Origin of the sequence: Pantoea sp. SM3 (assembly GCF_000963995.1) — a bacterium.
GTDB lineage: Bacteria > Pseudomonadota > Gammaproteobacteria > Enterobacterales > Enterobacteriaceae > Pantoea > Pantoea rwandensis_B.
In genome coordinates this window covers 115344-172140 of the sequence record NZ_JZRD01000016.1, presented here as the reverse complement: position 1 = coordinate 172140, position 56797 = coordinate 115344, and the positions used below count along the sequence as shown (strand labels likewise).

General features: G+C 56.1%; 58 protein-coding genes and 1 tRNA gene (2 of these 59 only partly in view). 22 read left to right on the top strand and 37 right to left on the bottom strand.

Going from position 1 to position 56797, the window contains the following annotated elements; translation table 11 throughout:
- The 5 genes from yidC to VI01_RS25585 all read right to left on the bottom strand — a co-directional run.
- Positions 1–664, bottom strand: partial view of a membrane protein insertase YidC gene (gene yidC / locus VI01_RS10560; protein WP_045815080.1) — the start only. 983 nt of this gene lie to the left of the window's left edge; 664 of the gene's 1647 nt are visible here — the first part of the coding sequence; it begins with the start codon at positions 662–664; its stop codon lies beyond the left edge, outside the window.
- Between the two features lie 2 nt (positions 665–666).
- Entirely contained in the window at positions 667–924 is a 258-nt protein-coding gene (yidD, locus tag VI01_RS24905) for a membrane protein insertion efficiency factor YidD (protein ID WP_007893564.1), read from the bottom strand.
- Positions 888–1247 carry a ribonuclease P protein component gene (gene rnpA / locus VI01_RS10555; protein ID WP_034830013.1) on the bottom strand — a complete coding sequence of 120 codons (360 nt, stop codon included), beginning with the start codon at positions 1245–1247 and terminating at the stop codon, positions 888–890. The genes yidD and rnpA overlap by 37 nt, the downstream gene beginning before the upstream one ends.
- Before the next feature lie 14 nt (positions 1248–1261).
- Complete coding sequence (rpmH, locus tag VI01_RS24900; protein ID WP_000831330.1) at positions 1262–1402, bottom strand: 50S ribosomal protein L34; 141 nt, start codon at positions 1400–1402, stop codon at positions 1262–1264.
- A 191-nt stretch (positions 1403–1593) separates the two neighbouring features.
- On the bottom strand, positions 1594–1770 hold the full coding sequence (locus VI01_RS25585) for a hypothetical protein (RefSeq protein WP_197079583.1): 177 nt from the start codon (positions 1768–1770) through the stop codon (positions 1594–1596).
- A gap of 232 nt (positions 1771–2002) precedes the next feature.
- On the opposite strand from VI01_RS25585, the gene dnaA reads away from it, so the two are divergent.
- From dnaA to gyrB, 4 genes are all read left to right on the top strand, one after another.
- Positions 2003–3403 carry a chromosomal replication initiator protein DnaA gene (dnaA, locus tag VI01_RS10550; protein WP_034830012.1) on the top strand — a complete coding sequence of 467 codons (1401 nt, stop codon included), beginning with the start codon at positions 2003–2005 and terminating at the stop codon, positions 3401–3403.
- Positions 3404–3408: 5 nt separating this feature from the next.
- Positions 3409–4509, top strand: coding sequence for a DNA polymerase III subunit beta (dnaN, locus tag VI01_RS10545; protein ID WP_034830010.1), 1101 nt, complete (start codon positions 3409–3411; stop codon positions 4507–4509).
- Positions 4510–4681: 172 nt separating this feature from the next.
- Complete coding sequence (gene recF, locus VI01_RS10540) at positions 4682–5767, top strand: DNA replication/repair protein RecF (RefSeq protein WP_045815079.1); 1086 nt, start codon at positions 4682–4684, stop codon at positions 5765–5767.
- 17 nt (positions 5768–5784) lie between these two features.
- Positions 5785–8193 (top strand): DNA topoisomerase (ATP-hydrolyzing) subunit B, encoded by a 2409-nt coding sequence (gyrB, locus tag VI01_RS10535; RefSeq protein ID WP_038643951.1) that lies wholly within the window; start codon positions 5785–5787, stop codon positions 8191–8193.
- 46 nt (positions 8194–8239) lie between these two features.
- On the opposite strand, the gene VI01_RS10530 is transcribed toward gyrB, so the two are convergent.
- Both VI01_RS10530 and VI01_RS10525 read right to left on the bottom strand, forming a co-directional pair.
- Positions 8240–8545, bottom strand: a complete 306-nt coding sequence (locus VI01_RS10530) for a helix-turn-helix domain-containing protein (protein ID WP_038643950.1) — start codon at positions 8543–8545, stop codon at positions 8240–8242.
- Positions 8538–8894 carry a type II toxin-antitoxin system RelE/ParE family toxin gene (locus VI01_RS10525; RefSeq protein ID WP_045815078.1) on the bottom strand — a complete coding sequence of 119 codons (357 nt, stop codon included), beginning with the start codon at positions 8892–8894 and terminating at the stop codon, positions 8538–8540. Before VI01_RS10525 ends, VI01_RS10530 begins: the two co-directional genes overlap by 8 nt.
- A gap of 204 nt (positions 8895–9098) precedes the next feature.
- Here VI01_RS10525 and yidA point away from each other — a divergent pair, with 204 nt between their 5' ends.
- From yidA to VI01_RS10490, 7 genes are all read left to right on the top strand, one after another.
- Complete coding sequence (yidA, locus tag VI01_RS10520) at positions 9099–9908, top strand: sugar-phosphatase (RefSeq protein WP_045815077.1); 810 nt, start codon at positions 9099–9101, stop codon at positions 9906–9908.
- Positions 9909–10353: 445 nt separating this feature from the next.
- Complete coding sequence (locus tag VI01_RS10515; protein ID WP_034829999.1) at positions 10354–11052, top strand: FadR/GntR family transcriptional regulator; 699 nt, start codon at positions 10354–10356, stop codon at positions 11050–11052.
- Positions 11049–11924 (top strand): 2-dehydro-3-deoxygalactonokinase, encoded by an 876-nt coding sequence (locus tag VI01_RS10510; protein ID WP_045815076.1) that lies wholly within the window; start codon positions 11049–11051, stop codon positions 11922–11924. The genes VI01_RS10515 and VI01_RS10510 overlap by 4 nt, the downstream gene beginning before the upstream one ends.
- Complete coding sequence (locus tag VI01_RS10505; protein WP_038643945.1) at positions 11908–12525, top strand: 2-dehydro-3-deoxy-6-phosphogalactonate aldolase; 618 nt, start codon at positions 11908–11910, stop codon at positions 12523–12525. The genes VI01_RS10510 and VI01_RS10505 overlap by 17 nt, the downstream gene beginning before the upstream one ends.
- Complete coding sequence (dgoD, locus tag VI01_RS10500) at positions 12522–13670, top strand: galactonate dehydratase (RefSeq protein WP_038643943.1); 1149 nt, start codon at positions 12522–12524, stop codon at positions 13668–13670. The genes VI01_RS10505 and dgoD overlap by 4 nt, the downstream gene beginning before the upstream one ends.
- Positions 13671–13966: 296 nt before the next feature.
- Positions 13967–15259, top strand: coding sequence for an MFS transporter (locus VI01_RS10495; RefSeq protein WP_038643942.1), 1293 nt, complete (start codon positions 13967–13969; stop codon positions 15257–15259).
- A 248-nt stretch (positions 15260–15507) separates the two neighbouring features.
- Positions 15508–16770, top strand: coding sequence for a DUF3748 domain-containing protein (locus tag VI01_RS10490; RefSeq protein ID WP_045815075.1), 1263 nt, complete (start codon positions 15508–15510; stop codon positions 16768–16770).
- Here the strand turns inward: VI01_RS10490 and VI01_RS10485 are convergent.
- Positions 16748–17095, bottom strand: a complete 348-nt coding sequence (locus VI01_RS10485; protein WP_045815074.1) for a YceK/YidQ family lipoprotein — start codon at positions 17093–17095, stop codon at positions 16748–16750. The two genes, VI01_RS10490 and VI01_RS10485, sit on opposite strands and share 23 nt — an antisense overlap.
- A gap of 277 nt (positions 17096–17372) precedes the next feature.
- On the opposite strand from VI01_RS10485, the gene ibpA reads away from it, so the two are divergent.
- The gene (gene ibpA / locus VI01_RS10480; RefSeq protein WP_034830093.1) at positions 17373–17789 is read left to right on the top strand and encodes a small heat shock chaperone IbpA; all 417 of its coding nucleotides are present in this window, start codon (positions 17373–17375) and stop codon (positions 17787–17789) included.
- Positions 17790–17845: 56 nt separating this feature from the next.
- On the opposite strand, the gene VI01_RS10475 is transcribed toward ibpA, so the two are convergent.
- The 6 genes from VI01_RS10475 to VI01_RS10450 are packed head-to-tail and all read right to left on the bottom strand — an operon-like array spanning position 17846 to position 23568.
- Positions 17846–18751, bottom strand: coding sequence for an EamA family transporter (locus VI01_RS10475; protein WP_038643936.1), 906 nt, complete (start codon positions 18749–18751; stop codon positions 17846–17848).
- A 23-nt stretch (positions 18752–18774) separates the two neighbouring features.
- A complete protein-coding gene (locus VI01_RS10470; protein ID WP_045815073.1) occupies positions 18775–19275 on the bottom strand; it encodes a YbaK/EbsC family protein in 501 nt (166 codons plus the stop codon).
- 27 nt (positions 19276–19302) lie between these two features.
- Complete coding sequence (locus VI01_RS10465; RefSeq protein ID WP_045815106.1) at positions 19303–20103, bottom strand: 2OG-Fe(II) oxygenase; 801 nt, start codon at positions 20101–20103, stop codon at positions 19303–19305.
- Positions 20104–20108: 5 nt separating this feature from the next.
- Complete coding sequence (locus VI01_RS10460) at positions 20109–20819, bottom strand: class II glutamine amidotransferase (RefSeq protein WP_045815072.1); 711 nt, start codon at positions 20817–20819, stop codon at positions 20109–20111.
- Complete coding sequence (locus tag VI01_RS10455; protein ID WP_045815071.1) at positions 20807–22084, bottom strand: acetyl-CoA carboxylase biotin carboxylase subunit family protein; 1278 nt, start codon at positions 22082–22084, stop codon at positions 20807–20809. The genes VI01_RS10460 and VI01_RS10455 overlap by 13 nt, the downstream gene beginning before the upstream one ends.
- A gap of 17 nt (positions 22085–22101) precedes the next feature.
- A complete protein-coding gene (locus tag VI01_RS10450; RefSeq protein ID WP_045815070.1) occupies positions 22102–23568 on the bottom strand; it encodes a hypothetical protein in 1467 nt (488 codons plus the stop codon).
- 182 nt (positions 23569–23750) lie between these two features.
- Here VI01_RS10450 and VI01_RS10445 point away from each other — a divergent pair, with 182 nt between their 5' ends.
- Positions 23751–25199: a PLP-dependent aminotransferase family protein gene (locus tag VI01_RS10445; protein WP_045815069.1), complete on the top strand. Its 1449-nt coding sequence runs from the start codon at positions 23751–23753 to the stop codon at positions 25197–25199.
- Here VI01_RS10445 and VI01_RS10440 read toward each other — a convergent pair.
- The 9 genes from VI01_RS10440 to VI01_RS10400 form a co-directional block, all read right to left on the bottom strand.
- Positions 25196–26446, bottom strand: coding sequence for a valine--pyruvate transaminase (locus VI01_RS10440; RefSeq protein WP_045815068.1), 1251 nt, complete (start codon positions 26444–26446; stop codon positions 25196–25198). The genes VI01_RS10445 and VI01_RS10440 overlap by 4 nt on opposite strands.
- A gap of 82 nt (positions 26447–26528) precedes the next feature.
- Entirely contained in the window at positions 26529–27503 is a 975-nt protein-coding gene (gene ghrB / locus VI01_RS10435) for a glyoxylate/hydroxypyruvate reductase GhrB (protein WP_045815067.1), read from the bottom strand.
- Positions 27504–27569: 66 nt separating this feature from the next.
- Positions 27570–28850: an MFS transporter gene (locus tag VI01_RS10430; RefSeq protein ID WP_045815066.1), complete on the bottom strand. Its 1281-nt coding sequence runs from the start codon at positions 28848–28850 to the stop codon at positions 27570–27572.
- A 141-nt stretch (positions 28851–28991) separates the two neighbouring features.
- Entirely contained in the window at positions 28992–29933 is a 942-nt protein-coding gene (locus VI01_RS10425; RefSeq protein ID WP_045815065.1) for a sugar kinase, read from the bottom strand.
- Between the two features lie 7 nt (positions 29934–29940).
- Entirely contained in the window at positions 29941–30690 is a 750-nt protein-coding gene (locus tag VI01_RS10420; protein WP_045815064.1) for a sugar phosphate isomerase/epimerase, read from the bottom strand.
- Between the two features lie 156 nt (positions 30691–30846).
- Positions 30847–31872 carry a LacI family DNA-binding transcriptional regulator gene (locus VI01_RS10415; protein ID WP_038643922.1) on the bottom strand — a complete coding sequence of 342 codons (1026 nt, stop codon included), beginning with the start codon at positions 31870–31872 and terminating at the stop codon, positions 30847–30849.
- A gap of 58 nt (positions 31873–31930) precedes the next feature.
- Positions 31931–32935, bottom strand: a complete 1005-nt coding sequence (locus VI01_RS10410) for a LacI family DNA-binding transcriptional regulator (protein WP_038643921.1) — start codon at positions 32933–32935, stop codon at positions 31931–31933.
- Positions 32936–33096: 161 nt separating this feature from the next.
- The gene (locus VI01_RS10405; RefSeq protein ID WP_045815063.1) at positions 33097–33759 is read right to left on the bottom strand and encodes an OmpA family lipoprotein; all 663 of its coding nucleotides are present in this window, start codon (positions 33757–33759) and stop codon (positions 33097–33099) included.
- A gap of 110 nt (positions 33760–33869) precedes the next feature.
- Positions 33870–34430, bottom strand: a complete 561-nt coding sequence (locus tag VI01_RS10400; RefSeq protein WP_034829972.1) for a DNA-3-methyladenine glycosylase I — start codon at positions 34428–34430, stop codon at positions 33870–33872.
- Between the two features lie 142 nt (positions 34431–34572).
- Here VI01_RS10400 and VI01_RS10395 point away from each other — a divergent pair, with 142 nt between their 5' ends.
- From VI01_RS10395 to VI01_RS10380, 4 genes are all read left to right on the top strand, one after another.
- Positions 34573–35265 (top strand): autotransporter outer membrane beta-barrel domain-containing protein, encoded by a 693-nt coding sequence (locus tag VI01_RS10395; protein WP_045815062.1) that lies wholly within the window; start codon positions 34573–34575, stop codon positions 35263–35265.
- 92 nt (positions 35266–35357) lie between these two features.
- Positions 35358–35894: a primosomal protein DnaT gene (gene dnaT / locus VI01_RS10390; protein ID WP_034829970.1), complete on the top strand. Its 537-nt coding sequence runs from the start codon at positions 35358–35360 to the stop codon at positions 35892–35894.
- Positions 35894–36634 (top strand): DNA replication protein DnaC, encoded by a 741-nt coding sequence (gene dnaC / locus VI01_RS10385; RefSeq protein WP_034829969.1) that lies wholly within the window; start codon positions 35894–35896, stop codon positions 36632–36634. The genes dnaT and dnaC overlap by 1 nt, the downstream gene beginning before the upstream one ends.
- A gap of 16 nt (positions 36635–36650) precedes the next feature.
- Positions 36651–37784: an ROK family protein gene (locus VI01_RS10380; protein WP_045815061.1), complete on the top strand. Its 1134-nt coding sequence runs from the start codon at positions 36651–36653 to the stop codon at positions 37782–37784.
- Positions 37785–37805: 21 nt separating this feature from the next.
- On the opposite strand, the gene VI01_RS10375 is transcribed toward VI01_RS10380, so the two are convergent.
- Positions 37806–39269 (bottom strand): sugar porter family MFS transporter, encoded by a 1464-nt coding sequence (locus VI01_RS10375; protein WP_045815060.1) that lies wholly within the window; start codon positions 39267–39269, stop codon positions 37806–37808.
- 403 nt (positions 39270–39672) lie between these two features.
- On the opposite strand from VI01_RS10375, the gene VI01_RS10370 reads away from it, so the two are divergent.
- Positions 39673–40665 (top strand): LacI family DNA-binding transcriptional regulator, encoded by a 993-nt coding sequence (locus VI01_RS10370; protein ID WP_045815059.1) that lies wholly within the window; start codon positions 39673–39675, stop codon positions 40663–40665.
- 77 nt (positions 40666–40742) lie between these two features.
- Complete coding sequence (locus VI01_RS10365; protein ID WP_038643913.1) at positions 40743–41207, top strand: Rrf2 family transcriptional regulator; 465 nt, start codon at positions 40743–40745, stop codon at positions 41205–41207.
- A 2-nt stretch (positions 41208–41209) separates the two neighbouring features.
- Here the strand turns inward: VI01_RS10365 and VI01_RS10360 are convergent, their stop codons facing one another.
- Positions 41210–41587 (bottom strand): hypothetical protein, encoded by a 378-nt coding sequence (locus VI01_RS10360; protein WP_045815058.1) that lies wholly within the window; start codon positions 41585–41587, stop codon positions 41210–41212.
- 191 nt (positions 41588–41778) lie between these two features.
- Here VI01_RS10360 and VI01_RS10355 point away from each other — a divergent pair, with 191 nt between their 5' ends.
- Complete coding sequence (locus VI01_RS10355) at positions 41779–42177, top strand: helix-turn-helix domain-containing protein (RefSeq protein ID WP_038643912.1); 399 nt, start codon at positions 41779–41781, stop codon at positions 42175–42177.
- On the opposite strand, the gene VI01_RS10350 is transcribed toward VI01_RS10355, so the two are convergent.
- The 3 genes from VI01_RS10350 to VI01_RS10340 all read right to left on the bottom strand — a co-directional run bounded on the left by VI01_RS10350 (position 42131) and on the right by VI01_RS10340 (position 44218).
- Positions 42131–42982 carry an AraC family transcriptional regulator gene (locus VI01_RS10350; RefSeq protein WP_052696993.1) on the bottom strand — a complete coding sequence of 284 codons (852 nt, stop codon included), beginning with the start codon at positions 42980–42982 and terminating at the stop codon, positions 42131–42133. The two genes, VI01_RS10355 and VI01_RS10350, sit on opposite strands and share 47 nt — an antisense overlap.
- Before the next feature lie 3 nt (positions 42983–42985).
- The gene (locus VI01_RS10345; protein WP_045815057.1) at positions 42986–44023 is read right to left on the bottom strand and encodes a virulence RhuM family protein; all 1038 of its coding nucleotides are present in this window, start codon (positions 44021–44023) and stop codon (positions 42986–42988) included.
- Between the two features lie 100 nt (positions 44024–44123).
- Positions 44124–44218: transfer RNA gene (locus tag VI01_RS10340), tRNA-Sec, on the bottom strand.
- 167 nt (positions 44219–44385) lie between these two features.
- On the opposite strand from VI01_RS10340, the gene xylB reads away from it, so the two are divergent.
- Complete coding sequence (gene xylB / locus VI01_RS10335; protein ID WP_045815056.1) at positions 44386–45828, top strand: xylulokinase; 1443 nt, start codon at positions 44386–44388, stop codon at positions 45826–45828.
- A 231-nt stretch (positions 45829–46059) separates the two neighbouring features.
- Complete coding sequence (locus VI01_RS10330; protein WP_045815055.1) at positions 46060–46992, top strand: GlxA family transcriptional regulator; 933 nt, start codon at positions 46060–46062, stop codon at positions 46990–46992.
- Here VI01_RS10330 and VI01_RS10325 read toward each other — a convergent pair.
- From VI01_RS10325 to VI01_RS10285, 9 genes are all read right to left on the bottom strand, one after another.
- Positions 46977–47972 carry an acyltransferase gene (locus tag VI01_RS10325; protein WP_045815054.1) on the bottom strand — a complete coding sequence of 332 codons (996 nt, stop codon included), beginning with the start codon at positions 47970–47972 and terminating at the stop codon, positions 46977–46979. The genes VI01_RS10330 and VI01_RS10325 overlap by 16 nt on opposite strands.
- Before the next feature lie 312 nt (positions 47973–48284).
- Positions 48285–49400, bottom strand: coding sequence for a mandelate racemase/muconate lactonizing enzyme family protein (locus VI01_RS10320; protein WP_045815053.1), 1116 nt, complete (start codon positions 49398–49400; stop codon positions 48285–48287).
- A 36-nt stretch (positions 49401–49436) separates the two neighbouring features.
- Positions 49437–50198, bottom strand: coding sequence for a GntR family transcriptional regulator (locus VI01_RS10315; protein ID WP_045815052.1), 762 nt, complete (start codon positions 50196–50198; stop codon positions 49437–49439).
- A 14-nt stretch (positions 50199–50212) separates the two neighbouring features.
- Positions 50213–51589 (bottom strand): dihydroorotase family protein, encoded by a 1377-nt coding sequence (locus VI01_RS10310; protein WP_045815051.1) that lies wholly within the window; start codon positions 51587–51589, stop codon positions 50213–50215.
- Complete coding sequence (locus VI01_RS10305; RefSeq protein ID WP_045815050.1) at positions 51589–52512, bottom strand: ABC transporter substrate-binding protein; 924 nt, start codon at positions 52510–52512, stop codon at positions 51589–51591. The genes VI01_RS10310 and VI01_RS10305 overlap by 1 nt, the downstream gene beginning before the upstream one ends.
- The gene (locus VI01_RS10300; RefSeq protein WP_045815049.1) at positions 52512–53552 is read right to left on the bottom strand and encodes an alpha-hydroxy acid oxidase; all 1041 of its coding nucleotides are present in this window, start codon (positions 53550–53552) and stop codon (positions 52512–52514) included. The genes VI01_RS10305 and VI01_RS10300 overlap by 1 nt, the downstream gene beginning before the upstream one ends.
- Positions 53539–55065, bottom strand: a complete 1527-nt coding sequence (locus VI01_RS10295; protein ID WP_045815048.1) for an amino acid ABC transporter permease/ATP-binding protein — start codon at positions 55063–55065, stop codon at positions 53539–53541. Before VI01_RS10295 ends, VI01_RS10300 begins: the two co-directional genes overlap by 14 nt.
- A 76-nt stretch (positions 55066–55141) precedes the next feature.
- Positions 55142–56038 carry a transporter substrate-binding domain-containing protein gene (locus VI01_RS10290; RefSeq protein WP_038643898.1) on the bottom strand — a complete coding sequence of 299 codons (897 nt, stop codon included), beginning with the start codon at positions 56036–56038 and terminating at the stop codon, positions 55142–55144.
- An 86-nt stretch (positions 56039–56124) separates the two neighbouring features.
- Positions 56125–56797: the 3' portion of a D-2-hydroxyacid dehydrogenase gene (locus VI01_RS10285; protein ID WP_045815047.1), read on the bottom strand. 299 nt of this gene lie beyond the right edge of the window; the window shows 673 of its 972 coding nt (coding positions 300–972); its start codon lies beyond the right edge, outside the window; its stop codon occupies positions 56125–56127.

Genomic DNA, 56797 nt, shown 5'->3' with positions numbered 1-56797 from the left:
CTGCGCCACGGAAGGTGTGCAGGGCAAAGTTATTGCTGCCGGTATCACGGTGCTTCGGCAGATCAATGGTCTGCTTCAGCTGACCGAACATCGACACTTCCAGCGGCTGCTGCGAGGCGTTATTGATGTTGTAGTCAACGTTAACCGCGAAGTCGCCACGCTTGAACACGAAGGTTTTGGTATAAACCACACCTTTTTCATCGGTCCAGGTCAGTGGTACATGCAGCTCGGTCTGGCCATCGGCCATCTCGAAGTGATCCTGAGTGGTGGTGAACAGCGGACGAGCGCCATTGTTCGGGTTATCCGGGCCATTACGACCGGTTAAGCCACTCTGCGCCTGATAAACGAAGGCAGGGGTGGTTTCCAGCAACTGGAACGGTGCGTCTGAACCCAGTTTGTCTGGGTAAGTCAGCAGCTGTGCCTGCTCAATATCGCCACCGCGAGTATTGATGCTGAGTGACAGGACATCAGTCTTAACGGTGATCGTTTGGCCCTGACCGCTAGCCGGCACGCCGGAAGAGGCGGCATCACCCGCTGCGCTGCTTGTGTTCTGCGTGGTCTGAGTCTGCTGTGGCTGCGGAGCGTGGTCCGTCTGCCAGGCTTGCCAGATCATAAAAGACACGAACAGAAAAGCGATGAGAAAGAGATTGCGTTGCGAATCCATCGTTAATGTTCTCTGGTATCAAAGGTTTTTGGCGGCACAGGATCGTCACCACCCGGGTTCAAAGGGTGGCATTTTAATACGCGTTTTATCGTCAACCAACTACCTTTTACGACGCCGAAACGACGTAATGCCTCAATCCCATACTGCGAGCAGGTGGGATGGAACCGACAATGAGGTCCAAGTAGTGGGCTGATGGCGCGTTGATAAACGCGTATCAGGGCGATCAGGAGCCGCGAGCCAGGCGACAGTGACGACGCCATAATTTCTCCAACGCTTCCGTTAACGCACGGTTATCGAGGTCAGCAATCCCCTTTTTCGCCACGATGACAAAATCCATCGCAGGCAGCTCGTGTTGGCGCAGACGAAAGCTTTCACGGGTCAATCGCTTGATCCGGTTGCGTTCATGGGCGCGTTTCACATGCTTTTTGGCGACGGTAAGACCGATGCGGGGATGCCCCAGCGAGTTAAGGCGGCCGAGGATGGTGATTTGCGGCGTACCGGCTCTTTGTGGCTGCTGGAAGACGAAAGTGAAATGAGTGGGAGTTAACAAACGTAACTCCCTGGGAAATGCGAGCTTAACCACGAGGGTTAGCTTTATTACTTAGAAACGGTCAAACGAGCACGGCCTTTAGCACGACGACGTGCCAGAACCTGACGACCATTTTTTGTTGCCATACGAGCACGGAAACCGTGTGAACGGTTGCGCTTCAGTACGGACGGTTGAAAAGTGCGTTTCATGGCGATTTCTACCTAAACTTGAAAATTTTCACTGGGTGACGCGTTTTCGGGCCAGTAAATCGACCTACGCCTCAATGTGTCTTTAATAAAGAGGCGGGATTGTAATAATTGTACAGTCCAGAGTCAATTTACTTCGCAGTTCGCGGCACCTGGAAACCAGATACAGCCCGCTGATTCCGGGCATCAAGGCTTCACGCGATAATGCCGGGTGGGGAATTATACGGGCTATAGGGTAAAGCGCAAGGATCGCGCAGGATCTTCTTGCGATCAATTTGCAGATTTATTGCGCGGAAACGAGAGGCGACCAGAAAAATTGCCTCTTTCAGCAAGATCCCCGCTCGCTTTTTCCACAGAAAGCGTAAACTCATTAGCGCTTCACTAGCCTGTGGATAAATTGGATCAAAACTGTGTAGAAAGGGAAGATCTCTGTGCCGCTTTGCGCTATGATCCGCCCTTCCGCTGACGATCCTCACTGCGATCGCCGGGGATGACTACCGCGGATAGCGGTCGCAGGCGCTTTCTGATCGCCTGTGTCAAAAAAGACAGTTTCTATTATTAGCGCCTGAAATTCTTATCGATTTTGTACGAGTGGAGTCCGCCGTGTCACTTACGCTTTGGCAACAGTGTCTTGCCCGTTTGCAGGATGAGCTTCCTGCCACCGAATTCAGCATGTGGATTCGTCCGCTGCAAGCTGAATTAAACGACAATACGCTGACCTTGTATGCACCAAATCGGTTTGTACTCGACTGGGTTCGGGATAAATATCTCAATAGTATTAATGGGCTGCTGAATGAATTCTGCGGTCCGAATGTGCCTTTGCTGCGTTTTGAAGTAGGCACGCGCCCGGCTGCGCAGGTTGCAGCCAGCCAGCCTGCTATGGCGGCTTACAGCACCCCTGCTCCTGTTGAAAACCGTCCTGCTCCGGCGCAAATCTTGCGTCCAAGCTGGGACTCAGTGCCCGCTCCGGCGGATGTCACCTACCGCTCAAATGTGAATAACCGCCATAACTTCGATAACTTCGTTGAAGGTAAATCTAACCAGCTGGCGCGCGCGGCGGCACGTCAGGTGGCGGATAATCCTGGTGGTGCTTACAACCCGCTCTTCCTTTATGGCGGAACCGGTTTAGGTAAAACTCACCTGTTACATGCGGTGGGAAATGGCATTATTGCGCGCAAGCCGAATGCCAAAGTGGTTTACATGCACTCAGAACGTTTTGTGCAGGACATGGTAAAAGCGCTGCAGAACAACGCCATTGAAGAATTTAAGCGTTATTACCGCTCCGTCGATGCACTGTTGATCGATGACATTCAGTTCTTTGCCAATAAAGAGCGCTCGCAGGAAGAGTTTTTCCATACCTTTAACGCCCTGCTGGAAGGCAATCAGCAGATCATTTTGACCTCGGATCGCTATCCAAAAGAGATCAATGGTGTTGAAGATCGCCTGAAGTCGCGCTTTGGCTGGGGATTAACCGTCGCGATCGAGCCGCCTGAGCTGGAAACGCGTGTGGCGATCCTGATGAAGAAAGCGGATGAAAACGATATTCGTCTGCCGGGCGAAGTCGCCTTCTTTATTGCCAAGCGTCTGCGCTCCAATGTGCGTGAGCTGGAAGGGGCGCTGAACCGCGTCATCGCCAATGCCAACTTTACCGGCCGCGCGATCACCATCGATTTCGTGCGCGAAGCGCTGCGCGATTTACTGGCGCTGCAGGAAAAGCTGGTCACCATCGATAACATCCAGAAAACGGTGGCCGAATACTACAAGATCAAAGTCGCGGATTTACTGTCGAAGCGCCGTTCGCGCTCGGTGGCACGCCCGCGTCAGATGGCAATGGCAATGGCGAAAGAGTTGACCAACCATAGCCTGCCGGAAATTGGCGATGCGTTTGGTGGCCGCGATCATACCACCGTGCTCCATGCCTGCCGTAAAATTGAGCAGTTGCGTGAAGAGAGCCACGACATCAAAGAAGATTTCTCTAACCTCATTCGAACATTATCTTCCTGACGCATATGAAATTTATTGTAGAACGTGAGCAGTTGCTGAAACCACTGCAACAGGTTAGCGGCCCGCTTGGTGGACGTCCGACCTTACCGATCCTCGGAAATTTACTGTTGCAGGTGAGTGAAGGCGTACTGCGTCTGACCGGCACCGATTTGGAAATGGAGATGGTGGCCCGCGTTGCATTAACGCAGCCCCACGAGCCCGGTGCGACCACCGTGCCCGCGCGTAAATTCCTCGATATCTGTCGCGGTTTGCCAGAGGGCGCGGAAATTAGCCTGACGCTGGAAGGTGACAGAATGCTGGTGCGTTCTGGCCGCAGCCGTTTTTCCTTATCGACGCTGCCCGCCACTGACTTCCCTAATCTGGATGACTGGCAGAGCGAGGTGGAGTTCACCTTGCCACAGGCCACGCTGAAACGTCTGATTGAAGCGACCCAGTTCTCGATGGCGCATCAGGATGTGCGTTACTACCTCAACGGCATGCTGTTTGAGACCGAAGGTGAAGAGTTGCGCACCGTCGCCACCGATGGTCACCGTCTGGCGGTATGCTCCATGCCGATTGGCCAGGCGTTGCCTAACCATTCGGTGATCGTGCCACGTAAAGGTGTGATTGAACTAGTCCGTTTGCTTGATGGCGGCGAGACTCCGCTGCAGGTACAGATCGGCAGCAGCAACATTCGCGCCCACGTTGGTGACTTTATCTTTACCTCTAAGCTGGTTGATGGCCGTTTCCCGGATTATCGCCGTGTATTGCCGAAAAACCCGGACAAAGCGCTGGAAGCGGGATGCGATCTGCTGAAACAGGCGTTTGCCCGTGCAGCGATTCTCTCCAATGAGAAATTCCGCGGTGTTCGCATCTATATCACCGAGAATCAGCTCAAGATCACCGCCAATAACCCTGAACAGGAAGAAGCGGAAGAGATGCTGGATGTGTCGTACAGCGGCACTGAACTGGAGATTGGCTTTAACGTGAGTTACGTGCTGGATGTGCTGAATGCGCTGAAGTGCGAAAACGTGCGGTTGCTGCTGACCGATTCGGTTTCGAGTGTGCAGATTGAAGACGTTGCCAGCCCAGCGGCGGCATATGTAGTCATGCCCATGCGCTTGTAGTAGAAAATATCGGCCTGGCTTACTTGCCATTCTGGTCTCGGGCAGTGCTCGCCCCTGGTCACATACTTCAGTATGCTCCCAGGGCCTGCGCGCTGGCCGTGACCAGACTGCCTGCGCCGCCGACGGCCTGGATTGATAATGTTAGGCAACCCCCTTCTGGCTGGAATGATTCATGGCTTTAACCCGCCTCCTGATTAAAGATTTCCGCAACATCGAGCAGGCCGATCTCACGCTGGCACCAGGTTTTAATTTCCTCGTGGGTGCTAACGGCAGCGGTAAAACCAGCGTGCTGGAGGCCATCTACACCCTCGGACATGGCCGCGCATTTCGCAGTTTGCAGGCTGGACGCGTGATTCGTCACGATCAGGATGCGTTTGTCCTGCACGGAAGAATTGAAGGCAGCGAGCGCGAATTGGCCGTGGGGCTGACCAAAAATCGCGCCGGTGATAGCAAAGTGCGCATCGACGGCAGTGATGGTCATAAAGTGGCGGAGTTGGCGCAGTTGCTGCCGATGCAGTTGATCACGCCGGAAGGGTTTACTTTGCTCAATGGCGGCCCCAAATATCGTAGAGCTTATATTGATTGGGGCTGTTTCCACTCCGCAACCGGTTTCTTCAATGCCTGGAATAATCTACGGCGTCTGATGAAACAGCGTAACGCCGCGCTGAGACAAGTTTCGCGTTACAGCCAAATTCGCCCGTGGGATCAAGAATTGGTGCCGCTGGCCGAACAGATTAGCCAGTGGCGCGCCGAGTACAGTGCGGCGATCTCGAAAGAGATCATCGCTACCTGCAGTCAGTTTTTACCAGAGTTTGAGTTGTCGTTTTCGTTTCAGCGCGGCTGGGATAAAGAGAGCGATTTTGCCGAACTGCTGGAACGTAATTTCGAGCGCGATCGCGCGCTCACCTATACCGCCAGCGGCCCGCACAAAGCGGATTTTCGTATCCGTGCGGAAGGCACGCCGGTGGAAGATTTACTCTCACGCGGTCAATTAAAGCTGCTGATGTGTGCACTGCGTTTAGCGCAGGGTGAATATCTGACGCGCAGCAGCGGACGTCGCTGTTTGTACCTGATTGATGACTTCGCCTCGGAGCTGGACGATTCGCGTCGTCGGTTGCTTGCCGAGCGCCTGAAAGCCACGCAGGCTCAGGTATTTGTCAGCGCCATTGGTGTCGAACATGTAATCGACATGAGTGACGAAAAGGGCAAGATGTTCCGCGTGGAACAGGGTAAAATAGCGGTTCAACCTGAAGATTAAATGAGCGAGAAACGTTGATGTCGAATTCTTATGACTCCTCAAGTATCAAAGTCCTTAAAGGGCTTGATGCGGTACGCAAACGCCCGGGTATGTATATCGGTGATACCGATGACGGCACCGGTCTGCATCACATGGTATTCGAGGTCGTGGATAACGCAATCGACGAAGCGCTCGCGGGTCACTGTAGTGACATCGTCGTCACCATCCATGCGGACAATTCTGTGTCTGTTCAGGATGATGGCCGTGGTATTCCGACCGGCATTCACCCGGAAGAGGGTGTGTCTGCGGCAGAAGTGATCATGACCGTGTTACACGCCGGCGGTAAATTCGACGATAACTCGTATAAAGTGTCCGGTGGTCTGCACGGCGTGGGCGTGTCAGTGGTTAACGCCCTGTCGCAGAAGCTGGAACTGACCATTCGCCGCGAAGGTAAAGTGCATCAGCAGATTTATCAGCACGGCGTGCCGCAGGCACCGCTGGCGGTATCCGGTGAAACCGAAGCCACCGGTACGCGCGTCCGTTTCTGGCCGAGCTACGAAACCTTCACCAACGTGATCGAATTCGAATACGACATCCTGGCAAAACGCCTGCGTGAATTGTCGTTCCTGAACTCAGGCGTCTCTATCCGTCTGGAAGACAAGCGTGACGGCAAGAGCGACCACTTCCACTACGAAGGCGGTATCAAGGCGTTTGTTGAGTACCTCAACAAGAACAAAACCCCGATTCACCCAACCGTGTTCTATTTCTCTAACGAGAAAGACGGCATTGGTGTGGAAGTGGCGCTGCAGTGGAACGATGGTTTCCAGGAAAACATCTACTGCTTCACCAACAACATTCCACAGCGTGATGGCGGTACACACCTTGCGGGCTTCCGTGCGGCAATGACGCGTACGCTGAACGCTTACATGGACAAAGAAGGCTACAGCAAAAAAGCCAAAGTCAGCGCCACCGGTGATGATGCGCGTGAAGGCCTGATTGCTGTCGTCTCGGTGAAAGTACCGGATCCGAAGTTCTCCTCACAGACCAAAGACAAGCTGGTCTCTTCTGAGGTGAAATCTGCGGTTGAGCAGCAGATGAACGAACTGCTGAGCGAATACCTGCTGGAAAACCCGTCAGACGCGAAAATCGTGGTTGGCAAAATCATCGATGCCGCGCGTGCACGTGAAGCGGCACGCCGCGCCCGTGAAATGACCCGTCGTAAAGGCGCGCTGGACTTAGCGGGTCTGCCGGGCAAGCTGGCGGATTGTCAGGAACGTGACCCTGCACTGTCTGAAATCTACTTAGTGGAAGGGGACTCAGCGGGCGGCTCTGCCAAGCAGGGACGTAACCGTAAGAACCAGGCGATCTTGCCGTTGAAAGGTAAAATCCTCAACGTAGAGAAAGCGCGTTTCGACAAGATGCTCTCTTCTCAGGAAGTGGCTACGCTGATCACCGCACTCGGTTGTGGTATCGGACGCGACGAATACAACCCGGACAAACTGCGTTATCACAGCATCATCATCATGACCGATGCCGACGTCGACGGCTCGCACATCCGTACGCTGCTGTTGACCTTCTTCTATCGTCAGATGCCGGAAATCGTCGAGCGTGGTCATGTTTATATTGCGCAGCCGCCACTGTACAAAGTGAAGAAAGGCAAGCAAGAACAGTACATTAAAGATGACGAAGCGATGGATCAGTACCAGATCGCTATCGCGCTTGATGGCGCAACACTGCACACCAACGCCAGCGCACCGGCGCTCGGCGGCCAGCCGCTGGAAAATCTGGTGGGTGATTTCAACAGCACCCAGCGCATGATCAAGCGTATGGAACGCCGCTTCCCAACGGCAATGCTGCGTGGCTTGATCTACCATCCAACCCTCAGCGATCTCAGCAATGAAGCCGCGGTTAAAGGCTGGATTGAAGGTTTAGTTGCATACCTGACCGAGCGCGAAGCGCACGGCAGCAGCTATATGGCGCACGTACGCACCAACAGCGAACTGAACGTGTTCGAACCGGTATTACGTGTGCGTACGCACGGCGTAGATACCGACTATCCGATGGACAGCGAGTTCATTGATGGACCGGAATACCGCAAAATCTGTGGTCTGGGCGAGCAACTGCGCGGCCTGATTGAAGAAGATGCGTTTATCGAACGTGGCGATCGCCGTCAGCCAGTGACCAGCTTCGAGCAGGCAATTGAGTGGCTGGTGAAAGAGTCACGCCGTGGTCTGTCAGTCCAGCGCTATAAAGGTCTGGGCGAAATGAACCCAGAGCAGCTGTGGGAAACCACCATGGATCCAGATAGCCGCCGCATGCTGCGCGTCACCATCAAAGACGCCATCGCGGCTGACCAGCTGTTCACCACGCTGATGGGCGATGCGGTTGAACCGCGCCGCGCCTTCATCGAAGAGAACGCGCTGAAAGCCGCTAACATCGATATCTGATGTGAACAAAAACCCTTCCATACCTGGAAGGGTTTTTTTTAGCTGTTTAAACCCGAATCGTCCTGCCTACGGATCCGTCCGGCATTTCAATCAACAAGCTGAGTTTTCCACCCATCGCCTCAATATAACGTTTAATAGTAATCAGGCGCTGATCGGCTCCCGCTTGTTCAATCTGTGTGATACGAGGTTGCTTCACCCCCATCGCTTCAGCCACTGTTTTTTGTGACAGCTCCAACTCCTCGCGCAATAGCTGCAATCCGGTTTCCAGGATCAGCTCATCAGCCATTTGCTGAATGTCAGCACGTTCAGAGGCAGAAAAGGCGTCATTCAAAAAGTCTTTAAGGTCAGTCATTTGCTTTACCCTCCAGATCAGCCAGGTGGCAGGAAAAAATTTCATCGGCAGATTCAATCATGCGCTGATAAAAATGCTTATCACCCGTTTTATCTCCAGCACACAACACGATAGCTTTACGCTGAATATCGAACGCATAAAACGCGCGAATACGGTGACCCGCATATTGCACCCTGAGCTCTTTCATATTGTGAAAGCGCGATCCGCTCACCGTGTCAGCGTAGGGGCGGGGGAGCAATGGGCCATAATGCTGAAGGTTTAACAATGCTGCCGCGACGCGTTTTCTTAAGCCACTATCTTGCTGGAGCAACCACTCCTCAAACGGTTCGGTTAGTTGGACCTGCCACATAACGCAATCTCCATATAAGTGATTGCTTATATAAATTTATAAGCAATAGCTTATATAGTCAAGTCGCCTCCCGATTGTAAAAGGTCAACGTGCTGACGTGGAAGCGACAACACAAACTAACCTCCCCCTCCGTTGCCGATTAACTGGTCAATGTGAGCTGAATCGCGCTAGCATTAAACAAACTCTGACTTAACCGAGGATGTTATGGCGATAAAATTGATTGCGATCGATATGGACGGCACGCTACTTAACCCGCAGCACGAAGTGACGGCAGCGGTGAAATCGGCCATTGGTCGTGCACGCGATAAAGGTGTCTCTATCGTGCTGGCGACTGGCCGTCCATTTGTAGGTGTCGAGCGCTACCTGATGGAACTGGATATGCAGCAGCCCGGCCAGTATTGCATCAGTAACAATGGTGCGCTGGTGCACAGCGCGGATAGCGGCGACGTGGTGGCTGAACAGACGCTCAGTTTTGATGACTATCTCTACCTTGAGCAGCTGGCGCGCGACCTCGGTGTGCATTTCCAGGCGTTCGACAAATCTTTCCTCTACACGCCAAATAAAGACATCAGCGAATACACCATCCATGAAGCCAGCCTGACCGGCATTCCGGTACGCTACCGCGCGGTGGAAGAGATGGACCCGGCCACACGCTTCCCGAAACTGATGATGATCGACAAGCCACATCTGCTGGATAAGGCGATTGCTGGCCTGCCTGCGCGTGCGCGTGACAGCTACACCATCCTGAAAAGTGCACCGTACTACCTCGAAATTCTCAATCCACTGGTCAATAAAGGCTACGGCGTGAAAATGCTGGCGGACAAACTCGGCCTGCAACAGTCGGAAGTGATGGCGATTGGCGATCAGGAAAACGATTTGGCGATGATTGAGTACGCGGGAACGGGCGTCGCGATGGGCAATGCCATTGATTCAGTCAAAAACATTGCGCAGTTCGTGACCAAAACCAATATGGAAGATGGCGTCGCGCATGCCATTGAAGAGCTGGTGCTGTAATCCTTTCTTTTGCGGGCAGCGCGCAGCTGTCCGCCTCTCTGAACTCATCCTGCAAATGCCCATCGGTCGCCATCAATGCCGACACAACGAATGATCGTTCCGGTTTACGTGTATGCATACTCCACAAATGATGAACCAGCGAACGGTCAGTCCAGTTTCCGCACAGTGCGCATTGCTACACCATGAATGATCACCCAACGAGCGAGCTTCTCAGTTTCTGCCGAGTACGCACTGATCCTTCATAGGTAATGCCCCACCCCATGCGCAGCTCGATTGCGTCGGAGCTCAATTATGCGCCCATGGATTGTCTATTATGTGATCCAGATTGTAGTACAACCAATTAAGTTAGTACTACAATCGGCATCACTGATTAAGGTGTCAGTTGGGTTTCACCACACGAAAGCAGTAATCTGATGCGCTACCGTCTTTCACTGAATGGAACATCATGACGCAAGAACAATTAAGCAAAACCGAGCGCATCATCCTGACGCTGGGTGAAGAAATTGTAGCAGGGAAGTATGTGCCGGGCGCTGCGTTGCCCGCCGAAGCCGAGTTGTGTGAACGGTTTGGCACCTCGCGCAACATCATCCGAGAAGTATTTCGCTCGCTGATGGCAAAGCGGTTGATGGAGATGAAGCGTTACCGTGGCGCCTTTGTCACGCCGCGCAATCAGTGGAATTACCTCGACAGCGATGTCCTGCAATGGGCACTGGCGCACGATCAAGATCCCAGACTGATTGCCGCCATGAGTGAAGTGCGCGTGCTGGTGGAGCCGCAGATTGCGCGCTGGTCGGCGGAACGCGCGACCTCCAACGATTTGGCGGCGATTGAGCAGGCTTATAACGACATGGTTGCTCATCATCTCGATCGGGAAGCATTCAATGAGGCGGATATCCGCTACCACGAAGCAGTGCTAGCTTCGGTGCACAATCCGGTATTGCAGCAGCTTAACGTGGCGATCAGCCAGTTACAGAAAGCGGTGTTTGCGAAAACCTACATGGCGGATTCCGGCAACATGCCGCGCACCTTAGCCGAACACAAAGCGCTATTTGATGCTATCCGACACCAGGATGGCGATGCGGCGGAGCAGGCGGCGAAAGCGATGATCGCCAGCTCCACTGCCCGACTCAAGGAGATTATGTGACCAGCTATATCGCGATTGATTGGGGCTCAACTAATCTGCGTGCCTGGCATTATCAGCAGGGCAACTGCGTTGATGAGCGCCGGTCAGAAGCGGGCGTCACGCGTCTTGGCGGACGCACGCCCGCAGAGGTATTTGCTAGTGTGACAGATGGCTGGCCAGTGAATGACGTGCCGGTGGTGATGGCGGGCATGGTCGGTAGCAATGCAGGCTGGCTTGCAGTGCCTTATCTGGCCTGTCCGGTGGCGTTGGACCAACTCAGCAGCCGCCTGACCCGCGTTGAAGACAAAGCATGGATCGTGCCGGGATTGAGTGTCGAACGTGCTGACAACTACAACGTGATGCGCGGTGAAGAAACGCAATTGCTAGGTGCCTTAGCGCTGCAACCCGCCACGCAGTATGTGATGCCTGGCACGCATGCCAAATGGGTGCAGGTGGAGCAGCAGCGTGTGCTGGACTTTCGCACGGTGATGACGGGTGAACTGCATCATCTACTGCTGAAACAGTCGCTGATTGGTGCGGGTTTACCCGAGCAGGAAGAGAATCCGGCCGCTTTCCGTGAGGGCTTAGCGGTCGGCAGCCACGACGCATCGATCCTTTCCCGGCTGTTCGAAGTGCGTGCTTCTCATGTATTGGGCGCACGCGATCGCCGCCATATCAGCGATTTCCTATCCGGCCTGCTGATTGGTCATGAAGTGGCGTTGATGACGCAACACGCGGATCGCAGCCAACCGATCATCATTATTGCTGGAAATGCGCTGGCGCAGCGTTATCAGCAGGCGCTGCAATTTATCGGCATGGATTCAGTTACCCTGGAAGGCGACCGCGCGTTCCAGCATGGAATAAGGAGTATTGCAGATGACCTGGCACACTAAATTGCCATTGATCGCCATCCTGCGTGGCATCACGCCAGACGAGGCCGAAGCGCACGTGGGTGCCCTGATTGAAGCGGGTTTCGATGCCATTGAGATCCCGCTGAATTCACCGGAATGGGCCAAAAGCATCGGCGCGATGGTGCAGACTTTCGGCGATAAAGCGCTGATCGGTGCGGGCACCGTGTTGCATCCGGCGCAGGTCGATGAGCTGGCCACGCTTAACAGTAAGCTGGTAGTGACGCCGAATACCGATGCGGCCGTGATCCGTCAGGCCGTGGCGCAAGGGATGATTGTAGCTGCAGGTTGCGCCACTGCTACCGAAGCCTTCACCGCACTGCAGGCGGGTGCCCAGGCGCTGAAAATCTTCCCATCGTCGGCGTTTGGTCCGGGCTACATCAAGGCTTTGAAAGCGGTGCTGCCGCCGGAAGTGCCGGTGTTTGCGGTGGGCGGCGTGACGCCAGAAAACCTGCATGAATTTTTGGCCGCAGGCTGCATTGGCGCAGGTTTGGGCAGCGATCTCTATCGCGCCGGCCAGCCGCTGTCGCGCACTGTGGAGAAAGCTCGCGCATTTATTGCTGCTTATAAGGATGCTGTACGATGAAAATTACCAAACTGACCACTTATCGCCTGCCGCCGCGCTGGATGTTCCTGAAAATCGAAACCGATGAAGGCATTGTTGGCTGGGGCGAACCAGTAATTGAAGGGCGCGCGCGCAGCGTCGAAGCGGCCGTGCATGAGCTGTCGGAATATCTGATTGGTCAGGACCCGGCACGCATCAACGATTTGTGGCAGGTGATGTATCGCGGTGGATTCTATCGCGGCGGTCCGATTCTGATGAGCGCCATCGCCGGTATCGACCAGGCATTGTGGGATATCAAAGGCAAAGCGCTGGGTGTGCCGGTGTATCAGTTGCTTGGTGGTCTGGTGCGTGACAGCATCAAGGCGTATAGCTGGGTAGGCGGCGATCGTCCGGAAGAAGTGGTCGATGGCATCAAGAAACTGCGCAAGATTGGCTTCGACACCTTCAAGCTGAATGGATGCGAAGAGATGGGCATTATCGACAACTCGCGCAAAGTGGATGCAGCGGTGAATACCGTGGCACAGATTCGCGAAGCCTTTGGCAAAGAGATTGAGTTCGGTCTCGATTTCCATGGTCGCGTCAGTGCGCCAATGGCGAAAGTGCTGATCAAAGAGCTGGAGCCGTATCGTCCGCTGTTTATTGAAGAGCCGGTGCTGGCGGAACAGGCGGAATATTATCCGCGTCTGGCGGCACAAACCCATATTCCGATTGCCGCAGGCGAACGTATGTTCTCGCGCTTCGAGTTCAAGCGTGTGCTGGAAGCGGGTGGCCTGGCGATTCTGCAACCGGATCTGTCGCATGCGGGCGGTATCACCGAATGCTACAAAATTGCCGCGATGGCAGAGTCTTACGATGTGGCGCTGGCACCACACTGTCCGCTCGGCCCCATCGCGCTGGCTGCCTGCCTGCACGTCGATTTCGTATCACGCAACGCGGTGTTCCAGGAGCAGAGCATGGGCATTCACTATAATCAGGGTGCTGAACTGCTGGATTACGTCATCAATAAAGATGATTTCAAAATGGATGATGGTCACTTCTATCCGCTGAATAAACCGGGTCTCGGCGTGGAAATTAACGAAGAGCTGGTGATTGAAAGAAGTAAGAATGCACCGGACTGGCGTAATCCATTATGGCGTTTCCCAGACGGATCGGTCGCTGAGTGGTAATACCCGTCATAATTTAAGCTACAGATGCGTTGGCTGTGCTTACTCACCTTAAGTAAGCTGCTGGGAATGTATTCCCTTGCCACCTTTCTGCACGTCGAATTATTTAGGGTATAAGAATTTATAAAATCTTTTAGATAAAGATATGCCGGTGAAATAAGGCATAGGGCCTCGCTCAGCCTTATCCCGGCAGATGACATTTACCGCCTGTGCGGTTTTACCTTCACTATCCTTACCCTGCATTTGTAGCGGCGGGCATCGTCACGCCTGAACTACAAATACGATTACGGAGACACACCATGGATCTCTCTGCTGTTCAGGCCAAACCAACCCGGCGCCGTTATATTACGCTGCTGATGATCTTTATTACGGTGGTGATTTGCTATGTCGACCGCGCTAATTTAGCGGTGGCCTCTGCGCATATTCAGGAAGAGTTCGGCATCAGTAAAGCGGAGATGGGATATGTCTTCTCTGCCTTTGCCTGGTTATATACGCTGTGCCAGATCCCCGGCGGCTGGTTCCTCGATCGCGTCGGTTCCCGCCTGACCTATTTTATTGCCATCTTCGGCTGGTCGGTCGCCACGTTATTCCAGGGTTTTGCCAGCGGATTATTATCGCTGATTGGCTTGCGTGCCATTACCGGCATCTTTGAAGCGCCCGCGTTCCCGACCAACAATCGTCTGGTCACCAGCTGGTTCCCGGAGCAGGAGCGCGCCTCTGCCGTGGGCTTTTATACCTCCGGTCAGTTTGTCGGTCTCGCCTTTCTCACACCGCTGCTGATCTGGATTCAGGAACTGTTGAGCTGGCACTGGGTGTTCATCATCACAGGCGCTATCGGCATCATCTGGTCGCTGGTGTGGATCAAGTTCTATCAAGCCCCAAGCCAGAGCAAAGGCATCAACCAGGCGGAACTGGACTATATCCGTGAAGGGGGTGCGATGGTGGACGGCGATGCACCCGCGGCGAAAAAAACGCGCACCAAACTCACCGCCGCCGACTGGAAGCTGGTGTTCCATCGCAAACTGTGCGGCGTGTATCTTGGGCAATTCGCTGTTACCTCCACGCTGTGGTTCTTCCTGACCTGGTTCCCGAACTATCTGACGCAGGAAAAACACATCTCTGCGCTCACGGCCGGTTTTATGACGACCGTGCCGTTCCTGGCCGCCTTCTTTGGTGTGATTCTTTCTGGCATCGTGGCCGATCGTCTGGTGCGCAGCGGGCGTTCCCTTGGTTTTGCGCGTAAAACGCCGATTATCTGCGGATTGCTGATCTCTACCTGCATCATGGGGGCTAACTACACCAACGATCCGGTGTGGATCATGACGCTGATGGCCATCGCGTTCTTCGGCAACGGCTTCGCCTCTATTACCTGGTCGCTGGTGTCGTCGCTGGCGCCGGTTCGCCTGATTGGTTTGACCGGTGGGATGTTCAACTTTATCGGTGGATTAGGTGGCATCACGGTGCCGCTGGTGGTGGGCTACCTGGCGCAGGACTACGGCTTTGCCCCGGCGCTGGTGTATATCTCTGCCGTGGCGTTGGTCGGTGCGTTGTCATATATCCTGTTGGTCGGGGATGTGAAGCGCGTAGGGTGATCGATAACGCGCGATAAAACCTGCCGCTACGGACATACATGATGCGTAGCGGCATCATCTATGGCGCGTCTGCCCGTGTTTAGTCGCGCAATCCGTTAGTGCTTTATTCTGCAATCTGTCACTCATTTCTAACGCATCGATGCGTATTGAATCGCGCCAACCGCTCGCAAATTATTGCGCCACGCCTGCTGCACCTCACCCGATAATCGCGTACTTTGTTCGGCAACTGTTGGATGTAAGGTTGCCTCATGTCAGAAAAACAACTCACCTTTGCACAGCGTCATCATCAGCTCACCAATATCAACGTCTGGACCGCTGACAGCCAGTGGCTGGCGTTTGATGTCCGTCCGTCGGGCGCGTCCTTTACCAGTCTGACCATCGAACGTGTCAACGTCGAAAGCGGTGCGGTCGAGGTGCTCTATCAGGCACGCGACGGCGCGCATGTCGGCGTGGTCACCGTCAGCCCGGATCTGCCGCCGCGCTATGTGTGTATTCATGGCCCGGAGCATCCCGATGCGCACTGGCGTTACGATTTCCATCATCGTCGCGGCGTCATCGTGCAGCAGGGTAATGCGGAAAATCTCGATGCCTGCGACATCACCGCACCTTATACGCCCGGCGCATTGCGCGGCGGCTCGCATGTCCATGTATTCAGCCCAGACGGATCGCGCCTCAGCTTTACGTATAACGACCATGTGATGCATGAGAAAGATGCGCGTGAGGATTTGCGTAATGTCGGCGTGGCCGTACCGCTGCATCCGGTGTGTCCGCCTAAACAGCATCCCCGTGAATACGATGGCAGCCATTACTGCGTGCTGGTGAGCCAGACAACGCGTGATCCGCAACCGGGTAGCGATCAGATTGACCGCGCTTATGAAGAGGGTTGGATCGGCGATCGTGGCTATCAGAAAACCGATGGCAGCTGGCAGCGCTGGGCGCTGGCGTTTATCGGCGATACACGTGCTGCCAACGGCGAGAAAGTGCCGGAAGTATTTGTGGTGGATTTGCCCGAGGCGCTGAGTGATTACGCTAAACCCGGCGCAATACCCTTGCAAGGCACGACGGAAAAACTGCCTGCACCGCCTGCTGGCGTGCAGCAGCGCCGCATCACTCACAGTAAAGGATTAGCATTGCAGCCCCGCCACTGGTTGCGCGCATCGCCGGACGGTAGCGCCATCGCCTTCCTGATGGCGGATGAACAGGGTGTTGTGCAGCTGTGGAGTGTGTCGCCCAACGGGGGCGAAGCGCGCCAGATTACGCAGCTCAGCAGCAGTATTCAGTCGGCATTCAGCTGGCAACCATCAGGCGAGGCGATCGCTTTTATTTGCGATAACAGCGTGATGCGCTGTGAGGTAGCGACCGGGCACTGTACACGCTTAACAAAACGCAGCGAGCAGCCGCCTTCCGGTGATGCGGTGGTATGGTCACCGGACGGCAAGCAGGTAGCCTATATGCGAGATGTGGATGGCTGGCGTCAGCTGTTCCGCGTCAGTGTGACGTCGGTGGCATAGCCGCTGCGGTTGCCAGGCTGGCGTCAGTGCCAGCCAATTTTTCGCTTTGCAGCACACGGTCATGCGCCGAATCTTTGTCAGTGCGGAAGTAATCCCACGGCAACAGAATCGTATCCAGTACGGCGGAGAAGGGCAGATCGATCACCGCCAGCGGCTTAATCGCCCAGCTGGTATTGTCATCGGCAATCATATCTGCGCTGGCGCGTGTGCCGGGATAATAACCCTGGCTGGCGCCAGTGTGAGACATGACGCTGGAGCAACCCGAAGTAGTCAAGACGCTACAGACCAGCAGGCCGGTGAGCGGAAAGCTTTTCATCATTTTCATTTCATCATCCCTACAGCCATCACTTCTGGCTGGAGTGTGTCTCCTGCTGCAGCAAAGCTCTGTGGCGATGTCATGCGATGCAGGCGAAGAATTTCTGAGTGTATGCTATTTCGTCAAAATTGCCGCAAGAAAATACGTATTGCCCTTGAAAGCGATCAAAGTGCACCCATTTTTACTACAGGGTCGCCTTGCTGTCGCCGACAGGGACAGCAGCGGGCCGCACAACCTGTCCATGGTGGAAGGTTGCCAAAACTTGCTGATTTTCAGGAGTCTTTTTATGCGTAACTTTGATCTTACTCCGCTTTATCGTTCTGCTATTGGTTTCGACCGTCTGTTTAGTCTGCTTGAGTCCAATCAGAACCAGGCCAATGGTGGCTATCCTCCTTACAATGTTGAGCTGGTGGATGAAAACCACTATCGCATCACCATTGCCGTTGCGGGCTTTGCCCAGAGCGAGTTAGATATCACCTCACACGACAATGTGCTGATTATTCGCGGTGCACACCCCGAAGAGCAACCGGAGCGCAAATACCTGTATCAGGGTATCGCCGAACGTAACTTTGAGCGCAAATTCCAGCTGGCCGATCACATCGTGGTGCGCGATGCGCGTCTCGAACTTGGCCTGCTGAGCATCGATCTGGAACGCATCGTTCCTGAAGAAGCGAAACCGCGTCGCATTGAAATCCTGAATTAAGGATATTGTGTTGAGAAGGAAACGCCGCAGAAATGCGGCGTTTTTGTTTCTGTCGATCAGGTGCGCACCCATAATCGCTGGCTTACCATCCCGCCAAACACGTTCACCAGTAGACCGAGAATAATCACCGATGCGCCGAGAATTTCCTGCGCTGACAAGGTCTCGTCGAGCACCAGCGCGGCACTGAGAATGCCCACCACCGGCACCAGCAGTGATAGCGGCGCAACACGCCAGGTCTCATAGCGACCGAGCAGATTGCCCCAGATCGCATAGCCGACAATGGTGGCAATAAACGCGAGATAAATTAGCGCCAGTAGAGTCTGCAACGAGATATGCAGCAGACTGGTGACGATCGCTGCCTCGCCATCGAACCACCATGAGCAGGCGAAAAAGGGCACGATCGGCACCAGTGCACTCCACACCACCAGCGACATCACCGGCACCTTACGGTTACGCAGTATGATCTTGTTGGTGATATTGCCCAGTCCCCACGACAGCGCCGCCGCCAGGGTCAGCATCATGGTGGTCAGCGTAATCCCAGCAGTGGTTTGCCCCTCCATGCCCGCTGTTGCCAGCATAAACATGCCAAGTGTCGCCACCAAAATCCCGGCGATGTGGTTCCAGCGCAGTTTTTCCGCCAGCAATAAAGCCCCCAGCAGCAGCGTAAAGAACGCCTGCGCCTGTAATACCAGAGAGGCCAGTCCTGCTGGCATGCCGAGTTTGATCGCCAGAAACAAGAAAGCGAACTGACCGAAGCTGATGGTCATGCCGTACACAATCAGCCAGCGCAAAGGGATCTGCGGCCGCTTCACAAAGAAGATCGCCGGAAATGCCACTAACGCAAAACGCAATCCCGCCAGCAGAAACGGCGGCATATCGTGCAGGCCCAGTTTGATCACCACGAAATTCACGCCCCACACCACCACCACGCACAGGGCTAACATCATATCTTTTACTGACATACTCGTTCCTTACTGCAGCCGTTTCAGGCAGTCGCCGTCATCGGAGTGGCAATGTCTGCACAACAGTCATCGCCGACAACACGAAAAAAATCATCCACATTCAGCGCCACGGAACGCTCCAGCGCACCGGCGTTAAACCACAGCGTGCCGACATCACGCAGGCGCGTATCAACGCGCAACGCCAGTCGGTCATCAAAACTAAAGGGCGGCACCGCGCCCATCACACACTGCGTCAGATCCTGCGCTTTCTCTGGCGCGGCAAAGCTCGACTTCTTGCCGCCAATGGCGAGCGCGGCACTTTTGAAGTTGATCTTGCAATCACCCGGTACAATCGCCAGCAGGTAGCGCGCATCGGCGCCGTCCGGCATCGTGACTTCCAGCACCATCGCTTTGGCCGCCTGATTGAGATCGTTGCCGCGAATGCTGCTGATCACATCGGTCTGGCCGATGGCCTCATGCTCCACCACGCGATAGTCCGCGTGGTGTTGATCAAGCAGGGCGGTGATTTTTTCAAAGGTATTCATCTTCCTCTCCTCGTCGAAGGCCCGGCATTAACTCCAGGCAATGGCGTGCTTCATTTTTTTGTCGGTCAGGCCAAAGAAAAAGCCCATGGTGATGCGCGTGTCGCCTTCCACGCGATCAATCTCGTGATAAAACGCAGGATTAAACAGATAGATGTCGCCGCTGCGTGGAGAGAACTCACACGCCTCGCTTTGCTCAATGACGCCAGTCTGATAGCCGAGTTCACCCGGCGTTTTGAAGCGCTCATCCACGGGATGCCACTTCTTGTTGAATATCCGCAGTTCCCCGCCCGCGTGACACTCCTGCAAACAGACCACACAGCTCAGTTGATGCAGGATGTTGGTGACGGCCAAACCACTGCCCGCGGCATCGCGTACGATGTTGTCGTTATGCAGTGGATTGGCGACGCCATTGGCATGAAAGCGCACAATCGAACCCGCGTAATCGCCCAACTCCGGCTCGCGGGCAGTGTGCAGACTCTCCAGACGCAATGAGTGCTTCACCCAGTTGTAAACCTGATCGCGCAGGCAGTGCAGTGACGGTGGCAGAGCAGGCTGGATGTCGCGCAGCTCGGTAAAGTAATTTTCTGGTGCGCGAGTGTGTTTAGCCAGATAGGGGCCGAGCGTGGTCAGTGCGCCATTCGGATAGCGCGAGACGCGCACCTGATCGCGGCACTGTTGCAGATCGTCCACTACCGCTTCGCGTACTTCAGGCGTCAGGAAATTGCGCAGCACCAACAGCGGCACGCGCGCGGTCACGATGTCATCCAGCCAGGTACTTTCGACGAACATTTTTGGATGGATAACGCGTATCTGATTGAAAATGGCCATGCTGATCACTCCCCAAGTGGAAATTCATGAAGTTCATGGTTGTTCATGCGACGCCAGTCAGACGCCGTGCCCAATGCAGCAATAGGTTCAGAAGAGATAAAAGTGGTGCTGTTGTTTTGATAATGGTGCAACGTGAAATAGTCAGGATAAGGGGTGTCATCGGGATGCCACTGCCACGCCCAGGCTTTATCCCGGGTGACAAAAATCGCATTAGCCGCACTGCCGCCCGGTGCCACGCGCGCCATCTTGCTGCGCAGGTAGTCACGGGTAAAATCGGCAGGCGTCACCTGATCGACGATGTATTCCAGGTATTCGGCGGAGTCAAAGCGCGATTCCGCCATGCCCAGTTGCGCATAAACCGTGGGTAAAAAGCCGTTGTGCATCATGTACCACTGTGTTGCGCCGCTGGTACGCCAAAGCGGGTGAGAAAACTCAATGCCCTGGTTTTTGCTCAGCGTGGCATGGCGTACATGTACCGCCAGAAAACGGCTGTGACGCAGTGCATCAACATCAATACCGGGCAGCGCATCAGCAAAGGTGCCAGTGCCATGCAGGGTGCGAATCTTTCCCTGATCCAGCCATAAACAGCCCCAGCCATTCGGGTGCTGTTTGATCGGGCCCTCATGGGTTGCCGTTTCGCCGCAGCTCATCGCGCGAGCGGCGTCCAGTACCGCTGCCGCATTAAACTGGCCGTATGCCAGAATCATTCTGCACATAGAAGATCTCTCCGGGGGGCTAAGGACGGAACATCGAGAATCTGCTGAAACAGCGCCAGCACGTCGTCCCGGCTGTCTGCCGCGAGGCGGAAGGTGGCGAGAATACCGGCATGGCGAGTGAGATCGGCATACAACGAGGATCGCGGCGAGACGGCCAGCGCGGGCAGATTGAGCGGTGGCAGTAGCTGACCGCGCTGATGTTCAGCGATCCAGCGCTCCGCAGCGTCGAATTGCAGGCGCTGACGCAGGCGCAGGCGGCCAATAGCCTGGGGTTGCTCCGGGAAGTGCAGCACAGGCAAACCGCGCCCGGCTTCAATCTGAAACGCCACCTCTGCCCAGTTGATACCGGTGACTTCCTCGACCAGATTCACCACGCCCATGCCCGACAAACGGAAACCCATTTCCAGGAAGTGTGGTTCACCGTTCACCATAATGAAATCGATGTGGAAGGCACCCTGGCGATAGCCAAAGGTCTCGCAGCAAAAGCTCATCAAACTGGCAAAGGCCGCAGGCAGCTGTTGCGCGGCCATCGCCACATGGCCGGATTCGTAAAAGCTGATACAGCCTTCTGCATCTATGTGGTGCTCGATCACCTTCTGACAGCAGGTCAGCGCCACCGCGTGTCCGTTATCCACCACACCTTGTAGTGAATATTCGTCGCCCGGCAGCCAGCTTTCGACGATAAAACCGCTGAAGCCGCGTCCGCCGTAGTTCATGGTCTCCACCAGCTTGCCGATCACCGCATCGAGCTGGCTGGCCTCTTCCACCAGCCAGATCCCTAATCCGCCGCCGCCATCCACCGGTTTGATCACGCAGGGATACAGCAGCGCATCACGCGCGTCACGAATGCTCAGTGGTGAGGCAAAGAAGCGAAACTCCGGCTGTGGGAAGCGCGGCCAGGCTTTACGCAGAGCCATGCGCTGCGCGTACTTATCCGGCGGAATAAAGCTCGGGCCGGCATCCGGCCCGGCCAGCAGTTCACGCACGCGACCGGCGCTGGTGTTGTAGGCTTCAAAGCCCGCCAGCACCACCTGAGGATGTTCCAGTAAGCCCGCTCGCAGGCAGGCTTGTAACACATCCCACGGATTTTCCGGGCGATCGAGACGCACAATCAGATCGAACGGCAGCTGAATGCTTAAGCTTTGATAGTCGACAAAGTCGCCCATCTCCGCCAGCACGGTAAAATAGCCCTCGCGTTTTGCCACCGCACAGTACGGATTTTGCCCGTCACGCGTGGCACCAATCTGCAGGAAAATCTTTCTCATCGCGTCGCCTTACCGGGTTATCGCCCGGAGATCACTTCAGTAACGATGTCTTGCAAGGCACCGTTGTTGACCTGAATCACTGCTTTGTGCGGATCGAAACGCAGCACGCGTGAGAGCGCATCGCCGCGCGTACCATCCAGCAATGTATTAACCTGCGCACTGCGCCAGCACTGGCGCATCTGCGCAATGGTCAGGCCGGAGAGGTGCTCAAGCTGCTGAGCCAGCAGCAGGTCATCGCTATCGCCACACAGCAGCGCCCGCACCGCCTGCTCATTGGGTGCCTGGTTGAGCTGTTGCAGCCAGACGTTGAGCTGGTGGCCCTGCGCGATAAACGGCGAATAGATCATGCACACCAGCTGGGTTTCGTTGAGGCCAAAGGCCTGTTCGGCAAACTGTGCTGCACGCTGGCGAGCACGTTCAATCGCCGCATCGTCCTGATAACGCGCCGCCATTTCCGCAATCAGTTGCGGCGGGAAATCTTTCTTCTCCATCAGGCCGAGCGCAAAGCGCACATATTCGCGAATGCCTTCGGCGTAGCTACGCTGCATCAGCGTCTCCGCTCGCAGACCGCGAATATGTGCCATTAACGTCGGGTTGCCGCAGTCCGATTCAGAGAAGCTGAACATCAGCTCATCAAAGCGGAAGTGCATAAATTCAGTGAGCAGTGACCAGTGCGCACCGGCTTCATAGGCGGTGTCCTGATAGATGTTGAAGAACAGCGGATCGCGCGCCAGCTGCCAGGTGATGCGATGGGCCGGGGTAACCTGATCGGCGCCGTAAATGTCGGCGAAATAGCGTTCTGCCACGCCATCGAGGGTTTGCAGGAAGCCGCTAAAGCCGCGTGATTTGTCGGCAACGGGCGCATCAAACAGGCGTGAAAGATGACGAGCCCAGGCGAGGTAAGCGGTTTGCTCCTGCGGCGAATCACCGGTGATGATCACATCCACGCCGCCCTCGTAATGCGCGGCAAGGCCAAACGAGTTCACCATGCTGAGGTTGCAGGCGTTACAGAAAGTGGAACGCGCATCGGCACGGAAGCGATGGCCATTCATCAGCACATCGTTGCGATTCTGCTGACGCACGCTATCGGGCATCGGCAAATGGCGTTCGAAGTGGCGGATTTGCAGGCCATCGGTCACCAGGCATTCGGTAAAGTCATCCCCCGGAATGTGCAGTGCACGATATACCCGGTCGATATTTTCCATCACACTGTCGTTCATCGCCGCGTGACGATTGGTGCTGATGCGCAGCTGGAAGGTGCTGCCCTGCTGCTGCCAGATCAACCCCTGAATGTAGCGCACATACGCCACCATATAGCTGCTGTCTTTCCCGCCGCCATAGGCGAGCAGCACGCGATTGTTCGCGGGATTTTTGCTATCGGGCAAGGCGGCAAGTAAGCGTTGAGAACAGCGTTGAGCAGAATCGATAATCGCGGGCGTGAGATAACCTTCAATTTCTCTCATCATGGTGGACAGATTATTCATTTTTCACTTCATCCTTTGGCTAATAAAATCGCCGTTACCGTGCTGGCGGCAACGGGCAGGAAAAGGGGCCACGAAGTTGCAACGGAATGAATGTCTGAGGCTGAATAAACAGATGCAGCCTAAAGTACTTTGAATGTAATCTGATGGATACGCACAGATCAGCACGATATAGGGTGGAACAGATGGCGGATGGAACGGGTGAACAGGAGAGTCAGAGTAGTCGTTACCGTCAGATTGCAGAGCAGATAAAGGAGGCGATTCACAGCGGATCGTTGCCGCCTGATAGCCGTTTACCGTCGGTACGTACGCTGGCAACACAGTACAGCGTCAGCATGACCACCGCCCTGAAAACATTACGGACGCTGGAGGATGAACACTATGCGGTGGCGCGTCCTAAGTCCGGTTTTTTTGTTGCACCCCGTCAGGTTCCCAGGGCGTTACCCGCAGCCATCCACAGCGAACAGCCGCGTGAAGTCGCCCCGCTGGATGAGCAAACCGAGCTGCATCTGGCGATGCTGGGCTCCGATTGTCGTGTGCGGCTGGATCTGGCCAATGGCGATATCTCGCTCTATCCGGTCAAGAAAATTGGATTGCTGATGCGCCAGATGGGCTACAGCAAACCGGCGCTGCTCGGAAACACGGTGAAAGGCACCGGCTATGCGCCGCTCAAAGCCGAGATTGCACGCCGCGCGGTGGATTATGGCTGCAATATCAGCGCTGATGACATCCTGATCACCAACGGCTGCATCGAAGCTATCTCACTGGCTCTGCGCGCCACGACCCGCCCCGGTGATATCGTGGCAGTGGAATCGCCGTGCTACTTCGTGCTGTTGCAGATGCTGCATAACCTCAATCTGCGCGTGATTGAAGTGGAAGCCGGGCCGGAAGGTTATGTTAACGTCAGCAAGCTCACCGCGCTGTTTCAGCGTAAAGCGGTGCAGGCCTATCTCACCATCAACAACATCAATAATCCGCTGGGGAAAAGCATTCCCAACGAGCAGAAGGCCTATATTGCGCGTCAGGCCGATGAAAACGATGTGGTGATCATTGAGGACGATATCTTTGGTGATACGGCCTTTGGCGATCGCCGTCCGTTCCCGATGCGCGCCTTCAGCCCGAATGCCATTCTGTGCAGCGGCTTCTCGAAAACGGTGGCGCCCGGTATCCGCATTGGCTGGGTGCACAGCATTAATTACATGCGCAAAATCGCCTCGCTGAAATACACCACCAGCATGGGCACCTCGGTGTTGTCACAAGCGGCGATTGCCGAACTGCTGCGCAGCGGCGGCTACGATGCGCATCTGCGCAAATTGCGTCGTGAGCTGAAGAATCAAATCCACCATATGCGCCAGGCGGTGTTGCGTTATTTCCCTGCGGAAACGCGTGTATCGGATCCGGAAGGCGGCTATGTGTTGTGGGTGGAAATGCCAATTCAGTCGTTAAACGTGCGCGCACTGTTTCTGAAGGCGCGTAACGCGGGCATCGGCATCGCGCCAGGGCACATCTTTGCCACCGATCATCGCTACGATCACTGTTTCCGGCTGAATGCCGGTTTTGGCTGGAATGCGGAAGTGGAGCAGGCGATCAAACAGCTGGCAGAGTGGTGCCAGCTGTCATTAACGGCGGATTAAGCCTCGTTAGCTATCATTTCCAGCTCTTCCGCCAGAATCTGCACCGCGCGTTCAATCTGCTCCGCATCCGGTACATAGTTCATGCGCATGCACTGATGCGTATGCGGCCATTCCTGCTCCAGACCGGGGAAGAAGAAGTGGCCAGGCACCATTAGCACGCCGCGCGCTTTCAGGCGCTGATACAACGCTTCGGTGCTGATCGGCAGGTCGCGGAACCACAACCAAAGGAAAATCGCGCCTTCGGGTTTGTGAATCAGGCAGCGATCTTCCGGCAGATAGCGGCGCAGAATGGCAATCGTCTCGCTTACCTTGGCCTGATAGAACGGCTTGATCACCTCTTCCGACAGACGCAGCAAATCACCGCGCACAATCATTTCAGTGGCAATCGCCGGGCCGATGCTGCCTGGCGCTAAGCTGATGATGCCGTTCATGTTACCAATCGCGCTAATCGTGCTTTCATCGGCAACGATAATGCCGCAACGTGCACCCGGCAAGCCCAGTTTCGATAGGCTCATACACAGAATAGTATTCGGGTTCCACAGCGGACGGGCTTCGCTGAAGATAATGCCGGGGAAGGGCACACCGTAGGCGTTATCGATCAGGAGAGGCACGCCATGCTGCTGTGCCAGCGCATCCAACTGCATCAGCTCGTCATCGGTGATCACGTTGCCGGTTGGGTTGGTCGGGCGCGACACGCAAATCAGGCCCACGTCCTCATTCAGCGGCAGATGGTCGAAATCAACGTGATACTTGAACTGGCCCTCGGGCAGCAGCTCAATGTTCGGCCTGGCGGAAACAAACAGATCTTCTTCCAGCCCGGCATCAGCGTAACCGAGATATTCCGGCGCCAGCGGGAACAGCACGCGCTTTTTACTGCCGTCAGCACGGCGCCCGGCAAACAGATTGAACAGATAGAAGAACGCGCTCTGGCTGCCGTTGGTCAGCGCAATATTTTGCGCGGTGATCGGCCAGCCCAGCTCTTCACGCAGCATGTTCGCCAGCGCATCCAGCAGCAGCGTTTTGCCGCGCGGACCATCGTAGTTGCACAGTGCTTCGCTCAGTTTGCCGTCCTGATGCATTTGCAGCAGCAGCTGATTGAAATAGTCATTGATGGCCGGGATCTGCGCCGGGTTGCCGCCGCCGAGCATAATGGTGCCAGGCGTGCGCAGGCCTTCACCCATGTCTTCCATCAGACGTGAGATGCCGGAATGTTGAGTAAATTTGTCGCCGAACTGAGAAAAGGACATAGGAAGTTAAAACATTGTAATCGGGAATGGGCAACCACCATAGCGCCCGCCACGGGCAGGCGCAATGGCTAAAGCAGCAAGCTTAGGCCTGGATTTGCGGGTTAACGCAGTTTTTCTCGACTTTGCCGCTCAGCGCAGCAATCAGATTGTCCACCGCATCACGCGCCATGCCGTAACGCGTTTCATGAGTGGCTGAACCGATGTGCGGCAGCGCCACAACGTTCGGCAGCTTGAGGATCTCCGCATCAGCGGGCACCGGTTCGACTTCAAACACATCCAGACCTGCAGCGTGAATCGTGCCGTCTTTCAATGCCGCCGTCAGCGCTTGCTCATCAACCACCGGGCCGCGACCGGCATTAATCAGGATGGCGCTGGGTTTCATCATCTTGAGCTGTGCAGCGCCAATCATATGATGTGTCTGCTCGGTCAGCGGCAGGCTGATGCAAACAAAATCACTCTCTTTCAGCAGCGTTTCAAGATCGCAGGCGCGTGCACCGAAGCGGGTTTCCGCCTCTTCATGCTGACGTCGTGCGTTGTAGAGGATATTCATGCCGAAACCGAAGTGTGCACGCTGCGCCAGCGCCAGGCCGATACGGCCCATGCCGAGAATACCCAGCGTTTTGTGATGCACATCGATACCAAAATGCTCTGGCCCGATGCTTTTCTTCCACTCACCACTTTTAACCCATTGATCCAATTCGGTGACGCGACGGGCGGTGCTCAGCACCAGTGCCATCATGGTATCGGCCACGGTTTCGGTCAGAACAGTTGGCGTGTGCATCAGCAGTACATTGCGCTGATTCAGTGCTTCAACATCGAAATTGTCATAGCCCACGGAAACGGTGGAGCAGGCGCGCAGTGCGGGCATCTTTGCCAGCAGATCACCATTGACTTTACCGCCTGAGCCGAGCAAACCTTCGGCTTGCGCAAACTGTGCGGCATGCTGCTGCACGGTTTCGGGGGAGACGTCATGCACTTCGGTGACGGTAAAATGGGCATCCAGTTTAGCGCGCAGATCGTCTGGCAGGCTCTTATAAAGAATCACAGCAGGTTTCATCATTTGCTCCCTGTAGAACGTGTGACGGGCGACCTGAGTCGCCCGGAAAAGTCATTTCTTACGCTTTCAGGCGTGTTTCGCCCCATGAATCGGTGCTGCCTTGTTCTCGGCGGGCTTGACGATTAACGTCAGCCACACCGACACCAGCAGCGCGGCACCCATAAAGATGTAAGAGGCGGCAGGACTGCCGGTTGCGCCATTAAGATAGCCTACAATCCACGATCCGATGAAGGAACCGAGTGCGCCCATGCTGTTAATGAGTGCCATGGCACCGCCGGCAACATTGCGTGGCAGCATTTCAGTAATCAAGGCGAAGAACGGGCCGTAAGGGGCATACATCGCGCCACCGGCAATCACCAGCAAGGCATACGACAGCCAGAAGTGGCTGGAGCCGACCAGATAGGAGCCGATGAACGCCAACGCCCCAATCAGCAGCAGTGGCCAGACAAACCGCTTACGGTTCTGCATTTTGTCAGATGCCCACGACACCACGACCATCGCAATGGTCGCCACCAGATAAGGCACCGCCGACAGCCAGCCCGCTTCTACCATGCCCATCTGCGTGCCGTTGCGCAGAATCGAAGGCAGCCACAGTACGAAACCGTACACGCCAATGCTCCAGGCAAAATATTGCATGCACAGAATGATCACGTTGCGATTACGGAAGGCTTCGCCATAGTTGCGCACCGCTTTGATGCCTTCCTGCTCTTTCTGCAACTGCGCCTGCAGGGCAGATTTCTCGTCGTCGCTCATCCATTTGGCTTGTGCTGGCTTGTCCTGCACCAGGAACCACCAGGCCACGGCCCAGATCACCGCCGGGATACCTTCGAAGATAAACATTTCACGCCAGCCGAAAGCATTAATCAGATAGCCGGAAACCACCGACATCCACAACACTGTGACCGGATTACCAAGGATCAGGAAGGTATTGGCGCGCGAGCGTTCCGATTTGGTGAACCAGTTGCTGATGTAAATCAGCATTGCCGGCATCACCGCCGCTTCCACCACGCCGAGCACAAACCGAATCGCGGCCAGCATTGGAATGTTGCTCACCACGCCGGTTAACGAGGCACAGCCGCCCCACAAAATCAGGCACCAGAAAATCAACTTCTTCACGCTGCGGCGTTCGGCATACACCGCGCCGGGGATCTGGAAGAAGAAATAGCCAAGGAAGAACAGGGCACCCAGCAGCGATGACATGCCTTTGGTGATGCCAAGATCGTCATTAATCCCTGCGGCAGAGGCGAAGCTAAAGTTCGCCCGGTCCAGATACGCCAGACTGTAGGTGATAAACACGATGGGCATGATAAACCACCAGCGTTTTGGCGCGATTGTCTGCGATTTCATGGGTGACTCCTCTGTTTTGAGGCGGGCACATTCAATGGATGCGCCTCGAAATATTCGGGTTGTGTAGAGACAGACTGTTTCACCAGGTACACATCAATGCGTACCCTAACTGCAGGGTTGCCAATCAAGGCAACCGCTTGATTAAAAATCGCCAAGCGCCGCGCGCGTCGGCAGCCCTTCACTGTCGCCCGCGACCTGAATCGCCAGCGAACCAATCTTGTTACCGCGCAGAATCGCCTGCGGCAGCGATTTGCCTTCCAGCAGTGCGCTGATCAGGCCCACGGCAAAACCATCGCCCGCGCCCACGGTATCCACCACGTTATCGACGAGAATCGGTGCGACATTGCCCTTTTCACCGTCGGCGGTTTTGTACCAGGCGCCGTCGCAGCCGGTTTTGATCACCACCGCCCGTACACCTTTATCCAGATAGAAATCGGCGATGGCTTCTGGCTGACGATAGCCGGTCAGAATGAACCCCTCTTTCTCACCCGGCAGCACCCAGTCTGCGTACTCTGCCAGCAGATTCAGCTGCTTACGCATCTCCTCCTCGCTGCGCCATAACACCGGGCGCAAATTCGGATCGAAGGAGATGGTTTTGCCGCGCGAACGCATCTCTTTGGCCGCATGTTTGGTCAACTCAAGCGAGCTGTCGGAGAGGGCGGCGGCCACGCCGCTCAGGTGCAGGTGACGTGCGCCGCCGAAGTAATCCGCATCAAAATCCTGCGGCGAGAGATGGCTGGCAGCGGAACCTGCGCGGAAATATTCCACTTCAGGATCGGAACCGTCATCAACGCGCGACTTGAGCTGAAAACCGGTGCGATAGCGGCTATCCGTGGTCACACAGTGGTGATCGACCTTCTCTTTCTCCAGCTGTTGCAGGGTAAAACGGCCGAAACTGTCATCGCCGACACGGCTGACCCAACCGACCTGTAAACCGAGACGCGCCAGTCCGATGGCCACATTCAGTTCGGCACCGGCAATACGTTTGACGAAGCCCTCTGCGGCGGCGAGATCCCCACTTTGCTGAGCGATAAACATCGCCATCGCTTCGCCAATCGTGACCACATCTAGTTGCTTCATCATCGGCTCCTTACACTGCACGCAGCAGATCAACGTAATGGCGCGTCACGGCCAGCAGGTCTTCACCTTCGAGCGGGAATTCGATGCCGCGCGGCGCATCAGCAGGCAGTGCTTTCAGCAATGCGCGCCAGCGGCCGTCGGTGTCATCCAGCGCCACGGCACGGAAGCTCTCACCATGCGGCACTGCGGCTTTAACGTGAATGTAGCTGACGTAGCGGCTGAGCTGTGCTGCAGCCTGTAAGGCGTCTTCGTCGGTCCACTGCCAGTTACCCATGTCGAAGGTCATATCCAGCGGCAAGGCGGCATCACAGGTACGATGGAAGAAGGTTTGCATCGGGGCCAGTTTGCTGTCTGGCGTTTGATCATTTTCCACCACCACGGTCACTGGCGATGCGGCCAGTACCTCAACCAGCGAAGCGTCGCTGAGATCGACAAAGTGCCCGAGGGCGATTTTCAAACGCTTAGCGCCCATCTGCTCCGCTTCCAGCAGGAACTGTCCCAGACGAGGGTTAAGCGAGCCGTCCTCCAGCCACAGGGCTTCCGGCACCGAGTAGCTGGCGCTGAGCTGTTGCTGAGCAATGGCTTTATTCAGCGAATGCAACTGCAGCAGGTCGTCTTCACTGAATAGCTCACGACGGATTTCCACACCATCCGCGCCAGCGGCTTTGATCAGCGGCAGCAGAGCGGCCTGGCCACCTAATTCAGCGACTTTGTGCGTGCCGTAGGCGGCGGTGACCACGATGATTTCCGGATGTGCCATGTTGTCTCTCCATTGAACTGGGAAGGATGCGGTCAGAGCCGCCCGTTGTCTTAAAATCGATGTCTTAAAAAAAACCTAAATGGAACCGGTTCCAAATGAAAGGAAGAGAGTGTGGAATTATGATCCTGCTCACGAAGTGAGCCAGAGAAAGGGGAATTAGCGCAGCGGCTGGCTTGAGCCGCGCACAATCAACTCGCCGGGGAAAACCTGCTCGCTAATCGGCTGTTCGTTGCCGTCAATGCGCGCGATCACCTGTTCCAGCGCCGCATAACCAATTTGCCAGGTGGGCTGTTTCAGGGTGGTGATGCCCACGCCTGCCAGTGCGGCCCACTCCAGCTCATCAAAACCGAGCAGGCCGATGGTTTCCCCCCAGCGCTGTTCGAGCCGCTGCAAGGCGCGCGCCACCTGCAAGGTCAGGGCACCGTTGGCGGCCATCACCGCGCAGCGTTTGTCACTGTGGCGTTGCTGGAATGCCCGCAGTACCTGCTCCAGCTGCTCTGGCTGGTGCAAGGGCACTTCGGCGTTTTCCGCCATCACCCCGGCATGGGCTTTGCTGGTGTCATAGAAGGCGCCAAGGCGTTCACGGCGGGTGTTGACGCTGCCCAACGGTTCGCTGAGGAACAGCAGCGCATCGTAACCATTATCCAGCAGGTGCTGGGTGGCAATTTGCGCGGCTTCGGGATTATTCAGGCCAACCACATCGCAGGCGAAGTCAGGAATTTTGCGGTCGATCAACACCATCGGCAACATCGACTGCTGCAGGCGTTTCAACACCTCTTCGTGCATCCCCACCGCATTGACCACGATCCCCTCGACCTGATAACTGCTGAGCAATTGCAGATAATACTGTTCACGATCGACTTCGTTATTGGTGTTACACATCAGCAGCGTAAAACCCTGCGCGCGACAGGCCGCTTCAATGCCGCTCAGAACATCCACTGAATAGGGATTGGTAATATCCGCGATAATCAGGCCAATCAGCCGCGTGCGGCCACGCTTCAGTCCGCGCGCCATCTGGCTGGGACGATAATCAAGATCGGCAATCGCCTGTTCAATACGGGCTTTGAGATCGGGCGAAAGCAGATTCACTTCGCCATTGAGATAGCGGGAAACGCTGGTTTTACCGGTTTTTGCCGTACGGGCAACGTCACTGATTGTGGCTCGTGGCGGCCTGGTTTTCATTGCGTACACCTGAATAATAAAATCAGGCGAAGACTACCACAGCACGGCGCACACGCAATCATTGTGCATCAGAAGTGAGGCGCAACATCGGTTGCCACAGCGTCTGGAGTTCCTCGAGCGGTGCACCTTCCAGCAGTTGCAGCACCATCTCGGCCACGCGTTCGCCAATGCGCTGCTGCGATAGTTGCAGAATCGCGTTCACCGGCTGATCGATAATGGAGTCATGCGGCAAGCCATCATAGACGTACAGTGGGATCGCCCGCGCACCGCTTAAACGGTCGGCCTGCTGCAGCGCGATGGCCGCGCCTTCACCCAGCGGCGCACAATCCGTGATGATGGCTTGAGGCGCGATATCCTGCGCCAGCCAGCGCTGCGTTTGCTGATAACCGGCACGACGCGTCATCGGTAGCGCGGCCAGCATCGTCGGCGCGATAGGCGGTTGATGCTGTGTGAGGGCATCGATAAAGCCGTGGCGACGATCGAGGATATACGTGCAGGGCTCGTTGCCGCCAAGATAGGCAAGCCGCGTCAGCCCTTGTTGCAGGCAGTGTTCAGCGGCCAGCAAGGTACCTGCATGATTATCGTAATCAAACCAGGCATAAGGTTGCGGCAGCTGGCTGCGGCCCAGCGTGAGAAAGCGATAGCCTTTCTGCTGCAAACGCTGCAGACGGATATCATGCGGTTGGGTATGGGTGAGAATCAGCGCATCCAGCGCGCCACTGCGCAGCAAGCGCATCAGCGTGCGGTGCTTATCCTGCGGTTTATCCGGCAGAATCATCAGATCAATGTCATGCTGAGCAAGGCGCTGATCCAGCGTCAACAGCATTTCACTGTAGTAACTATCATTCAAAGAGGCGGTGCTGACCGGGAAAACCAGCCCGACGGCATTGGCGCGGCCGGTTTTCAGACGGCGTGCGGCATCATTCGGACGATAGCCGCGTGAAGTGGCTTCTTCTTCAATACGTTTACGCGTGGCGGCCGCAACATCATCATAGCCATTTAGCGCACGACTCACGGTGGTAACAGAGAGGCCGAGGGCAGCGGCAATGGCTTTGAGCGACATGATGACGTTTCCCACTGATCAAATTTTGATCACGCTAGCATAAAGTATTTCACGGCTCTATTGGTTGACGGTTATAGAGCGTTATCTGATACAAAAAGCGTCAATTGCGGTGTAAAAACGTGCGGAAAAGCCGATCTGCAGAAACAGATCGGCGAGCGGGATTAACCCAGTGGACTCAGCGTGATCTCGACGCGGCGGTTTTGTGCTTTACCCGCTTCGGTGCTGTTGCTGGCCACAGGATTATCCGGGCCCATGCCCTGCGTGCGCAGACGGTTCTGGGCTACGCCTTGCAGAATCAGGCCGCTGGCCACGCTATCCGCACGTTGTTGCGACAGACGCATATTCAGCGCGCGCGTACCGGTGCTGTCGGTGAAGCCCACCACATTGACGGCGGTTTTAGGATACTCTTTCAGCACCATTGCGACACCTGTTAACGTATTGGCGCCTGCCGGTTTCAGGTTGCTGCTATTGGAGTCAAAGGTAACGTTATTCGGCATATTCAGCACGATGTTATCGCCCTGACGCGTCACGCTAACGCCAGTCCCGCGCATTTTGTCGCGCAGCTTCGCTTCTTGCACATCCATGTAATACCCGACGCCACCGCCCAGTGCAGCACCGGATGCGGCGCCAATCAGCGCGCCTTTGCCGCGATCTTTCTTCGACGATGACAACACGCCAACACCTGCACCCAGCACGGCACCTAAGCCCGCGCCGATGCCGGATTTCCCGGCCTGCGATTCGCCGGTATAAGGATTGGTGGTACAACCGGACAGCACAACGCTGCCGCTGAGTAACAAGGCCAGCGTCAAACTACGCTTTTTCATTGAAAATCCCTCACAAAGTCACACGGGGAAAATGCCCCAAAACGGCACTATTATGCCGTTCAATAATGGGGAAATGCGTGAGGGTCAGTCTTAAAGTGTAAAGATTTGCTTTAAAGATTATCGGGATGGCAGAAACAGCTGGTTTGATGATCGTTAATCAGCCCGCACGCCTGCAAAAATGAATGGCAGGTTGTCGGACCGACGAATTTAAAACCACGCTTCTTTAACGCTTTAGAGAGCGCAATGGCAGGCTCGGAGGTGGTGGGCGCCAGCTTGTAATCGGCGAAACGGTGCAAAATCGGCTGATTATCGACAAATGACCAGACAAAGCGTGAAAAGTCTTCGCCTTCCGCTTCCAGCGCCAGCATGGCTTTGGCGTTATTGATGATCGCCTCCAGCTTGCCGCGATGACGGATTAATCCGCTGTCCTGCAGCAAGCGCAGCATGTCTGCCTCATCCATCAACGCCACGGCCTGAGGATCAAATTCGTGGAACGCGCGACGATAGTTCTCACGTTTCTTGAGCACGGTGATCCACGATAAACCCGCCTGTTGCCCCTCAAGGCAGATCATTTCAAATAAGGCTCGCTTATCAGTTTGCGGCACGCCCCACTCATTATCGTGGTACGCAAGATAGAGCGGATCCTGTGTTACCCAGCCACAACGTTGCATATTACTCTCCCTAAGCATGAGGAAAATACAGTTAATCCCTTGACGTATTACAGAATCGATTAATAGTTAATCAATGGGTGCCGATAATCAATAAACCTGAATCTTAACGCCCGTTTCCTTTCTGGCTCGTCAGGAGTCTTTCATGTTGCAGAAAAGTCAGCGGACAGGCCAGCACAATCTCATGCTGGCTTTTGGCAGTGTGTGGCTGTTATTTACGGCGGTGCCGGCTTACGCCTGGGATGAATCGGGCGCGGATTATGTGCCGGATTACAATGCGATACTTGCTGAAAAGATTTCCAGTAATCACCTGATGTTGACAGAAGATCGTGACATCAGCCTGATGGATGCCGCGCTGAATTCACCGGATGAGAGCGCCATGGTGTTGCACAGTGAAAAAGCCAGCGTGGGGAATGCCCCATTTGCTAACCGCTATTCGGCAGGCTGGCAGATGCCGATGAGTGCGACGCTGCGCACCGGTCCGGTGGCGCAATTCGCGGTGGATGATTCGCGAGTGAGTTGCCCGAAGTGTGAATTTGTCGATGGCAATCGCGCCGGGCATATTGCCTCACTGGGCTGGCGCGTTGATTCCACCCTTGACTGGATTTCACCCTGGGCACAGGTTAGCTACAGCCATCAATTGAGTGATGAAAACGCGTCATCGCTGCGCGATCGCCCCGAGGAGATCGGCCATGAAAGCAACTGGGTCGATGTCAGCGTGGGGGCCAATGTGCCGTTTGGGCAAAATATGGCGGCTTTCGCCTCCTTCTCGCAAACCGGTGCGGTGATCAGCGGCGAACAGTTTATTTACAGCCTTGGCGTCAGCGCCAGCTTCTAAATCCTGCGCGATCCATCGCGTTAAAACAGGTACACTGACCGCTTAGCGCTAAACCTATAGGCGCTCCGGGTTGGTCAACGTCAGGTTTCTTCATGTCAGTTAAAATCTTATCTTCAACGCTGGTGGGGCTGGATGGCTTTTGCCAGGATCCGCTTGCCGTGTTGCAGCAGGCCGATAACGGCGTGCTGGCGGTGCTGCACAACAATGCGCCCGCTTTTTATGCGCTGACACCGCAGCGTCTGGCACAGTTGCTGGCGCTGGAAGCCGCAGCGCAGCAGCCAAATGATGTCACGCTGGATGACAGCCTGTTCCATACCGATGCGGCACCGATCGCCACACCGGTGGGCAAGTTTGCCATGTACGCGGGCTGGCAGCCGGATCACGATTTTCAGCGACAGGCCGCCATCTGGGGTGTGGCGCTGAGTGAACCGGTAACGGCGGCCGAACTGGCCACCTTTGTGGCTTACTGGCAGGCCGAAGGCCGACTGTTCCATCATGTGCAGTGGCAGCAGAAACTGGCGCGCAGCGTACAAATGAACCGCGCTGCCAACGGTGGTCAGCCCAAGCGCGATATCACCCAGATCAGCAATACTCAATATGATATTCCCGATGGATTCCGAGGTGAGTGATGAAAACGCCGAACGATCTTTTCAGTCGCCTGAAAAAATTTATGCCTGCGGATGTGCAGCCGAAATTTAAAAACGGTGAAGAGCTGCTGGCGTGGAATCAGGAGCAGGGCCGTCTGCGCTCTGAAGCCATCGTGCGCGAAAACCGCGCCATGAAAATGCAGCGCATCATGGGGCGTTCTGGTATCCGTGAGCTGCACATGAACTGCTCGTTTGATAACTATCGTGTCGAGAATGATGGTCAGCGCAAAGCACTCGCGCTGGCGCGGGAGTATGCCGCCGGGTTCGACAACAGCATCGCCAGCTTCGTGTTTTCAGGCCGCCCTGGCACCGGAAAAAACCATCTGGCCGCCGCCATTGGTAACGACCTCATTCTGCGTGGCAAAAGCGTATTGATTGTTACCGTGGCCGATTTGATGTCGAGCATGAAAGGCACCTTCAGCGGTGGTAGCGACATCACTGAAGAGCGCTTGCTGCAGGATCTCAGCCATGTGGATCTGCTGGTGATCGATGAGATCGGCATGCAGAGCGAATCCCGCTACGAAAAAGTGATCATCAATCAGATTGTCGATCGTCGCTCATCGTCAAAACGCCCAACCGGCATGTTGTCGAATCTGGACCCGGCGGGAATGAACGGCTTATTAGGCGAGCGCGTGATGGATCGTATGCGTCTCGGCACCAGTTTGTGGGTGCGCTTCGATTGGGAAAGCTATCGCAGCCGTGTACGCGGTGATGAGTATTGAGTCAGGTGGGCGCGCGATGAAAGCAGCCGGTAAAGGCCCCGCATTACTTCGATTAAACAACCTTAAGCGCGTGATGACGCAACTGCGTAGCACGCGTATTACTTCCCGCCAGGATATCGCGCTGGCGCTGCAGCTGAGTAAAAACACCGTTTCCCTGATTGTGGATGATCTGCTGGCGCAGGGCCTGATTCACGAACTCGGCCCGGTGAGCGTGGCAGCGGCCGGACGCCCAAAAATCGAAATTTCGCTACGCGCGGAAAAGCTAAAAAGCGCCGGCATCATGGTGGAGCGCAACGCCATTCACTGGCGCGTCTGTGATTATTTCTCGCAGGTGATTGCGGAACAAACCTGGCAAACGGCGACTGCTGATCCCGAGCAGCTGCTGCATGAGCTGGAGGAAGTGTGCCAGACCTTGCACGCCGCGCATCCTGAACTGCTGGGCATCGCCGTAGGCTTTCCCGGTATCATCGATCCACAGCGTGGCCGGGTGCACTTTTCCGCCCATCTTGGCTGGCAGGATGTCGATGTTTTGACGCCGCTGGTCAGCGCCTGCCGTTTGCCGCTGCGCATTATGCATAACGTCAAAGCCGCTGCGCTGCTCTCGGTGGAGCAACTCGATCTGGATAGAGCACAGAGCCATTTTTATCTGCGTATCGGTGAAGGGGTTGGCGGCTCGCTGGTAGAGCAGGGTGAAGTGTTTGTCGGCAGCAGCTGGACAGCAGGGGAGATTGGTCATTTGCAGGTGCAACCCAAAGGGTTGCGTTGTAGCTGTGGACGTTCAGGCTGCCTGGAAACGCTGATCAGTCAGCCCGCGATTCAACAGCAGTTGGGGCAGCGTAAAACAGGTCTGCGCTGGCAGAACGCCGCCAGTGAACCGCAAATCTCAAGTGAGGTGATGGCGCTAACCGGTCAACATTTGGGCCACGCCCTGAGCCATGTGATGCAACTGGTGAACCCGGCGAGCATCATTATTGATGGGCCGTGGAATACGCATCCTGCCTTTATCCAGGCGGTTGAAGAAACGGCGCAGGCCAGCACGCTGGCCTTTACCTTCTCCCACACGCAGCTGCATTTCCTGCCGCAGCGTATTGATCCTGCCAACGGTTTGGCGCTGGCCGTGATTGAGCAATATGAGCGCGCCATCTCTTAGGCGCGCCCTCATCACACCCTCTTAATGCCGTGGAATATCAAACGACTCGCTGGACTTGGCCGGCGAGGTGCTCTGCGGCAGTTCCGCTTCGACGTTAAACTTCTCCAGCACCAGCCCATGAATTTTCTCCAGCGACACGCCCGCGGTCTCTGGCAGGTAGCGGAAGGTAAAGAAGTACATTCCCAGAGAGAAAATCGCGAACAGCAACAGAGGGAAGCCACCGTGGAACAGATCCAGCAGCATCGGGCTGCTGTTCATGATCGGGAAAGTACTGCTGATCACAAAGTTCGCCAACGACATGGCACAGATGGAAATCCCGACGCAAATCGAACGAATTTCGGTAGGGAAGATTTCGCCCAGCACGGTCCAGACAATCTGGCCCCAGGTCATGCCGAAGAAAATCATATAGGCAAACAGACCCACCACCGCCAGCATACCCGGCAGGTGATAATAGAAGGCGATGAACGAGTAAGCGAGGCAAATGCAGGAGGTGATGGCCCCCAGCAGCAGCAGCTTACGACGGCCAATTTTATCAATCACCATCATGCCCGCCAGCACGCCAATAAACTGACAAATCGACAGCCAGAAGGTCTGCAGCAACGCTGAATCGGTGCTGCCCGCCACGTTCTTCAGCAATGTCGGGCCGAAGTATTGAATCACGTTAATGCCGCTGATTTGGTTACCGACCGCCAGACCGATACCGATCACCAGCAGCGGAATGGTGGTTTTATCCAGACGCAGGCGCGATTTATGTTGGTGTGCAGTTTTGTCTGAGAACGAGTGTTTGATTTCATTGAACACGCTCTCGGCATGCTCGCGATTGGAAATTTTGGTCAGCGTATCCAGCGCTTCATCGTATTTGCCCTTGAGCACGTTCCAGCGCGGAGATTCCGGGATAAAGGCGATGAAGAAGATGAACAGCGCACAGGGCACCAGTGCCGTAGCCAGAATGTAACGCCAGCCCATGTTGATCATCACCTCGGGCAGCGTCGATTTGGTGATGAAGTAGTTGGTCAGTAACACCACCGATTGTCCACCGACACAGCATACCGCATAGAGTGCAGTGGTACGGCCGCGAAACTTCGACGGCGACAGTTCCGCGAGGTAAATCGGCGAAATCACCGAGGCAAGGCCAATCGCCAGTCCACCAATGATACGGAACAGCACAAACACCGTGAAGTTGTGGGCGATCGCCGTTCCGATCACCGAAACGGTGAACAGCAGCGCGGTAATGGCGAGCGATTTTTTGCGTCCGAGTTTGTCGCTCAGGCGGGGGGCGATAAAGCATCCCACTAAGCTACCCAGCAGAATGTTGGAAACAGCCCAGCCGGTTTCAGCCGGGGTTAACTGGAAATATTCACTTAAAGGTTCGATTGCACCGGAGATAATAGAAGAGTCATAGCCCATCAGCAGTCCGCCAAATGCCGCGACGGTACAGCAGAGAATGACATACTTCATGTTGTAGCGTTTTTGCCTGGTATCCATTGTTATAGCCCCTTGTCTCTACGGCCTGAACGTTACGTGTTCAGAAAGAGGAGTGGTGTAGGTTATCGATGTTCAGCGTTGTTCACTCAAGGTCATCGCTTTGGAATATATGTTCTAAATGATGGTTTTTGGATCATTTTTTCCAGGAATTGTGAAGGGTGTTGCGAAAATTGCTGATGGCAACATTCACGCCAGGGCCATATTTGGCTGAAATGATAGGTTTTTTATCAGGCGTGATTGGCGCAACATGACGTTTCTTGTTTTTTCTTGCAACGGTGTGAAATTTTTATTCTGTAACGCAACCCTGATTTCTCTTTCTGAGAGCGGTTAAGCGTGGGTTTCATTTTTTGCCGGGCAACGGGCATAATACGTTGATTGACAGGCCATCTTTGCGGACGTCGCAATGAAAACGCAGCGCATCACTCTGGACGATATTGCTACCCTGGCGGGCGTCACCAAAATGACGGTGAGCCGTTATTTACGTACTCCGGAAAAGGTTAAAACGGAAACGGCGGAGAAAATCGCCAGCGTCATGACTGAAATCGGCTACGTCCCCGATAGCGACAACACCAGCTCAACCAAACAAAACCCGCCGCGCATCGGCGTGCTGGTGCCCTCGTTTAATAACCAAATTTTTGCCGATCTGCTGGCGGGCATTGAGTCAGTCACCAGTGCACACGGCTATCAGACGCTGGTGGTCAACTACGACTACAATGCCCAGCGTGAAGAGGAGCAGATCGCCACGGTGCTGGCGTTTAACATCAAAGGGCTGATCCTCACCGAATCGGTGCACACGGTGCGCGCCGAGAAATACCTCAATGCTGCCAATATTCCGGTGGCGGAAGTGATGGGGCTGACGGAGGCCAGCGGGCGGATCAACGTCGGTTTTGACAACTATCGCGCCGGTTACGATATGACCTCAATGCTGCTGGCCAGCGGCAAACAGCGCGTCATCTATTTTGGTTCGATGTCCGATCGCCGCGATGAGCAGCGCTATGCGGGTTATCGTGATGCAGTGGAAGCGGCGGGCTTCCCGGCGGGAAGAATTGTGCCGAACAAGGTCTCTTCAGTCTCGATTGGTACGGGCATGATGACGCTGGCACGCCAGCTCTATCCGGAAATGGACGCGATTCTCTGCACCAATGATGATTTGGCTGTCGGCGTATTGCAGGAGTGTCAGGCCGCCGGGATTGCCGTGCCACAGACGATGGCGATTGCCGGTTTTCACGGGCTGGAGATTGGTCAGGCCACCACGCCGCGTTTAGCCAGCGTGATCACGCCACGTTTTGAGATGGGTAAAGTCGCCACCGAGATTGTGCTGAAGAAGATTAACCAGCAGCCGACTATCGAACAGGTGAATCTGCATTATCGACTTTCGATGGGAGCGACTATCTAGACGGATCATTCAGACAGGATAAATTGTTGCTACCGGGTGGCTTTGCTAAAGTGTCGTGAACTTTAGAGGAATGATCCATGCCCCGCGACAACCGAATGTCCCGCTCACTGCACGCCTTAATTCATCTTGATCGGCACGTTAAACGCGCCACCTCGGAAGCGATGGCGAAGATGTTGGGCACCAATCCGGTGGTGGTACGCCGCATGATGTCCGGCCTGCGCGAAAAAGGCTATGTGGTGTCGGAGAAGGGGCACGGCGGCGGTTGGGAGCTGCGGGTGGAACTCAGCGCGATTACGCTACTGGATGTGTATCAGGCGATTGGGTCGCCTGCGCTGTTCAGCATCGGGCCTGCTGCCGATCCTTCGCCGTGTTTAGTTGAACATGCGGTCGATGAGCGTCTGGATCAGGCGCTTAATGAAGCGGAAGTGCTGCTGCTTCAACGTTTTAGCCATATCACCGTGGCTGATATTGCCGATGATTACCTCAAGAAAATGGCAAAACTGGGGCTGGAATCTGAGCCCCATCCGCTGTGCAGTGAATAACCTCAATCCTGCTTCTGCAAAGTGATCTGCGCATTGTGCTTCATCACATGCGTGGTGACTGCTGCCTGGAACACCTTGAACATCAGACCGTTGATAAAAGTGGTCAGGGTTAAGGTAATGAACGCCGTCATCACCCAATCAACGAGTGCCATATCGCTGTGCAATAGCGCAGGGCGATAAATCACCATGCCCGCCAGCACCGTCCAATGGCTCATGCAGTAAAAGCAGTGGAACAGATGGCCGAGTAGCGCGTGCTTTTTGGCGGTCCATGCACGCAGGCCGGCAAACAACTCGGTTTGGGTAAGGGTCATCGCGATACTGGCCGCTGCCAGGGCTATCGCGACACAAATTCCCACGTCTGAAGTGATCCAACTATTCATACATTCTCCTGTCAGGCATTTATCATGTAACTTACAATATTACATGATAGTGCCAGCTGCAAGCGCTGAGCTCGAATGATACGTGCGCAAGTTTGGCGAGATATCGTTATTTATTGGCTTTAACGCTAAACATAGCCAGCTGAGGCTTTTTTATAATGCTGATGATTGTTAATCCGCCATCAGGAGGAAAGATGGATATTCAGGCAGCCTGTATGCATCAACTGATGCTCTGGATCGAAGACAACATTGAACAGCGACTGACGCTGGAGACCGTGGCGCGTCGGGCTGGTTACTCGCAGTGGCATCTGCAACGTATGTTCCGCCACCATACTGGTATTGCGCTGGGCAGTTATATTCGTGAACGAAAACTCACGGCATCGGCGATTGCCTTAATGAACGGCCATATGCCGCTGATGGAGATTGCGATTAAGTATGGCTTTGAGTCTCAACAGACATGGTGCCGCACTTTCCGTCGCATGTACGATCTGCCGCCCGGGGCGTTTCGTCGCAAATATCATCACAGCCTGCCAGCGATCGATGGGCCTACGAGTCTTCTGATACTGCAACCGCAGACGCGTCAGGCGGCGTAAAGTATTTGCCGGGCGTGGAACCAAAGGCGCTGCGAAACGCGCTGATGTAACTGCTCACGCTATCAAAGCCGACCTGCCACGCCACCTGCTGCACACTTTTGCCGTCGGCCAGCCCTTCCAGTGATTTCAACAGTCGCGAGACCTGGCGATAGCGCGACAAGCTCATGCCCACTGCGCTGGCCCAATGACGGCTCAGGCTGCGTGGACTGAGTCCCGCCCACTGTGCCAGTTCGGGTCCGGTGCGCGTGTCCGCCGGATTGTCCATCAGCAGGCGCGCAATCTGCCGCAGACGCGGCTCTTCGGGGAGCGGCAGAGTCAGAGCATGCTCGGTGGACTCATATAACTCATCAAGAAAAACATCGCATAATCGGTTGTAGCGATCGCTGCCCCAGCTATCCGGCGACAAACTTGCCAGCCGCTCAGCCAGCGGTTCCAGCACCGAAGGGCAGGAGAGCAGTACGGGATGTTTAGGCAAGGGTGCGCTAAGGGCTTCATCCACTAACACCGTCCAGCCAAGTACACGACCTGGCCCGATAATCGCGTGTTCGAAGTGCGGCGGAATCCAACCCACCAGGCGCGGTGGATTGGCGAAGATGCCCGACGGCGTGTTGACCGTCATCATGCCCTGCTTCAGACAATAAAGCTGCCCGGCGGCATGGCTGTGAGTGCGGCTTTCGCGATCCAACTGCTTGGACAACGCCGCCGCGATCACTTTGGGTGCATTGGGTTGCAGCAGTTTTTTGCGCAGCTCATCCGCACGCGGATCGCCGGAGAAGGTGAGGTTGTCAGTGGGATGGATGAGCATGGGCTAGCCTTTGGTGTCCTTTTTCCACTTCAGCAGACTCAAAATCTCCTTTTCCCCTTCCGCCTCTTTCAAACGGCGCTGCTGTTCGGCGAACTGGCTGTATTCAGCATGAGCTTTTTCATCGGCGGCTTTCTTGCTCACTGAACCTGTGCCTTGCAGCACATCGCGATCGTTGAACTGGAGAAACTGGTCGAGCTTATTTTGCCAGTCATGCAGGAAAATCTGTTGCCGCCGACGCGCCTGATCTTCGGCAAAATCGAGCCACATGGTGACAACGCGGTTGAGTTCACTGACCTCTTCACTATTGAGGTAGTTTTTTGCCACTGTGACATCGCTTTTACGCACGTCTTCATTTTTGAAGCTGGTGAGACCCATATTGGGCTGGGCTGCGTCAGCACGTTGATGAATCAGTTCGGCGGCGGTGTGCCCGGTACAAGCAAAGTGCAGTTTATTCTGGATGGTTTGAAAGAACTGGGTGGTCTCTTTCAATGAAGGCAGGTAATCAGCAGCCAGGGCAAAAATCTCTCGCACACGTAAGTAAACGCGACGTTCACTGGCGCGGATATCGCGAATGCGTTCCAGCATCTCATCGAAGTAATCCGGCACTGCAGATGTGCCAACCGGCGGATTTTTCAGCCGCTGGTCATCCATCACAAAGCCTTTCACCAGAAATTCCTGCAGCGTTTGCGTTGCCCACTGGCGGAACTGGGTGCCGCGCGGGGAGCGGACGCGATAGCCGATGGCGAGGACCACGGGCAGACTGTAGTGAAGCGTATTGCGGTTTACCTGCCGTGAACCTTCTAAACGAACTTGTAAGTAAGCCTTACAGGTTGCGTTTTGTTCAATTTCACCTTCTTCGTAAATAGCTTTGATGTGTTGCGTGATGGCTTGTGGCGTGACCTGATAAAGGCTGGCTAACGTTGCCTGAGATAACCATAGCGTTTCGTTTTCAAAGCGGCATTCAATACGCACGGTTCCATCATCACTGGCAAACATAATGAACTCGCCCGCTGGGGATGGGATGGCGTGATCTTCTGACATGCTTCCTCCGCTTTGCTCTGCCTCAGGATCGATGGCTTAGTATGCCAGAGGTGGGCAGGGAGGTTCATTAGCGGAATGGGTAAAGGGTATGTGATGGATGTGGCGGAAGATCACAGGAGTCGAACCTGCCCGGGACCGCTGGCGGCCCCAACCGGATTTGAAATCCGGCCGCCTCACCGGAGACGACGATCTTCCTTTGAAGATGCCGCGCAATTATAGCCACAACCCATCGCAAAATCTTGATCTTACTCGTGCGCTACAGCACGTTCTCACGCTCTGGTATGACGCGTCGCCGTGCAGAGGTGATGTAATACTTCTCCTCAGGCTACAGTTATGATTTCTCACTGCATCAGGAGCTGAACATGGTTATCGGGATCGATTTAGGCACCTCTGGCGTCAAAGTGGTGTTGCTGGATGCGCAAGGTCAGGTCATCGCGGTGGAGACGTCGCCGTTGCAGGTGTCGCGCCCGCAGCCGTTGTGGAGTGAGCAGGATCCCGAGAGCTGGTGGAAGGCTACGGATAGGGCGATGCAGGCACTGGCACAGCAGCACGATCTCAGCCAGGTGAACGCGATTGGCCTGAGCGGCCAGATGCACGGCGCCACCTTGCTGGATGCCAAAAATCAGGTGTTGCGTCCCGCCATCCTGTGGAACGACGGGCGCAGCAGCGAGCAGTGTCATGAGCTGGAACGGCGCGTACCGGACTCTCGTCAAATCACCGGCAACCTGATGATGCCGGGCTTTACCGCACCCAAGCTGCTATGGGTGCAGCAACACGAACCGGAGGTGTTCGGGAAGGTGGCGAAAGTCCTGCTGCCCAAGGATTACCTGCGCTGGTGTATGAGCGGCGACTTCGCCAGCGACATGTCCGATGCAGCGGGCACGATGTGGCTCGACGTCGCAAAGCGCGACTGGAGCGATGTCATGCTCAGCGCCTGCGATCTCAACCGCAACCAGATGCCTGCACTTTATGAAGGCAACCAGATCACCGGAACCTTATCACCTGACGTTGCCGCACGCTGGAAGATGAACGCGGTGCCGATCGTGGCGGGCGGCGGGGATAACGCCGCGGGCGCAGTGGGTGTCGGTATGGTGGCGCCGGGCCAGGGCATGCTGTCGCTCGGCACTTCTGGCGTCTATTTCCTGGTCAGCGACGGTTACCTCAGCAACCCGCAGCGTGCGGTACACAGTTTTTGCCATGCGCTACCCAACCGCTGGCATTTGATGTCGGTGATGCTGAGTGCCGCATCCTGCCTTGACTGGGCCGCCGCGCTCACCGGCTGTAAAGACGTGCCTGAGCTGCTGGCGGAAGCGGAAAAAGCCAGCCGTGAAGCCGCACCGATCTGGTTCCTGCCTTATCTCTCCGGTGAACGCACTCCGCATAACAATCCGCAGGCGCAGGGCGCCTTCTTTGGTTTAACTCATCAGCATGGTCGCCCTGAGCTGGCACGCGCGGTGCTGGCCGGGGTAGGCTTTGCGCTGGCTGAAGGCATGGAAGCGGTGCACGAGTGCGGGGTGCAACCCCAAACGGTGATGCTGATTGGCGGCGGCGCGCGCAGTGCTTACTGGCGGCAAATGCTGGCGGATATCAGCGGATTAACCATGGATTATTGCCACGGCGGCGAAGTGGGCCCGGCGCTGGGTGCGGCACGTCTGGCGCAGCTGGCCATCGATCCACAGAGCGAGTGGCCCGCGCCAGAGTTGGTACAGCGGCATCAACCCAATGCGGCTCGTTATCAGGCTTATCAGCCGCAGCGCGAGAAGTTTGCGCAGCTGTACCAGCAGCTCCAACCGCTGATGTCCTGATTCGGTTGGATGATGGCCGGATTCGGTCGTGGCTTTGACTTTTATTCGGCTATGATGAGCCATTCAGGCTATGTTGTATGGCCTGAATTGTCCCTGGCACTCGCCCGTGATCAGCAGGAGAGGATAGCCAAAAAGGCTGAGACAGCAGCAAAGTGACCTCAGCCCGCGAACGGTTCTCCTCTGCCATGCCGAGGTGGAGAGCTAAACACATCACCAAACCTGGAGCCTTTGATGCCGCAGCCCGTCTATTTTCTGGTTCTTCCTGGCGTGATGGCGCTCGACCTCACTGGCCCGGCGGAAACCCTGCAACTGGCGGATGGCTTTTTTGCCTTGCACTACATCGGCCCGCAAGTCAGCGTGCGCTGCTCCACCGGCATGACGATCGCGGATATCGCGCCGTTGCCCGATAGCCTGCCCGATAACAGCCTGCTGGTGGTACCCGGCGTGAATGACTCCAAAGTCTGGTTCGATACGGCACCTGCTGCTGCCGCGCGCGACTGGCTACGCTCACAACAGTCCGTCATCCAGTCTAAACGCATCACATTAGTCTGCATCTGTTCCGGTGCACTGCTCTCGGCGCAGGCTGGATTATTGAATGGGGTTCAGTGCACCACTCACCACGATGTGTTACCGCGACTGAAAGCCGCCGCACCGGCTGCGTTAGTGAAAGATAATCGCGTGTTCGTGGAAGATCATGGCATCTGGACCAGCGCGGGCATCACGGCGGGCATTGATCTGGCATTGCATCTGATCAATCGACTGTGCGGTGCACCGCAGGCGCTAAAAGTGGCGCGGGAAATGGTGGTATGGTTCCGGCGTTCCGGTGACGATCCACAACTGTCGCCGTGGCTGCGCTATCGAAATCACCTGCATCCGGCGATTCACCGCGCACAGGACGTGATGATCGCCCATCCCGAACACGACTGGTCGCTCACCATGCTGGCCGAGCGTGCACACGTCAGTGAACGTCACTTAACGCGCCTGTTTCGCCAGCATCTTGGCATCAGCGTGCGTGAATACCATGAACAGCTGCGTTTGGTGATTGCGCGCCAGCGTCAGCAGCAGGGCGAAGCGGCGGAGAAAGCTGCGCTGGCGGCCGGATTCTCCTCGGCACGCCAGCTGCGTCGCGCGCATCAGCGCTGGGACGATCAGCTCACCAGATGATATTTATCCACGCGTTTTAGCAGCACGGCCAGCAGCAAGCTGCCGATCAGCGTGATGCCAAATACCCACGGCAGATCCAGCCACGGACGTGACATATCGTCGTAATGATTGGTGCGCAAATAGTGGATAAACAGCGCGTGAAAGCCATAAATCGGCAGTGAGTAGCGCGAAATCGTTGCCAGCATCGGCAGCGTGCGGCTGTTCAGCACATTCTTGAACAGCACCAGCAAGCTGATGGCGGCGATAAACACCAGCGGACCGCAGTAGAGATACCAGGTGTCGTTGAACGCGCCGTTGATTTTCAGCATCTGCTTCGTGCCGAGCGTAATGCCAATCCAGCAGGCGATAAAGCCCAATCCCGCCAGCCAGCTGATGCCGCGCTTATCCGTGTCCATGCAGCCAATCGCCCGTCCCAGTAGCGCATACAGCAGGTAATAGATGCTGTCGCCACTGACGTAGAGATTGACCGGCAGCCAGTGGAAAGGGCCCAGCGATTGGCTCACGGTGTTGGGATTCGCCAGCACCGCCAGCACGATCACCAAAAGCGCCACGTAGCGCGGTTGCACGCTCTTTACCTGAATCAATGGTGACAGCAGGTAGATGCCGATGATGGCGAAGAAAAACCACAGGTGATAGAACACCGGTTTTTGCAGTAGTTTCAGCAACGAGCGGCCTTCGCTGATCGGCGTCAGCCAGGTGATATAGGCCAGCGCCACCGCGCTGTAGAACAGTAAACACAGCACGATGCGCAGCAGATGCCGCCCTTGCGCGCTGCGTTCACCAAAAAACAGATAGCCTGAGATCATAAAAAACAGCGGCACACAGACGCGCGATGCGGAGTTGAGCAGGTTCGCCACATCCCAGCTGGACCCCGTGACGGCCACTGGCCCGGTGATGTACCAGGTGGTGGTGTGAATGACGATCACCATCAGGCAGGCAACCGCACGTAAATTGTCGATCCAGTGTATTTTTTGCGACATGGCTTCCTCGTCGGCAATACGTCCGTGCGAAGAAGGGTAGTCACAGCGCGGTGCGTCAACAACCTTTGGGACTGAAATTCGGATCACTCTGTTACGGGTGACGCTGTCTGGTCGCGGCGCGAGGAGAGCCCGGCAAAAGCCGAGATGCTCTGGCTTGCACGCCGGCATGCTCACTCAAATGAAAAAAGCGGCCACGTTTAACTGTGGCCGCTTTTGCGAATAAAACTGACGAGCGATAAATCGCGCTGCTACCGAGCGTGTGCTGAGTAATGGGTAAATCGCGCCGCTACCCGGTGTGTGCCATGCGGTGGCTTAATCGCGTACGAGAAACTTCTCGATCACCGCTTCGTTTGGCTCCACACCTAAACCTGGCTCGCCTGGCAGCCACGCGTAACCATCAGCGATGCGCACCGGATTTTTCGCCAGCGAACGGCTGATTTCACCCGGTTCCACGCAATACTCCATCACCAGCGCATTCTCAATCGCGCACAGTAAGTGCAGCGAGGCGGCGGTGTTGATGTCGGTGGTGAAGTTGTGGTTACACACTTTACGACCACGGCTATGCGCGTAGCTGGCGATCTCCATCGCCTGAGTAAAGCCGGTGCGCGTCAGGTCGATTTGTACGATGTCGATACCGCCTTCATCAATCAGGCGCTGGAAACCCACCACCGAACACTCTTGTTCACCGGCGGCGATATGCTGCTGACACGCGGCAGAGACCTGACCGTAACCGGCATAGTTATCCGGGTGCAGCGGCTCTTCGATCCAGAACAGGTTGAGATGTTCATAACGCTGGCTGCGGCGCACAGTGGTTTTCGCATCCCAGACGTGACCCACATCCAGCATCAGATCCACCTTGTCACCCATCGCGGTACGCAGCGCTTCCAGATAGCGCAGATCCAGCGCTTCATCGGTGCCAAACGGCTCCCAGCCAAACTTCACGCCAGTGTGGCCGGTATCGATGGCGTGCTGCGCGCGCGCCACCGTTTCTTCTACGCTGTACTGGAACATGTTGGAGGAGTAAACGCGCATCTTATCGCGCATCGCGCCGCCCAGCAGCTCAACAATCGGTTTGCCCAGTGCTTTGCCTTTGATGTCCCACAGGGCGATATCAATCCCTGCCATCGCCTGCAGCACTGCACCGCTGCGCCCGTAGTAAATGGTGGCTTTGTGCATCTTCTTCCACAGGCGGCCGGTCTCCAGCGGGTTCTCGCCGATCAGCAGCGATTTCAGCCCGGTGACCATGGTGTGCGAATAGGGCGCTTCGATAATGGCTTTGGTGACATACGGGCTGCCATCCACTTCACCCCAACCGGTGATGCCCGCATCGGTGGTGATTTTGATAAGCAGTGCATCCTGCGAGCTATCGGTGCGCTGCTCAATAACCGGCAGACGCAGATAAAACGCTTCAACGTTGGTGATCTTCATCGTGGTTTTCCTGGTGTAAAGGCAATCAATAAAGCATCAGCCCACAGCGGAACGCTGCTGTCGGCGCTGCGTAATCAAGGTCTCGTAGTCCACATCCAGTGCCTGAATGCGGATGTGGTTTTCAATCTCATCGGTCATCTGCGCGATATCGCCCTCGGCGAACACGTTGATCAGCCGCTGGTGCTCTTCAATGATGTCGCTCATCGATTTACCCATGGTGGAGAGGCCGAAAATCACCGTCAGCTGGCGTGCGATCGACTCCCACAAATTGCTCAATACCGGGTTGTGGGCGAAGCTGCACAGCGTGCGGTGGAAATCGGTGTCCGCCGAGGCAAAGCCATACACATCGTCGTTTTGCATCATGGTCTGCATCTGCGCCACGCCCTGATACAGCAGAGTGAGTTGCTCAGCGCCGTTGCGTCCGGCTTCAATCGCACGGCGACAGGCCAGCGTCTCCAGCGGGATGCGCACATCAATAATCTGCTCCAGCCGCTGATGGGAGATCTCCATCAAACGGATGCCTTTATACGGTTCGCTGGTGACGATGCCCTGGCTTTCCAGAATGCGCAGCGCTTCACGAATCGGCACGCGGCTCATGCCGAGTTTTGCGACCAGATCCGGTTCAGCGATGCGGTCGCCGGGCAAAATCAGCCCGCGTGAGGCGGCGCTGAGAATAGCGTCTACCGCATGATCGACCAGCGTGCGCGGACGCGCGGCTTGCCAGTTGCCGTCTGTGGCGGCTTCCTGCGCCAGCGGTGCGCTGCTTTTACGGCTTGGGGTGGATGATTTTCCTGCCATGGTGATTGTCCTGTTTAAACCTGTCGGGTCACGAATTGACCAAAGCCGGGTTCAACCTGCATCTGGTCATCCTGGAATACCGTGACACCACGAATAAGTGTGCGCACCACTTTACCCTGACAGCGCATCCCTTCAAATGCGCTCCACTTGCCAAGTCCCTGGAATTTTTCCCCCTCCACGGTCCAGCTTTGCTGCGCATCGATAAACACCAAATCGGCATCGAAGCCGGGTGCAATCGCGCCTTTTTTGCCCCACAGCTGGAAGGCTTTCGCGGGGCCGCTGGCGGTCATGCGGGCAAATTCCGTAAGGGCCAGACCGCGATCGATATGCGCCGCGCTGAAGAACATCGGACTTAATGTTTCAACGCCGGTTAGTCCCATACCGGCGTCCCAAATGCTGGCTTCACCGGCTTGTTTCTGTGCCGGGGTATAGGGGCAGTGGTCCGAGGCGATCATGTCGACGTCACCGCGCAGCAGCACCTGCCAAAGCGCATCCACCACCGGACGTGGACGGATCGGTGGGCCACAGCGCGCATTCGGTCCGATGCGTACCAGATCGTCTTCATCCAGAATCAGATAGTGCGGACAGGTTTCGAAGCTGGCGCGCACCTTACTTTTGGCGGCGACGATGGTTTCGGCGGCGCGTGCGGAACTGACGTGCACGATGTGGCAGCGTGCGCCGGTCTCTTGCGCTACCGCTAATACGCGACCCACGGCTTCGATTTCGGCGATTTCTGGCCCGGCCAGCGCATGCGCGCGGGTATCTTTGCGTCCAGCGCGGCGCAGTTCGCTACCGGCACCGATCAGGATGTCGTGGTTCTCAGCGTGCACGCCAATCAAACCGTCAAAGGTGGCCAGTTCACGCATCGCACGCAGCAAACCATCATCGTCGAGGCGCGGTAAGCCTTTCTCGTCAGTGGCTTCGCCGTTGGGGGCGCCGCTGCACAGGAACGCTTTGAACGCCAGAGCACCGGCCTGATCCAGCGCCGCTAGTTCGTGCACGTTGCGGCCATCCAGTCCGGCCCACATGGCGTAATCCACCGAGCAGTTGTCCGCCAGCCAGCGCTGCTTAGCGGTGAAGTTGGCGAGGCTGGTGGCAGGCGGCAGCGAGTGCGGCATTTCAACGATGGTAGTGACGCCGTGTGCGGCCGCACCGCGCGTGCCTTCACGCAGTTCCTGCTCCGGAAAATCATGCGAACCGGTGAAATGGGTGTGCACATCAATCGCGCCAGGCACGATGATTAAACCTTGCGCATCAATGATTTCATCGACGCCGTCAGCGAGGGCACCCGGCATCAGCAGACCGCTGATTTTGCCATTTTCAATCAGCACATCGGCGGGTGCAGCGCGGGTTTCTGTTACCACCAGGCCGTTGATAATTAATTGTTTCATCACTCTGCTCCTGCTTGCGTCACCAGCTCGCGATAGGGAACGGGCTGAGAGGGATCCAGCCAGCCGATAGCGCTCAGCAACTGGCTGAAGTGGTCAAATTCATCTGCTGGAATCAGGCCGTGGGGCGCGAAAACGTGGGCTTGCTGATAAGCGGCTAAACCGGTGACCAGCGCATCAAGCGGATAATCGGGATAACTGTGCTGCACCTGCGCGGCCAGCGCTGCGGCATCATGCGTGGCGATCCACGCCAGTGCCTGTTCGATGGCGCGCGAGAAGGCAGCAAACGCAGCGGCTTTCTCAGTGAGGACATCGGCCCGCGCAATGTAGGCGCTCCACGGCACCTTGCCGCACAGTAAAGCGAGGCTACTGATGCTGCTCAGCTGTCCGGCGGCAATCGCCGGTGCCAGCATATGCATGGCGTGCAGCGCATAGTCCGCTTCACCCCTTGCGACGGCCGCGAAATCCCGTGCCTGATCGCCACTACCAGCAATCAACTCCACCTGATCCTGCAAACCGTGCTTTGTCAGCAGCCAGCGGAAGGTCAGCGTGGCGGTGCCGACATTACCGACATCCAGCACGCGTTTGCCGCGCAAATCACTGAGCTGAAAATCGGGTTGAGCCTGCGCTGCCGCCAGAAACCACGGGTTGGCGGCGACCGAGGCGCAAAAGCACTGCAACTCAGCGCCGTGCTGTTGGTAATGCTTCATCACGACCATTGGTCCGCCCAGCGTGAGGTCCGCTTCGCGACTCAACACCGCCGGCACTTGCCCGCCTTGCACGGTATGGCCGCCCGATGCGCTGGTGGTGAAGCTCACCTGCAACTGCTCAGCGGCAAACAAGCCGAGGCTGTCGGCCAGGTAGTGGGCGCAGTAATAGATGCGTGATTCGCTGGCATCGCCCTGATTGAAGATTAACGTGTGCATCAGCTGCGCACCTCCGTGACAAAACTGCCATTGAGCGCAGCCATGTCGCTGACACCGCACCAGTGGCTGATGGCGGTGATTTCATTAATCCAGCCGGAGAGCAGATCGAACACTGCGCTTTCGCCACCGGCCACCAGGGCGCTGATGATCGGTCGCACGCTGAGTGACAGTGAAGCCCCCAGGCAGCGCGCCACCACCGCGTCACTGCCGCAGCGCACGCCGCCATCCAGCAGCAGCGGCAGACGAGTGACCGCCTGTAAATCGGCGAGCTGATCGACCGGTGTGGCCCAGCGCGCGCTTTGGCGCAGGCCAATATTCGAGGCGATGATGCCGCTCACACCGTGCTGCGCCGCCGGTGCCGCATCGTCATGATGCAAAATGCCTTTTAGCCACAGCGGCAGTTGACGCGCAGCGCAGTGTGCGGCCACCTCGTCAATTTCCTGCCAGCGCCACACCGGAAAGGCCGGCAAGGGTTCAACGCCCGGTTGCGTGCCGCCGACGGTGTGCCAGCCGCGCTGTTTGAGCGCTTCACCAATTGAGAAGCCGCCTGGCTGTAATCCCGGCACCGGATGCACCGGTGCCAGCACGGTGAGAACGATATTTTTGAATCCGGCTTGTGCAGCCTGATCGATCAAATCTTTGATACGCCCAACATCACCCGCCGCGCGTAGCTGAAGCCAGCAGCGGTCGTACTCCGCGCCAATCTGCTCCAGCGGCGTGACCGTCTCTTCGGAGATCACCAGCGGCAGTTGCAGACGTTTGCAGGCGCGGGCTATCGGCAGCAATCCCTCTTCATGGAAGATGCGATCACCCGCAAAGGCACCGACGCCGAGCGGAGCAGACCAGTTTTCATTGAGGAGGGTGGTTTGGGTGCTGATCGCCTCATTGCCCTGCAGTACACGCGGCAGCAAGCGAAAACGGCGCAGCGCCTGCTGGTTAGCATCCGGCTCGTCAGCGAGCGCGTCGGCTGGCTGACCCTGCATATAGCGGAACAGCGCATCGCCCAGACGTTCACGAGCGGCAAGATCATGCATTGGCATGCTGAGCCTCCGCGGCATTTTCATGTTCAAGGAAAGTGGCAAAAGCCGGCGTTTTTGGATTCTGCAAAATGGCCGGTGGCCCTTCTTCAATCAGCGCCCCGTTCTGCAGGAACACCACGCGATCGGCCACGCCCGCCGCGAAAGCAATGTCATGGGTGCTGATAATCATGGTGATGCCGGTTTGCGCCAGGTTGCGCATAGTCTGGTTCACTTCACGCACCAGCTCAGGATCGAGCGCCGAGGTCGGCTCATCGAACAGCAGGATTTGTGGTTCTGCTGCCAGCGCGCGGGCGATGCCGACACGCTGTTTCTGCCCGCCGGACAGCTCATGCGGCAGTGAGGCGGCGAAATCCTGCAATCCGACCATCTTCAGGGCACGCATTGCTTTAGCGCGGGCGATTTCGGGTTGGGCACCCTGCACTCGCAGCAGAATACTCATCACGTTTTCCAGCGCGGTGAGGTGATCGAACAGCGCGAAGTGCTGGAACACGATACCGATGCCGGATTTGGCGCGGTTAGCGGGCAGATGACGCGCAGCCAGAGGACGGCCGTTTTCATCGCTGCCCATAAAGTGGCCTTCGGTCTGGATGGTGCCGCTACTGCGTGGCGTCAGCGCCAGAATCGATTTCAGCAGGGTACTTTTACCGGAGCCGGAACGACCGAGCAGCACCACGACTTCGCCACGACGCACGGTCAGCGACAGGGATTTCAGCACCGCTTTACCGGCGTATTCGACGCACAGGTTGTCTACTTCCAGCACCGGCGCGGCGGTTTGCGTATCCCAGCGACGTTTCGGCAACTGCATCGACATCACGTCCGCTTCTGGCGGCAGTTTTGCCAGGCGCGCACGGGCACGGCGGGCACGTTCGTCGAGGTTATAGAATTTCTCCAGCCACCACTGACCGCCCGCCAGCAGCGTAGAGAGAATCAGGTAAATACCGCCCGAGGCCACCAGTACCGGAATGAACAGGAAGTTCTGCGACACGATGGCCTGGCCGCGCATCGTCAGCTCATTCACGCCCACGACGGAAGCCAGCGAGGTCGATTTCAGCAGGCCGACGGTTTCATTGCCCATGGTCGGCAGAATGGCGCGCAGCGCTTGCGGAATCACCACGTGGATCATCTCTTTGGTGCGCGAATAGCCAAAGGCCTGCGCTGCCATGCTCTGATCGCGATCGGTGGCCATAATGCCGCCGCGAATAATCTCGGCGCAGAAGGCGGTTTCATTAATCATCAACGCCAGCAGGGCACTGGTGAACGGGCTGAAACGCAGGCCGAACTCTGGCAGTACGTTATAGAGCAGAATCAGTTGCAGCAGCACCGGCGTGCCGCGCAGCAGATAGATGTACGTTTTCACCGGCACGCGGATAAACCAGTGCTTTGAGGTGCTGGCCAACGCCAGGAAAAAGCCGATCAAGATGCCGCCCGCTAATGCGCCGACCAGCAGCTGAACAGCGATGACGGCCCCTTCCCACAGGTAAGGGAAGGTCAGGTACTTAAGAAAATCATCCAAGGCGTTATCTCCCTCAATGCGATCGCTTGGGTTGCCCCTGATGCAGCAACCCAATTGATCCGACTGAGTTTATGCATTAACCACGTGCAACAACCGGGCGTTCAGCAGCGCTGCCCTGACCCCAGTAATCCAGCAATTTCTTCTGCGCACCGCTCTCCTGAATCACCTTCATCGCATCCATCACTGCACTGCGCAGCGTGGTGTTGTCTTTGGCGATAGGGAAGCCAACCATGATCGGCAGGTCAACGGTAAAGCCGCTTTCCAGCGTTTTGTCGGCTTTGGCGATGGCGATGGCGGAACCGGCTTCAGTCAGATAGATGTCGGCGCGACCGCTTTTGACTGCCTGAATGCTGTTGTCGGTGTTTTGCACCATCAACATGCTGACTTCTGGCTTACCGGCGGCGGTGCATTTGGCGCTCTGCTCAGGCACCAACTTATTGGCTTCGTAAGAACCGGCAGCGGCGGCCACGGTTTTGCCGCACAGGTCATCCACAGTGATAATTTTTTTCGGGTTGCCCTTCGCCAGAATCGAACCATCCTGCACCTGCATGGAGGCGACGAAAGCGATCTGCTTCAGACGTTCATCGGTGACATACAGCATCGGACCGATATCGGCACGACCGCTGGAGATGGAGGTCAGCAGCACGTTGAACGAACCGGTCTGATAACTGTGTTTCGCCCCAAGGCAGCTGCTGATACGTTCGAACAGCGAAGGATCGAGACCTTCAATAATGCTTGGGTCTTTTTCGGAAGGGGCTTCGAAGCCTTTGGTGTAGCCACCCAGGCCTACCACCAGATCTTTGCCTTTGAGTGAAGGGTATTTGGTCTGCAGCGCCTTGCACTGCGCCATCGCCGCAAAATCGCTGGCGGTTGGCGTAATCGGGTCGGTGCTGGCGGCATGGGCGCTGGAGAGGCCTGCTAACAGCGTGCCGGTGATGCCAGAGATCAGTAATGCGATGCGTGCAAATTTCATAATAAGGTTCCCCTGGTGCTGGTGAATGTGTAAGCGATGACCTTGTGTTTTATGAACGTCTTACGGCTTTTATAGGTACTGCGACTTCAATAACCTCTTGCAACATCAACCTGGTTGCGCAGCGGATGGCCACTGCGAAAACGCACCAGGTTATCGATAAACACCTCAAGGCAGCCCTCAAGGTAGGCACTGTGATCGTCCAGGCTGCAGTGCGGTGTCATCACCACGCCCGGCGTGCTCCACAGCGCATCGTCCACTGGCAGCGGCTCTTGCGGATAAACATCCAGAACCGCACCGGCCAGTTCACCGGCGCACAGTTTTTCGCGCATCGCGGTGTAGTCGAACACGGCGGCACGACCGACAATCACGATGCCGGCACGGGCAGGCAGCAGATCGAGACGGCGACGGTCAAACAACCTGTCTGTCTGGGGCGTGAGCGGCAGCGTTGAGACCAGGACATCCACCTGCGGCAGAACATCGTCCATCGCATCAATGCGAATACAACGCGCTACGTCGGCATCGCACTGGCCGCTGCGCGTCACGCCAATCACGCGGTAGCCTTGCGCGGTCAGCAGTTTCGCTGCCGCTGTACCGATACCGCCGACGCCGAGCAGCAAGACCGTTTTGCCACGCGCGCAGCCACCGAAGGTGGGACGCCACAGGCGTTGGGCCTGATCCTGCAGAAAACCGGGAATGCCAAAGTTGAACATCAGCGCGGCCATCAGAATGAACTCGGCACCTTTATCGCCGTGCACGCCG

Coding starts and splice junctions, on each gene's coding strand:
- yidD (WP_007893564.1), bottom strand. CDS start 924: ATGGCGTCGTCACTGTCGCCTGGCTCGCGGCTCCTGATCGCCCTGATA.
- rpmH (WP_000831330.1), bottom strand. CDS start 1,402: ATGAAACGCACTTTTCAACCGTCCGTACTGAAGCGCAACCGTTCACAC.
- VI01_RS25585 (WP_197079583.1), bottom strand. CDS start 1,770: ATGAGTTTACGCTTTCTGTGGAAAAAGCGAGCGGGGATCTTGCTGAAA.
- dnaN (WP_034830010.1), top strand. CDS start 3,409: ATGAAATTTATTGTAGAACGTGAGCAGTTGCTGAAACCACTGCAACAG.
- recF (WP_045815079.1), top strand. CDS start 4,682: ATGGCTTTAACCCGCCTCCTGATTAAAGATTTCCGCAACATCGAGCAG.
- gyrB (WP_038643951.1), top strand. CDS start 5,785: ATGTCGAATTCTTATGACTCCTCAAGTATCAAAGTCCTTAAAGGGCTT.
- VI01_RS10530 (WP_038643950.1), bottom strand. CDS start 8,545: ATGACTGACCTTAAAGACTTTTTGAATGACGCCTTTTCTGCCTCTGAA.
- VI01_RS10525 (WP_045815078.1), bottom strand. CDS start 8,894: ATGTGGCAGGTCCAACTAACCGAACCGTTTGAGGAGTGGTTGCTCCAG.
- yidA (WP_045815077.1), top strand. CDS start 9,099: ATGGCGATAAAATTGATTGCGATCGATATGGACGGCACGCTACTTAAC.
- VI01_RS10515 (WP_034829999.1), top strand. CDS start 10,354: ATGACGCAAGAACAATTAAGCAAAACCGAGCGCATCATCCTGACGCTG.
- VI01_RS10505 (WP_038643945.1), top strand. CDS start 11,908: ATGACCTGGCACACTAAATTGCCATTGATCGCCATCCTGCGTGGCATC.
- dgoD (WP_038643943.1), top strand. CDS start 12,522: ATGAAAATTACCAAACTGACCACTTATCGCCTGCCGCCGCGCTGGATG.
- VI01_RS10495 (WP_038643942.1), top strand. CDS start 13,967: ATGGATCTCTCTGCTGTTCAGGCCAAACCAACCCGGCGCCGTTATATT.
- VI01_RS10490 (WP_045815075.1), top strand. CDS start 15,508: ATGTCAGAAAAACAACTCACCTTTGCACAGCGTCATCATCAGCTCACC.
- VI01_RS10485 (WP_045815074.1), bottom strand. CDS start 17,095: ATGAAAATGATGAAAAGCTTTCCGCTCACCGGCCTGCTGGTCTGTAGC.
- ibpA (WP_034830093.1), top strand. CDS start 17,373: ATGCGTAACTTTGATCTTACTCCGCTTTATCGTTCTGCTATTGGTTTC.
- VI01_RS10475 (WP_038643936.1), bottom strand. CDS start 18,751: ATGTCAGTAAAAGATATGATGTTAGCCCTGTGCGTGGTGGTGGTGTGG.
- VI01_RS10470 (WP_045815073.1), bottom strand. CDS start 19,275: ATGAATACCTTTGAAAAAATCACCGCCCTGCTTGATCAACACCACGCG.
- VI01_RS10465 (WP_045815106.1), bottom strand. CDS start 20,103: ATGGCCATTTTCAATCAGATACGCGTTATCCATCCAAAAATGTTCGTC.
- VI01_RS10460 (WP_045815072.1), bottom strand. CDS start 20,819: ATGTGCAGAATGATTCTGGCATACGGCCAGTTTAATGCGGCAGCGGTA.
- VI01_RS10455 (WP_045815071.1), bottom strand. CDS start 22,084: ATGAGAAAGATTTTCCTGCAGATTGGTGCCACGCGTGACGGGCAAAAT.
- VI01_RS10450 (WP_045815070.1), bottom strand. CDS start 23,568: ATGAATAATCTGTCCACCATGATGAGAGAAATTGAAGGTTATCTCACG.
- VI01_RS10445 (WP_045815069.1), top strand. CDS start 23,751: ATGGCGGATGGAACGGGTGAACAGGAGAGTCAGAGTAGTCGTTACCGT.
- VI01_RS10440 (WP_045815068.1), bottom strand. CDS start 26,446: ATGTCCTTTTCTCAGTTCGGCGACAAATTTACTCAACATTCCGGCATC.
- ghrB (WP_045815067.1), bottom strand. CDS start 27,503: ATGAAACCTGCTGTGATTCTTTATAAGAGCCTGCCAGACGATCTGCGC.
- VI01_RS10430 (WP_045815066.1), bottom strand. CDS start 28,850: ATGAAATCGCAGACAATCGCGCCAAAACGCTGGTGGTTTATCATGCCC.
- VI01_RS10425 (WP_045815065.1), bottom strand. CDS start 29,933: ATGATGAAGCAACTAGATGTGGTCACGATTGGCGAAGCGATGGCGATG.
- VI01_RS10420 (WP_045815064.1), bottom strand. CDS start 30,690: ATGGCACATCCGGAAATCATCGTGGTCACCGCCGCCTACGGCACGCAC.
- VI01_RS10415 (WP_038643922.1), bottom strand. CDS start 31,872: ATGAAAACCAGGCCGCCACGAGCCACAATCAGTGACGTTGCCCGTACG.
- VI01_RS10410 (WP_038643921.1), bottom strand. CDS start 32,935: ATGTCGCTCAAAGCCATTGCCGCTGCCCTCGGCCTCTCTGTTACCACC.
- VI01_RS10405 (WP_045815063.1), bottom strand. CDS start 33,759: ATGAAAAAGCGTAGTTTGACGCTGGCCTTGTTACTCAGCGGCAGCGTT.
- VI01_RS10400 (WP_034829972.1), bottom strand. CDS start 34,430: ATGCAACGTTGTGGCTGGGTAACACAGGATCCGCTCTATCTTGCGTAC.
- VI01_RS10395 (WP_045815062.1), top strand. CDS start 34,573: ATGTTGCAGAAAAGTCAGCGGACAGGCCAGCACAATCTCATGCTGGCT.
- dnaT (WP_034829970.1), top strand. CDS start 35,358: ATGTCAGTTAAAATCTTATCTTCAACGCTGGTGGGGCTGGATGGCTTT.
- dnaC (WP_034829969.1), top strand. CDS start 35,894: ATGAAAACGCCGAACGATCTTTTCAGTCGCCTGAAAAAATTTATGCCT.
- VI01_RS10380 (WP_045815061.1), top strand. CDS start 36,651: ATGAAAGCAGCCGGTAAAGGCCCCGCATTACTTCGATTAAACAACCTT.
- VI01_RS10375 (WP_045815060.1), bottom strand. CDS start 39,269: ATGGATACCAGGCAAAAACGCTACAACATGAAGTATGTCATTCTCTGC.
- VI01_RS10370 (WP_045815059.1), top strand. CDS start 39,673: ATGAAAACGCAGCGCATCACTCTGGACGATATTGCTACCCTGGCGGGC.
- VI01_RS10365 (WP_038643913.1), top strand. CDS start 40,743: ATGCCCCGCGACAACCGAATGTCCCGCTCACTGCACGCCTTAATTCAT.
- VI01_RS10360 (WP_045815058.1), bottom strand. CDS start 41,587: ATGAATAGTTGGATCACTTCAGACGTGGGAATTTGTGTCGCGATAGCC.
- VI01_RS10355 (WP_038643912.1), top strand. CDS start 41,779: ATGGATATTCAGGCAGCCTGTATGCATCAACTGATGCTCTGGATCGAA.
- VI01_RS10350 (WP_052696993.1), bottom strand. CDS start 42,982: ATGCTCATCCATCCCACTGACAACCTCACCTTCTCCGGCGATCCGCGT.
- VI01_RS10345 (WP_045815057.1), bottom strand. CDS start 44,023: ATGTCAGAAGATCACGCCATCCCATCCCCAGCGGGCGAGTTCATTATG.
- xylB (WP_045815056.1), top strand. CDS start 44,386: ATGGTTATCGGGATCGATTTAGGCACCTCTGGCGTCAAAGTGGTGTTG.
- VI01_RS10330 (WP_045815055.1), top strand. CDS start 46,060: ATGCCGCAGCCCGTCTATTTTCTGGTTCTTCCTGGCGTGATGGCGCTC.
- VI01_RS10325 (WP_045815054.1), bottom strand. CDS start 47,972: ATGTCGCAAAAAATACACTGGATCGACAATTTACGTGCGGTTGCCTGC.
- VI01_RS10320 (WP_045815053.1), bottom strand. CDS start 49,400: ATGAAGATCACCAACGTTGAAGCGTTTTATCTGCGTCTGCCGGTTATT.
- VI01_RS10315 (WP_045815052.1), bottom strand. CDS start 50,198: ATGGCAGGAAAATCATCCACCCCAAGCCGTAAAAGCAGCGCACCGCTG.
- VI01_RS10310 (WP_045815051.1), bottom strand. CDS start 51,589: ATGAAACAATTAATTATCAACGGCCTGGTGGTAACAGAAACCCGCGCT.
- VI01_RS10305 (WP_045815050.1), bottom strand. CDS start 52,512: ATGCACACGTTAATCTTCAATCAGGGCGATGCCAGCGAATCACGCATC.
- VI01_RS10300 (WP_045815049.1), bottom strand. CDS start 53,552: ATGCCAATGCATGATCTTGCCGCTCGTGAACGTCTGGGCGATGCGCTG.
- VI01_RS10290 (WP_038643898.1), bottom strand. CDS start 56,038: ATGAAATTTGCACGCATCGCATTACTGATCTCTGGCATCACCGGCACG.